Consider the following 57,671-nt stretch of genomic DNA (forward strand, 5'->3'; position numbering starts at 1 on the left):
GGCCGAACGCAGATATTACGGAGCGGGTAAACCGGCAGGACGCCGGTTTAGCCGCGCTGGGCCAAGGATGGCCCATCGCGGCGGCCCGCTCCGTAATATCGGAATGAGGGCATGCCGAGCCACAGCGAGGCACCGAGTGGTGGGGCAAGAGCGTTTTGGTTACTTTTGACTGGGCCGGCTTCCGGATGAGGGCATGCCGAGCCACAGCGAGGCACCGAGTGGTGGGGCAAGAGCGTTTTGGTTACTTTTGACTGGGCCGGCTTCCGGCTGTTCAAAAGTGACCCGCTGTAAGAGCGGAACCGATACAAGCCATAACCTCAATAACGGATATGCCCTCAAAAACCCAGCCATAACAGCTGATCGCGACCTAAAGCTGATAGTTCTTCAGCTCTCGGGCGATCACCATCCTTTGAATCTCGCTGGTCCCCTCATAAATCTGCGTAATTCTTGCATCGCGGTAGTAACGCTCCACCGGGTAATCCTCCAAATACCCATAGCCGCCGTGAATCTGCATGGCTGACGAGCAGACCTTCTCGGCCATTTCCGACGCAAACAGCTTGGCCTGCGATGCCTCGGACAAACACGGCCTGCCGGCAGTGCGCAGGCGCGCCGCGTGCAGGATCAGCAGGCGTGCCGCATTCAAGCGGGTTTGCATGTCCGCGAGCATGTTGGCGATGCTCTGATGCTCAATGATCGCTTTGTCGAACTGCACACGATCACGCGCATAGGCCAACGCCGACTCAAACGCGGCACGCGCGATGCCCAATGCCTGGGCCGCGATGCCGATGCGCCCGCCTTCCAGGTTGGACAGGGCGATGGCCAGGCCTTTACCGCGCTCACCGAGTAGATTGGCCTCCGGCACTGTGCACTGGTTGAGGGTTACCGCGCAGGTGTCCGATGCGCGAATGCCCATCTTGTGTTCGGTGCGGTCGACCACAAACCCCGGTGTATCGGTGGGCACCAGGAACGCCGAAAGGCCTTTTTTGCCCAGTTCAGGGTCGGTTACCGCGAACACGATGGCGAGCTTGGCGCGCTTGCCGTTGCTGACAAACTGTTTGGCGCCGTTGATCAACCACTGGCCATCGCGCAGCTCGGCGCGGGTGCGCAGGTTGTGCGCTTCGGAACCGGCCTGCGGCTCGGTCAGGCAGAAGCAGCCGATGACTTGGCCACTCGCAAGGTCGGGCAGCCAGGCTTGTTTCTGGGCGTGTGTGCCGTAGTTGAGGATTGGCCCGCAACCGACTGAATTATGGATACTCATCAGTGCGCCGGTGGCGCCATCACCGGCGGAAATCTCTTCTACCGCCAGCGCATACGCCACGTAATCGACGTAGGTGCCGCCCCATTCTTCGGGCACTACCATGCCTAACAGGCCGAGTTCGCCCATCTTTGCGACGAGCGCGTCGTCGATCCAGCCGGCTTTTTCCCAGGCCTGCGCGTGCGGGGCGATTTCGCCACGGGCAAAGTCGCGCGCCATGTCACGAATCATCACCTGTTCTTCTGTGTATTCAATATCTTGCATGGCTTAATTACCAATCTGCTTGAAGTCGTTGAAGAAGCTTTGCACAAGCGCTGCGTTTACCCCGTGCAGCGTAGGCGGGTTCCACCGAGGGGTTTTGTCTTTGTCGATGATCAACGCGCGAACCCCTTCGATCAGGTCACCGCGTTCGAACCACTGGCGATCCACGTGCAATTCAAGCGCAAAGCACTGCTCCAGCGGCAAACGGCGACCACGTCGGAGCATGTCGAGGGTCACCGCCATTGCCAGCGGCGAGCGGGTTTGCATCAGTTGCGCTGTCGCCAGCGCCCATTCGTGGCTGTCGGCGACGGTGACTTGCTGCAATTGCTCGACGATGCTCGCCACGTCGGGCAAGCCAAAAAAATGGTCGATGGCGGGGCGCAAGGCCGCCAATGGCGCGTCGGGCAGTTGTTGTACACCCAGTTTAGCGAGTACGCCTTGCAGGTCCTTGAGCGGTGCGTGTCGCCATTGCAACTGATCGAGCTGGTGGTCGAGGTCCGCGAGCCTGGCGCTGTCGACGTACCAGTCGGCCAACCGGCAATACAGCGCGTCGGCTGCGCGGATCTGCACGCCGCTCACGCCGAGGTACAGGCCCAGCTCGCCGGGAATGCGCGGCAGGAAATAGCTGGCGCCGACGTCCGGGAAATAACCAATCGCCACTTCCGGCATTGCCAGGCGACTGCGCTCGGTCACCACGCGCAGGTCCGCGCCTTGTACCAGGCCCATGCCACCGCCGAGGACGAAGCCGTCCATCAGCGCCAGTACCGGCTTGCAGTAATGATGAATGACCAGGTCGAGGGCATATTCCTCAACAAAAAAATCGCTGTGCAGGGTGTCGCCGTTCTTGAAGCTGTCGTACAAGGAACGTATGTCGCCACCGGCGCAAAAGGCTTTTTCGCCGGCGCCACGCAGCACCACGGCGTAAACCTGCGGGTCATCCGCCCACGCCTGTAGCTGCGCTGTCAGGCTGCGGACCATGCCCAGGTTAAGCGCATTCAAACCGGCGGGGCGGTTGAGGGTGAGGTGGCCAATATGGTTGCGTACCTCGGCGAGTACTTCAGCCTGAATGATTTCGCCGTAGCTTGCTTCGGGTAATACCTGAGCAGTCATCTCTAACTCCCTGCTTTTATTGTTCTTTCTCAAGATGTTCACGGACACACTACCGTGTGATCGTACCAGTGCAAATTTGCCCAGTACAACCCGAAATCCTGCAGGTCGTTGTTGCATTTATGCAGAGGCGCTCACGTCACGCGGCGGGCCAGTACGTGGCCGATGCTACGGCGACGCGCGTGGGTTTCCGCCGCGCGGATCAGTTGCTCAAGGTCTGTCGGTTGCACGTCGTAAAACTGCTCCATTTCGGCCAGGGCCAACTGCAAGTCAGCGGCCGTGATCGACGGCTCGCCGCGCGTAAGGGCCGATGGCGGCTCGGCAAGCGCTTTCGGATAACGCGTGCGTGTCGCGTTGTTATACGCCAGCGCACACGCCAGCAGGGCTGTGGCACCGAGCATTACCGCGGCGAGTTCCTGCCAGCCAAGGGCGATGGAGCTTGGGTCGGCGAGCACCAGGGTCATCGCCAGCCCACCGGCAGGCGGGTGCAGGCAACGCAGCCAGCAGATCAATACAACCGACATGCCGGCTGCCAGGCAGGCACTGCCCAACGTGCGGCCAAGCACCCGCGCCACCAGCAGCGCGACAACGCCTGCACACACGTAGCTGCCGATGATCGACCAAGGTTGTGCCAGCGCGCCGGATGACACCGCAAACAGCAGCACCGCAGAAGCCCCGAGCGGACCGAGCAGGTGCAGGGCGACGGGCATGCCAAATACCTGGGCGCACACCCAGACACTGAACATCGTGCCCAAGGCCATGCCGATGGCGGCGCGGCTCCATTCGGCGGGGCGGGTATTGATTGCAGCGGGTAACCAGCGAGCAAGCATTGACGGTATCCATAAATGGCAGGCAAAAAAAAGGCTTGTCTGGTTGCCCGGAAAAGCCTTTTGAACGTTACAACATTTGGCGGCAAGAACACTATTTTGGGCAGGAGCACTGCGCAGTGTGACAACCGCGCGGCAAAGGTGCCACTGACTATTAATGAAGGTTAAAGGCAAAAATAATGCAGTTAAATACCCTCGTCCAAAGGTACCAGGCACGCCTTCTGCACCGATGCGCTACTGAGCTGACCGAGTACCCGCGTCTGCGTGGCTTCGTTGAACAAGTGCCGTTGCAGGTTTGCTTGCAGCGCAGGGTCGTTGGCCAGCGGCCCTTTCAATGCGACTAACGCGTTGCGCAGTGTCCTCAGCCGATCCAGCCTGGGTACAGGGTTAAGCAGCAGATCTTCCGGCACGGCATTGCCCTCTCAATAATTTAAGCCAACGTGATGTACGTGGCCTACAACGTCCTTGTTGTTATGCAGCTGCACTTACCCAGCGTGTCGAGATAACCCATGGTGCCGTGGTGGTAGATAGTTAACGCACTGCCTAACGAGTCTACATTTGGGTTCCGGGCGCCGGAAGGCAAAGTGCGCCAGCCGTTACGCATAGCTATGTAGGGGGTTTCTACTGGGTTATGACGAAAAACGCCCACTCCTGAGGAGCGGGCGTTATTTTTCAACCGGTTGACGGCTGCGCGATCAAGGCGCTGAGGTTTTCACCAGATGCAGCAACACAAACGCGTTTTTATCGAACTCGCCGGTGAGGGTCGGGGTCAGCGCGCGCAAGCGCGGGTCTTGCAACGCGTTAAAGTCATCGGCACTCATCACCAGCCAGGCAGGCGCTTGCAGCGGTGCCAGGTCAGCGGCGGTCTGGATAAACAACGGCACCTTATCGCAGTCGAAGTTGACCATGAACTTGATCGCCTTGGCATCTTTACCCAAGCCATGCAGTACCACAGGCGCCGGTTGCTGGATGATTTGGGCTTTGACCGCGAGGCTGAAGGTACGCGTGTCGTAGAGCGTGCGTTCGAGCGGTTCGACCACCACGATGTAGGTCGACCAGATCGCCAGCACCGCTGCGAATGCCGGGCCCAGTGGGCGTAACCGCGGTTTTACTAAGGCCAGCAGCGCCAGCACTTGAAGCGCGCCGAGTACGCCGAATATCAGCCCCAGGTCGCTCAACTGTTCCGGGTAACGCCGCCGCGCCAGCACCAGCCCAACCACCAGCAACGCCGGCAACAGCGTCCACAGGCCCAGCATCAAACCGCGCAACCAGGCAAACAACCGCCCTTGGGTGACGTAGAACGGGTAGGCCGCGATGATCGCCGCCATCGGCACCATCGGCAGGATGTAGCGGGCTTTTTTTGCCTGCGGCACCGACAAGCCGAGCATGACCAGCACACCGGCTGCGGCGCAGTAAAGCACCAGCTGCAATGCCGGGTCCGGCGTCCTGCGGCCGCCAACCACTACGGCCAGCAGCACCAACACGGCCAGCGGATAGGCCAGGGCATAATTGCCCAGCGAACTGGTGAAGTAATACAGCACGCCGCTGGAGCCTTCGGTGCCGTCCATACGCCCCAGAAATTGCATGCGGATCACGTCCTGCATGAACCCTTCACCGCCACTCAGCTTGGCCAGCAACAGCAACAGGCCGACACAGGCCGCCAGCAGCGCCAGCGCCAGCAAGCCGAACGTGAACAGTTGGCGCCATTGGCGGTTGAGCAGGTAATAGCTGCACAGCATGCCCGTTGGAATCACCAGGCCGATCGGCCCACGGATCGCAAAACCGATAATCAGCAACAAAAACAGCCAGTACAGGCGTTTCGGGCTACCAAAGTGATCGTGCGCATAACCCATGTAAAACACCGCCAAGGCGACGCAGGCGAGCATTTGGTCCAATGACACCGAGCGGGTCTCGCTGACAAAGGTGCTGCTGAGCAGCAACATCGCGATGCTCAACAGGCCCCAGCGCGTGGAGTAGGGCGCCGTGAGGCGATACACCAGCGTAACGATCAGCGCCGAAGCGAACGCGGTAGGCAACCATGCGGTAAAGCTGGTGACCTGGCCAAACGGTAACGACAGCAGCCACGTCAACAGCGTCGAGGTCGCCAGGTAGTCGGCGTACGGCTGCCCATAAGTGGTGGGGAAAAAACTCGGCCCATGCCGCAGCATTTCCTGGGCAAACACCACAAAGCGCGAGTCAAACCCGATAATTGCCTGGTGCCAGTTACCCACCAGAAACAGCACCAGCGCCAAGAGCCCAAGCCCCAGCGACTGGTGACGGATGGTTGCATTCAGCAGGGATTTGGGAGCTTTGTTCACCGATCAGGCTTCCTTGGCCTGCGTTGCCCAGTTTTGCTGAGGAATCGGCAGTTCGCAGGAGTCGCCCCGACCGATCGGGAAGTATTTGAAGCCTTTGCGCGCCAGGCGTTCGCCGTCGTACAGGTTGCGACCGTCGAAGATCACCGGGTTTTTCAGGCGGTGGTGGATAAGGTCGAAATCCGGTGCTTTGAACTGCTGCCATTCGGTGCAGACGATCAGCGCATCGGCGCCGCTCAATGCCGATTCCGGGGTGCCGAGCAGCGTCAGGCGTGATTCGTCGCCGTAGATGCGCTGGGTTTCCTGCATGGCCTCGGGGTCGAACGCGCGTACGTTGGCGCCCGCAGCCCAGAGTGCTTCCATCAGCACGCGGCTGGGTGCATCGCGCATGTCGTCGGTGTTGGGCTTGAAGGCCAGGCCCCACAAGGCGAATGTCTTGCCGTTCAGGTTGCCCTTGAAGTAGGCATTGATGCGCTCGAACAGCTTGCTCTTCTGACGCTGGTTAATCGCTTCTACGGCCTCCAGCAGGTCGCTGGAGCAATTGGCCTGCTTGGCACTGTGGATCAGGGCGCGCATGTCTTTGGGGAAACACGAACCGCCGTAGCCGCAACCCGGATAGATGAAGTGGTAGCCAATGCGCGAGTCGGCACCAATGCCAAGGCGCACGGCTTCGATGTCGGCGCCAAGGTGTTCGGCCAGCTCGGCGATCTGGTTGATAAAGCTGATCTTGGTGGCGAGCATGCAGTTGGCGGCGTACTTGGTCAGTTCGGCGCTGCGCAGGTCCATGAAGATGATGCGGTCATGGTTGCGGTTGAACGGCGCGTACAGGTCGCGCATCACTTCGCGCACTTCTTCGCGTTCGCAGCCGATGATGATGCGGTCCGGGCGACGGCAGTCGGCAACGGCCGAGCCTTCCTTGAGGAATTCCGGGTTGGAGACAATATCGAAGTCCAGGAAGCGCCCGGCAATGCGCAGGTTCTTTTCGATGTGCGCGCGCAAGGTGTCACCGGTGCCGACCGGAACGGTGGATTTTTCCACCAGAATCACCGGTTCCACACGGTGACGCGACACCGCATCGCCCACCGACAGTACGTATTTGAGGTCTGCCGAGCCGTCTTCGTCGGACGGTGTGCCGACGGCGATAAACAGCACTTCACCGTGTTCAACCGCGAGCTTTTCATCAAAGGTAAAGCGCAGGCGTCCGCTTTCGAGGTTTTCCTTCACCATCGCCGCCAGCCCCGGCTCAAAAATGGTCACGTGGCCTTTTTGCAGCGACTCGACCTTGTTTTTGTCTACGTCCATGCAGATCACATCGTGGCCGACTTCGGCCAATACGGTGGCCTGCACCAGACCAACGTAACCACTACCAAATACACTGATTTTCATGGGGCATTCCTGGGACTAATGCTGCTAGTACGACGAGAGTTAATGACCAGAACGCCGAGGATGACCAACGCCACCCCCAGGGTTTTTGAAAGCGAAAAATCTTCGTTGAACACCGGCAGGCTGGCAGCCAGCAGGTAGACCAACGCGTAACTGATGCTGAGCAGCGAATACGCGCGGCCCAGCGGCAAATGTTTGAGCGCGCCGAGCCAGCAGAGCATCGACAGCGCATAGGCGATGATCGCCAGTACCACAACGCCCAAGGCGCTGAGGTCGATGCTGTTGCTGTAAACAGCGTTCAGCCATTCAGTCGGCAATGGCAGGCGCGTCATGCTCCAGCGCATGCCCAGTTGGGCGGCGCTGACCAAGCCGACGCTGCCCAGTGCCAGGGCAAAGCCGTGCGCCCGGCTCATACGTGACGCCCCAGCAACACAACACCGCCGATCACCAGCGCCACACCCAGCCAGTGACGGCCATCGATCTGTTCATCAAAGACAAAACGCGCCATCAACGTGACCAGTACAAAATTCAGGCTGAGCATCGGGTAGGCGACGCCGACTTCCAGGCGTTGCAGCACCAGCAGCCACACCAGCAAGCCGAGGCCCAGGCACATGAGCGCCGACCACAGCCACGGTTCACGCAGTTTCGGCGCCCAACCGTCAGGCTGGTCGCGCCAGCGTTCTACGGCAAACTTCTGCGACACCTGGCCCATGCAGGTGAGCAAGCACGCGCTGACCAAAAGCAACAAAGTGATCATTGCGCGACCTGTGGAAAAATCAGGATCACGATATTGCCTTGCTCATAGCGCTTGCCGTCCTGGGGCAGCAGGTTGACTTCGGCAACTTCATCGTCGCCTTTGACCCGCATGACCACGCCGACCGGCCCCTGTTTGCGCGCATCACTCATCCATTGCTGAACCTGGGTCATGTCGACCTTGCGGTGCGCGGTGTCCGGGTAGGCGGTGCCGTATTTGACTTCGCCGATGGTGTTGTAAAGCGCGATGTCCGGCCGCCCCAGGCGCCATGACAGGGCCGATGCGGCGCCCAGGTCATTGCTGAGCAAGGCCGTGGTCGATTGCAGTTCTTGCAGGTGGTCGATGATGAACGCGTCCGGGGTTTTGTTATAAACCACCGAGTGCGGCAGCGCGGCAGGTACGAGGAGCACCAGCAAGCCGCTGCCGATCATCGGTGCGGCCCACAGTGTCAGCGGGCGCGCGACCTGCAGCAGGTTGGCCACGACCCAGCCGAACAAGCACACAAACACCAGCACCAGGCTGAAGGTTTCGTCAGCGTCGTACACCGACTGCTTGATTTGAAACCAACTGAGGGCCAGCACCGCGAGCACGCCAATCGCCAGGTTCAACCCGCCGTTGATGCGCAACACGCGGCCACGGCCCTGCGCAAGCGTGTCGCTCAAGGTCGAGCCCATCAGCAACGCCAATGGCAGAAGGCACGGCATGATGTAAGACGGCAGTTTGCCTTTGGCCAGGCTGAAGAAAGCCAGCGGCATCAACAACCACAGCAGCAGGAACGCCGTCTGCGGCAGGCGTTTTTCCTGCCACGCCTGTTTGAACGCGGGCGGCAGCAGCGCGACCCACGGCAATGAGAACGCGACCATCAATGGCAGGTAGTACCAGAAGGGCTCGGCGTGCTGGGCGTCGTCACCGGCAAAACGCTGGATATGCTCGTGCCAGAAAAAGAAGTTCCAGTAGTCGGGCTCTTGCAGGTGCACGGCCAACGCCCATGGCAGGCTGACCAGAATGGCCACGACCACGGCGAGCACGCCATACCTCAGTAACTCAGCAAAACGCTTCTGCCAGATGGCGTAGGGCAGGGCGATCAACACTGGCAGCAACCAGGCCAGGAAGCCTTTGGTCATGAAGCCCATGCCGCAGGCAAAACCGAGCAAGGCCCAGGCCCACAGACGGCCACGGCGCGTGGTGCTGTCGAAGCAGAACCACAAGGCGGCACCGGTCAAGTTGACCCAGAAGGTGAATTGCGGGTCGAGGTTGGCGTACCCGCCGAGCATCGCCACGCTGACAAAGCTCATGTACAGCACGCAGCTGACCAGGCTTTTTTGCGGGTCGTTCCACAGCCGGCGCGACACCAGGTAGACCAACAGAATGCTCAGCGCGGTACTCAAGGCCGAGGCAAACCGCACGCCGAACAGGTTCTGCCCGAACATCGCCTGGCCCAGCGCGATCATCCAGTAACCGGCAGCGGGTTTCTCGAAGTAGCGAATGCCCATGAAGTGCGGCGAAGCCCACTTGCCGGTCAGCAGCATTTCCTGGCTGATTTGCGCGTAGCGGGTTTCATCCGGAATCCACAGGCCGTGGGTGGCCAGCGGTAACAGGTAGAACGCGCCAAACGCCAACAGGAGCAGGGGCAATGCCCAGCGCCGGATCATGCCTGTTGTACTCCGAGCCAACCCTCGCGGCCGCTGAGTGCGCCGCGTACCAGGTGTTGCCGGGGCAGGGTGGTTACGTCCGCGGGCAACAGTTCGCCCAAGGGTTGGAAGTCGATGCCGCGCTGCCCTGCCTGGGCGAGCAACTGGCGAAAATCTTCAGCCATCAGAATCCCTTCTACTTCTGCGTGGATCGTGTAGACGTTGAGTGTTGACTCGGCAAACCGGTCAAGGATGAAGCCGTTGAAGTCTTTGGCAGCCACCACCGGCCCGACCACTTCGTCGAAGGTCGGCAGGTCTACCGGAATTTGTGGGGTGCCCGCGCTGCCATCGGCCAAGGTTGGACGAAACAGGCTGGTGCCCCGGCAATCACTGTTGTAGCGAAAGTTGAACGCTTGTTTGGCTTGCACCACGCGCTCATCGGCACGCCAACCGGCGGCCGCTGAACAGTCGATGCGTTCACCGAGGATGTCGCTGAGCGTGTCGACGCCACGGCGGATCTGCTCGATCAACTGCGCGTCGCTCCAGCGCCCGGTATTGGCCTGCCAGCCGTGGTGGTCCCACGCGTGCAGGCCAACTTCGTGGCCGGCGGCCTTGGCCTGGCGCATCAAGTGCCCCAGGTCTCGGCCAATCGGTTTGCCCGGCCAGGCAGTGCCGGCGAGCAAAATATCCCAGCCATACAGGCCGGCGGCATTCGAACGCAGCATCTTCCATAAAAACTGCGGGCGGATCAGGCGCCACAAGTGGCGCCCCATGTTGTCCGGCCCAACGCTGAAGAAGAACGTCGCTTTAACCCCGGCTTCATCCAGGGTTTCAAGCAACCTTGGCACGCCTTCACGGGTGCCACGGTAGGTGTCGACGTCGATGCGCAAGCCTGCCTTCATTACTTTTTGTCCGCGATTTCGAGCATGGCTTCCTTGAGGAAGAAGTCCAGGGTGTTGCCGATGGTTTCGCTCATCTCAACGGTTGGCTCCCAGTTCAGCAGGCGCTTGGCGTTTTCGATGCTTGGTTTGCGGTGCGCCACGTCCTGGTAACCGGTGCCGTAGAACGCCTTGCTTTCTACGTCGCGGAAACCGGCGAACGGCGGGAAGTTGCTGCGCAGCGGGTGAGCTTCGAACTGACGCAGCAGTTCTTCGCCCAACTGACGAATGCTGGCTTCGTTTTCCGGGTTGCCGATGTTGATGATCTGGCCGTTGCAGGCATCGTTGTCGTTATCAATGATGCGTGCCAGGGCTTCGATGCCGTCAGCGATGTCGGTGAAGCAACGCTTTTGCTCACCCCCGTCGAACAGGCGGATCGGCGTACCTTCGACCAAATTGAGGATCAACTGGGTGATAGCCCGCGAGCTACCGATACGCGCCGAATCCAGACGGTCCAGGCGCGGGCCCATCCAGTTGAACGGGCGGAACAGCGTGAAGTTCAGGCCCTTGGCGCCGTACGCCCAAATAACGCGGTCGAGCAGTTGCTTGGAAACCGAGTAGATCCAGCGTTGTTTGTTGACCGGGCCAACCACCAGGTTCGAGGTGTCTTCGTCGAAGTACTGGTCCTGGCACATGCCATAGACTTCGGAGGTCGACGGGAAGATCACGCGCTTGTTGTACTTGACGCAGTAGCGAACCAGTTTCAGGTTCTCTTCAAAGTCGAGTTCGAACACGCGCAGCGGGTTGCGGGTGTATTCGATCGGCGTGGCGATGGCCACCAGCGGCAGCACCACGTCGCACTTCTTGATGTGGTACTCGATCCACTCGGTGTGGATGCTGATGTCACCTTCCACGTAATGGAAGTTGGGGTGGCTGCGCAGGCGCTCGATGGCGTCGGAGCCGATGTCCAGGCCGTAGACTTCGTAACGGTCGTCACGCAGCAGGCGCTCGGACAAGTGGTTACCGATAAAGCCGTTCACCCCGAGGATCAGCACACGTGTGCGGCGTGGCTTGCGGCCGGACTCGGCGCCGCGCAGCACGGAGCCGTCGACCAGGCCGAGTTCATTGGCCAGCGACGGGCCGGCCAGGTACAGGCCGTTGTCGTTGCGCTGACCGAACTTGATCACCAGCGAGTCTTCAGCGCAGGCGATGCGCAGCGGGTTGACGCTGATCACGCGGCCTGGCGCCAGGCCTTCGTTGCCCTGGACCACTTCGGCTTGCCAGACGATCAGTTTGTGCTCGCCCACCGCGCAAAAGGCGCCGGGGTACGGTTGGGTGACGGCACGCACCAGGTTGAACAGTTGCTCAGCCGGTTTGTTCCAGTCCAGCTTGCCATCGGCGGCGGTGCGGCGGCCGAAGTAGGTGGCCTGGCTTTCGTCCTGAGCGGTTTCAGTCAGCTTGCCTTGAGCCAGTTGCGGCAGTGCATCGCGCAACAGGTTAACCGCAGCTTCACGCAGCTTGGCGTGCAGGGTCACGCCGGTATCGCTGCGCTCGATGACGACTTTTTGCTGGGCCAGGATCGCGCCGGCATCGGCACGCTTGACCATGCGGTGCAGGGTCACGCCGGTTTCGGTTTCGCCGTTTACCAGCACCCAGTTGGCCGGTGCGCGGCCACGGTATTTAGGCAGCAACGAGCCGTGCAGGTTGAACGCGCCTTTGCGCGCGGTGGCCAGCAATGGCTCGCTCAGCAGGTTGCGGTAGTAGAACGAGAAGATGTAATCGGGGTTGAGCTTGGCAATGCGCTCGATCCACAGCGGGTGGTTGGCGTCTTCCGGGGCATGCACCGGGATGCCGTTGCGCGCGCAGAGTTGGGCGACGGAGCCGTAGAAATTGTTTTCCTTGGGGTCATCGGCATGCGTGAACACGGCAGCAATGTCGTAGCCGGCGGTCAGCAGGGCTTCAATGCCTGCACAGCCAATATCGTGGTAAGCGAAGACAACAGCGTTTGAATTCATGACGAAACCTGATCGGAAGGAGAAGTAGAGGTGGAGGTATGGGAGGACACCAGGCCGTCAACGACGACCACGGGTGCCGGGGCTGCGGGTTGGTTGCGCAGCACTTTTTCAATGAAGAAGCGTGGGCGGGCGCGCACATCGCTGTACATGCGGCCCAGGTATTCACCCAACAGGCCCATGCCGATGAACTGGCCACCGGTGAACACGAACAACACCGCGAACAGCACAAACATGCCATCGCCGGCCCATTCGGCGCCGAAGGCCAGGCGCAGGATGATCAGCGCGAAGGCGAACAACACGCCCAGCGCGGCCAGGCTGAAGCCGACAATCGAGAGCAGGCGCAGCGGCGTGGTGGTCATGCAGGTCAGCAGGTCGAACATCAGGCTGACCAGGCGCATCGCGCTGTATTTCGACTCGCCGTGTTCACGCTCGGCGTGGTGCACCAGAATCTCGGTGGTATGGCGCGCAAAGCCGTTGGCCAGAATCGGGATGAAGGTGCTGCGCTCGCGGCAGGCGAGCATGGCGTCGACGATGGTGCGCCGGTAAGCGCGCAGCATGCAGCCGTAGTCGGTCATGGCGACGCCGGTGGAGCGTTGCACCGCCAGGTTGATCAGGCGCGAAGGCCAGCGGCGAAAGGCCGAGTCCTGGCGGTTATTGCGTACGGTGGCAACCACGTCGTAGCCCAGCGCGGCTTGTTCCACCAGGCGCGGAATCTCTTCCGGCGGGTTCTGCAGGTCGGCGTCGAGGGTAATCACCACCTCGCCCCGGCACTGCTCGAAGCCGGCCATGATCGCGGCATGCTGGCCGTAATTGCGGTTGAGGATCACCGCCACCACATTGCTGCCGTCTTCTGCGGCAGCGTCTTCGAGCAACTGGGCCGAATTGTCGCGACTGCCATCATCCACCAGGATGATTTCGTAGTCGTAGGCGAGCTGCTTGCAGGCTGCCGTGGTGCGCCGCAGCAGTTCAGGCAAGCTGTCTTGTTCGTTGTAGACCGGGATGACGATAGACACGCAATGAATAGGGTACGGTTTCAAAGATTCATGACCTCGGGGCTAGAGCAGGTTGGAGCGTGAAAACTGATTAGGCGCAGCGTGGTTTTGCAGTGTTCATTGGACGGTGCTGAGGACGCTCAACGCTTGTTTATTGGCTTTCGAATTAAAGACCAAAATTGTGAAAGGTAAAGTGCAATCAACAGGTTAGTCAGTGAACACGCCACGGGTTCTCACGTCCTGGCGCCAAGATTAAGCGCAAAAATGTTCAACGAATATGAAAGGCAGATGAAAAACTCGTTTATTTGACAGGTAGACAGCTAGGGTTCAGCTACGTAACTCAAGGGTCAGGGGTACGTTGGCGGGGTAAAACCCGGGCGATTTTCCCGGCGCCCCGTGTGTTGCCGGTTTTATTCAACAAACTTCTCTGCATTGCCCCTCAAGTGCCGGTAAAGTAAGCCATCTCTTGCCAGGGTACTCGGATGAATAGCGTGCAGCTTTTACGCGGCCAGTTGCGGCCCGCGCTGATGGGATTATTGATGGCTGTGGCCTGTGTCACCACGGTGACGGTTCGGGCCGATACCGAGGTGGCACTGACCACGCTTGACCAGGTGCCGGAAGGCGTTGAAGTGCGCGGCAAACAAGTCGCGGCCTACACGTGGGACGACCGCCAGGGCAAGAATTTGCTGGTGCTCGCCGAACACGTCAGCGAGCGTGACGATGACGGCACGCAGTCGGCATTTGTCTACGCGGCCCAATACCTGCTCGGCGGCGACCACCCCAAACGCGTGTGGATGCTCTACGACGATGTGCAGCATTGCCAATTCGACGCCGCGCTGCGCTTTGACATGGCCGCCACCCAGGTCACCGACCTTGGCGGCGATGGCATCACCCAGGCCACCGTGGGCTATTCGCGCACCTGCACCAGCGACGTCAGCCCCAACGAATTCAAGCTGATCATGCATGTCGGCAAGTCCGGCAAGTACCGCCTGCGCGGCGTCGACCGTGTGGGTGCAAGCTGGTGGGACGAGGAGTCCGGCGCGCTGCGTGGCATGCCCTTGCCCAAAGACTGCAGCGTTGCGGCGCAACAGGCGCTGGTCAGCCAGTACAAGGAGCAGGGCACCGAGTTACCGTTGCCGGGCTGCTATGCCGATGACAGCGATTTTACCAAGGCGCCGGACAGCTACCTGGCGTTTATGCGTCAGCACTGGTTTGCGCTGATGCAGAAGCAGGATGCCGACTGGGGTCAAGCGCAAACCCAGCCTCAGCCTGAGGCCTCGATCGAGGATGATGAATCGGCCCCTTGATTTTGTGCCAGGCCCTCTGGTGCGTTAGACTCGGTCTTCGCCAATTCACTAAATACCTTGATTAAACAATGGCTTGATCGAGGTATTTAATCCAAAGGCTGATCTACCTTGACTGAGTCTATTCGCAACCCGCTGACGCTTTACCTCACCCGCCTGGCGCCCTCCAGCCAGTTGACCATGCGCTACGTGCTGCAGGACGCCGCCGACCGCCTGGGCTTCGAAGACATCAACCTCGAAGAAATCGACTGGCACTTGCTGCAGCCCGAACACGTGATTGCGTTGGTGGCGGCGTTGCGCGAGGACGGCTACGCGCCGAACACCTCGTCGCTGTATGTGAACGCCGTGCGCGGGGTGATCAACGAGGCCTGGCGCATGAGCCTGATCAGTCAGGACCATTTGCTTAAAATGCGTTCGGTCAAGGCCACGCCCGGCACCCGCTTGGGCACTGGCCGCAACCTGCGGCGCTCGCTGATCCGCGAAATGATGGAAGTCTGTGCTGCCGACCCGAGGCCGCAAGGCCTGCGCGATGCGGCAGTGATCGGCATTCTGTATGGCTCGGGCATGCGTAAATCGGAGTCGGTCAACCTAGACCTGGCGCAGGTCAACTTCGATGAACGCAGTTTGCGCGTGACCGGCAAGGGCAACAAAGAGTTGCTCAAGTACGCACCGCAGTGGGCGTTTGCCAAGCTGCAGGCGTGGCTCGAATTTCGGCGCGGGCAGCTCAAGAACGGTGAACAGGACGATACCTTTCTGTTCAATCGCATTCGCCGCGGCAGCCATATCACCCGCGAACGCATTACCAAACATGCGATTTACTACATTGCCCGTCAGCGTGGCGAACAGGTCGGTGTGAAGATCATGCCGCATGACTTCCGGCGTTCGTTTATCACACGGGTGATTGAAGAACACGACCTGTCGATTGCGCAGAAACTGGCTCACCACACCAACATCCAGACCACCGCCAGCTATGACGTACGCGACGACAATGAGCGGCGGCGGGCGGTGGACCGGTTTGACCTATAGCCAACTAATGCGGGAGCCAGCGCCCAGATTAGTTGGGTGATGCCTCAGAGGATCGGTTTGCCACCGGTCACCGCGTAGCGTGAGCCGGAGATGTAGCTGGCTTCGTCCGAGGCGAGCAATACATAAATCGGCGCCACTTCAACCGGCTGGCCGGGACGCCCCAGCGGGGTTTCGCTGCCGAAGCTTTTTACGTCTTCGTCGGTCATGGTCGCCACAATCAGCGGCGTCCAGATCGGGCCTGGCGCTACGCTGTTGACCCGAATGCCCTTGCTGCCGAGCAACTGAGCCAGGCCGCCGGTGAAGTTGGCAATCGCGCCCTTGGTGGCGGCATACGCCAGCAGGGTCGGCTTGGGCATGTCCGAATTGACCGAACTGGTGTTAATGATCGAACTGCCTGCCTTCATGTGGGGCAGGGCAGCCTTGCAGATGCGAAACATCGCAGTGATGTTGATATCGAAGGTCTTCACCCACTCTTCATCCTCGATCTCTTCAAGGGTTTCGTGGGTCATCTGGAACGCGGCATTGTTGACCAGCACATCAATGCGGCCGAACTGTTCGACAGTTTTGTCGACCAGCGCCTGGCAGGTGGCTTTTTGCGCTATATCACCGGGCAACAGCAGGCATTGACGGCCAGCTTCCTCGACCCAGCGCGCGGTTTCCTGGGCGTCTTCGTGTTCATCCAGATAGGCGATGGCCACGTCGGCGCCTTCACGTGCAAACGCGATGGCGACGGCGCGCCCGATTCCGCTGTCGGCGCCGGTGATCAGCGCGATCTTGTTGGCCAATCGACCAGAGCCTTTGTAGCTCTGCTCGCCACAGTCCGGGTAGGGGTCCATTTTCTTCTGCGAGCCAGGCACGGATTGGGCTTGAGGCGAGAAGGGTGGGCGCGGGTAATCAGTCATCAGAGTCTCCATAGCGTTTTAAAGGTGCTATGGGTTTAGTAGTTTTCCGTCCTCCGATAGTTGTAACGGATGCCCGCAAGGCCCGACGAATGGTCAATTTCAGTGAGGCGAGGGCGCCGCACCGAGATGAGCGGGCAACCGGCGCAACGTCCACAGCGCGGTCAGCATTGCCGCCGAGGCGCACACCGCGATGCCCACCAACATCGGCGCCGGGGTGTGGTCGGCGTAAAGCCCAACCAGGCTCATCGACAGGGCTGCAGTCATCATCTGAATCGCGCCCAACAGCGCCGAGGCAGAGCCAGCAACGGCGCCATGCTCCTCCAGCGACAACACCCCGGCCGCCGGCAACAACAGGCCGAGAAAACCAAAACCGATAAACAGCAGGGTCATCATCAGCGCGAGGTTATCGGCCCACAACGTGGTGACTGCCAGCGCAGCCATCACCGCCGCCACGGCGATCACTGACCAGCGCATCAGCGGTGCCAAACCAAAGCGTGCACTGAGGCGCGCAGTCAGTTGGCTCATGGCAAAAAACGACGCGGCGTTCAGCGCAAAGCACAGGCTGAACTGCGTCGGCGTCAGGCCGAAATACTCGATGTAAACGAAGGGCGCGCTGCCGATAAACACGAAGAACGTGGCCAGGCCAAAACCACTGACCACCGACAAACCGATAAAGACCGGGTCACGTAACAACGCCGCGTAACTGCCAATCGCACTGCCAAGGGTCTTGCCCGCACGGCGCTCGGCGGGATGGGTTTCCGGCAACTGCACGACGGTCATCAACAGGCATAACACTGCCACCACAGCCAGCACGGCAAACACTTCGCGCCAGCTCCACAGTGAAATCACTACGCTGCCGGCCAGCGGCGCGAGGATCGGCGAAACACTCATCACCAGCATCAACAGCGCCATCAGGCGCGCGGCTTCATGGCCGGTATACAGGTCACGAACGATCGCGCGGGGAATCACCATGCCGGCGCACGCGCCAAACGCTTGCAGGGCACGAAAACCAATCAGCACTTCAATCGTCGGGGCCAGCGCGCAACCGACGCTGCCCACGGCGAAGATCACCAAGCCGGCGTAAATCGGCGGCTTGCGCCCGAACACATCGCTGATCGGCCCGTAGAACAACTGACACACGCCAATCACCATGAAGAACACCGTCAAACTCATCTGCACCGCGGCCGGTGAAGCCTGCAGGCTGGCGCCCAGGGTGGGGAGGGCGGGCAGGTAGCTGTCGATGGCGAACGGGCCGATGGCGGTGATCAACCCCAGCAACAAGGCGAGGTGGGCGATACTTCGAGGCATGGGATTCCTGAGATGAGGCAAAAGTGCGGCCAGCTTAGAGAGTGGGCCGTGGGTGTACAAGGTGGTGCTCGCGCAGAGTCGGTTGAGGCAATTTGCCGTTGCGATCCGCAGGCGGCTGTTGGCATTATTCAAGAACCCGACATTCAACCCGTGAAGGAAGACCCGATGCCAATCTACCTGGCGGCCGAATCACCCTTGAAGGTGGGCCAAAGCACAGTCATCGAAGCACCCGCGGAAGAGGGCACTTACGTTGTGGTATTTGAAGACGACGAAGACACCGGCTATTTCTACGCACTGGACACCGCGGTTGAAGGCAACGCTATCCAGGACGCGCTGCATATTTACAACGTCGCGGACGTTTCGGACAAACACAAACCCTCCAGCGTGAAGATCGGCTGGTCGGTTGATCACAGTAAGGCGGTGCTGCTGATCAATGATTACCCGCACGCGATATTCGATTTCACCGCGAAACAAGGCTATTGCCGTAGCGGGTTTCCTCCACAAACCGGGGAAGATTGGTCAAAACAAGGCCACGAATGGGACGATGCGGCGCTAGAGTTGTTTGCGTGACGCGACATTTGCCTTAATATAACTATACTAAATAGTCATTTAGTATAGTTATGCATAATGGTAATATTAAAGAGGGAGTAGTGGATAGTTTTTGACGTCATATCAATCAAGCGCGATCAGCACCTATTGAGGACAATCAGTTATGCAAACTAACCGACACTATCCAAAAAATCCTCCACGCGTTGGCTCGATCTTACTGACATCACATGATTCTCTCGCGCATGAAAATGAAATCCCCAAGGCTCGCGCGACTGAAGCCTTGAAAATGGCCGACGACATTGCCAATGGTTTTGAGGATGACAGTCACCACTTGGTAGCGCTGATGCTGCTTCTGTCAGATGTACCCGCCGACCCTTTGCTCAAAGCATCTGCTGCACAGAAAGGCTCTGTGCTTGGCTTGGCAGCCCTTGGCTATCTAATATCCCGCGGTGCTGGCGGCGCAACAGCACGGCGGATTTTGCGCGAAGGTGGCGGCGTTTTTTTGGTCAAGCTAACCGGTAATCAAGATGCTCCAGGCGCTGAAATCAAGATGTTCAGCACCTGGCAGGCGTATCAGGATTTTCTGGAGCCTATCCTGCGAGACGGGAATTTTGCAGCGCAGAAGGTTTCGGCATTTTCGTGAGGAGGTGGTCCAGAGACGATTTTGGAGCCGTCAGTGGCTCCAAATCCGTTGTTAAGGAGCTCTGTTAAGTGAGTCACTTTCCAGGCTGGATGCTCGAAAGCGCCCATAGTTATCTCAAGGCTGCCGAGATTCTAGACGCCCAAAACCTCCCACATGTTGCGATGGTTAACGCAGCGATCGGAATGGAAATTCTGCTCAAGAGCTTCATTTCCGTGCCTGACCAACATCAAGGTACATCCGGCGAGACCTACAAACTCGACTCTATAGCGTTGGCCGCGGCTCACCAACATCTGAAAAGCGTCGGCAAAACCCTCCGTAAAACGCCTGACAAGCACGATCTGTTGACGTTGTTCCATGCGATGCCCGAAGCGATTCGTTGCAGCTTGGCCCTGAACAGCCAGGAAGATTCCTTCGAGAGATACCGCGACGTGTTCACCAACAGCCGGTATCAGTACGAGTCGAGCAGCTGGAGGTTTTCCGATCCGCTGCTGATGAGGTTGCTGCGCTGGACGCTAGCCAACGTGGTTGGCTATTACAAGGAGCAAGGTTCTCAGGATCCGTTCGTACTGGATTACATCGCTGAGGTAAAGGCGCGAGCTGCAGGAGAGTGATCAAGTGTCGGACACAGCAATTCGCCGAACTTAATTAACTGTTTGATTTAAAATGAAATTTCCTAAAGAAATTGTTAACCGCCGAACAAAAAAACTAAGAGATATCGTTTTGTTCGGTGGTCAAGCACGTTTTCTATCGTAACTCCAAGCCTATGTGCCATTAGAAAAGTCCGGCCATAGAACATTTTTACCTGTCAAGCAGGACGCTTATAACTATCTACGACTTGCGATGTCAGTAGTATTGACTTGGCATTGTAAGTTATTGAGCAATCTAAATAAAAAAGACGAGTTTTACTATTATTATATATAGCCTGTGAAGGCTTGATTTTAAATTTATGCCGAGTAATCATTGTAGGAATTTATACCTGTTGGAATGTTGAAATGCGCCACACCGAACTTAAGCCAAACTTAGTTGTAGTAGCCAACGGCGAGCCAGCGATAATTACAAGGGTGGAGGCTGGTGCTAGTATTGAGGTCCAGTTAATAGATTCAAAAAAGATAATTATTGTCGATATAGAAGACCTGAAGTTTCTCCCGTCAAAAGCAGTTTCGTCCGAAGAGATCTCTGATCAGTGTCCAGTAATACCAGATGATGACGGCGTAGCGTTGGAGGATATCACTGTCGCCGCAGAAAGGTTTTTTGTTATAGAACAATTCAAGTCCGGAAAGATATCTCTTGCTGAAGCTATGAAAAGTACGCATACGAAGAAAACTGCTTTCTACGCGTTAGTGAAGAAGTACGACCCCAGTCTCGGTGCTAGATCTTTGTACCCGAAGAAATCAGGCACAATAGAATCTACCCAAAGACTTCCTGACGAAACTGAGGCAGTAATCTCAGCAGCGATAGAGAAAATATACCGAAAAAAAGCTGCTAGCTATGTCCGGGTTTGGGAAGAGGTTCGCTTTCAGTGCTCCCAATTAAAGATAGCTATTCCCAGCCAGACTACTGTAACAAAAAGAATTAAGAGCTTGGGAGAACGACAGCTATATCGTCTTAAGCATGGAGCAGAAGCTGCCAACCAGAAATATGGTGCAAAGCCAGGTAAGGTCCAATTGTCGCGGCCCTTGGAGAGGGTGCAAATGGATCACACTCTAGCGGATGTGATTCTTGTTGATGATGAAAATCGAAAGCCGCTTTTTCGGCCGTGGATAACATTTGTTATCGACGTTTTTACTCGGGTAATCCTCGGTTATTATGTTGCTTTCCATGCCCCCCAAATTATGTCTGTGGCATGCGCAGTCACGCATGCAGTTCTCCCAAAAAGAAGATATTTGAAGAACCTCGGATGTGCTGATGTGCTGCACCCGTTCTACGGAGTTCCGGAATTGCTACATATGGACAATGCTCGTGAGTTCAGGTCTTTAGCATTTCGAAAAGCCTGTGCAATTCATGGGATTGCCACCGAATGGCGCCCCTTGGGACGAAAACATTATGGCGGGCACGTTGAAAGATTAATTGGAACAATGATGACAAGTAGTGTGCATTTTTTACCAGGCACGACAATGTCTAACATTATTCAAAAGGGCGATTACGACTCAGCTAAGAATGCAACAATGACAATCGGCGAGTTTACCAAATGGTTTGCTGGCGAAGTAGAGATGTACAATTATAAGGAGCATAGTGCTTTGAAATGCTCTCCCGCAAAAAAATGGGAAAAATCATTTAAAACACAATCCGGCGAGTCGCATTATCAGAAATTAATTACTGATCCATTTAAGTTTAGATTAGATTTTATGCCGGAAAAATCCCGCACAGTTCAGAGGTCAGGTATAGAAATTTTTAATAATTTTTATTACGCGCCGGAAATAAAAAATCATGTTGGGGAGAAGAATATTACTATAAAATATGATCCTTTTTCTCTTTCTATAGTTTGGGCGCGCCTCAATAATGATTATGTGGTGTTACGCTTCTTAAGTCTTGGGGCTGATGATCTTTCTTACCAACAGTATCTCGTCCAAGCACTTCAACAAAAACGGTCGAAGACAAAAGAAATACCGGAAAATATTATTGCTATTCGCGAGGAGAACGAGAAAATCGTCAAGACCAGCACCCAGTTAACAAAGAAGGCAAGAAGGAATGTCAAGGCCAAGGAAGCTTATGTCGTACATGTTCAGAATCAGCATTTTGAACCATCGTCGCCTGATATTAAGACACCACCAAGATCAAAATTAGACTTCACCAAAAAGCCGCAAATTTTTGAGAGCGAGGACTTTTAAGATGAGCGAGAATCCGAATTCAAGAGCGAAATCAGAGACTGGTGAATTGAAGATAAGGATTAAAGGCATCCATAAAGATATCTGGATTGATTGCCCTCAATCTCGCAAGGCTCTGCGTTCAATAGTTGCGGTAATTGAAGTCCCTGAGCGCACGACTGCTCCATGTATTCTTATTAGTGGGCCAGGAGGGATGGGGAAAACGACCATCGTCAATCAGCTGAGAAAGAAAAATCGATCACTAGGCTCACCATTTGTATTTCTATCTTTGGCGGAAAACCCCAGCAACCTAAAATTTAAGCAGTTAATACTCGAGGCGCTAGGCTTTTCGATACGTCTAGAATTGGGTAAGAGCATATTGAGTAAAGATGTGGCAGCTTTCATTCAAGCGCAAGGAATAGTTGCTATTGTCATAGACGAATTTCATGAGCTTTTATTAGTCCCAAAAAATGAGCAGTTGAAAAATCTATCGTTATTGAAAGCTTTGACAGGTGCACCTTTCTATCTCTCCATCATTGGTCTCGGTACTAAAAGCGCCAGAAATGCTCTTACCTACGACGAGCAATTGGCACGTCGATTCCACATACAGGAATTACTTCCCTGGAGTATGGATGATGATTTCAGGAGCTTCCTTGCAACTCTTGAAAAGCATGTTGCGCTCAAACATGAGTCCCATTTGCATCAAGAGGATTTTGTGCGTCTGATTCATTACCACTCAGATGGAACGATGGATAACGTTGTTAAAATTATTAAAGCAGCGGCGATCTATGCAATCACCACTGGTCAAGAACGCATCACCAAGGATCTAATTGAAAAGGCAGTAGTTGACCCATGGGGTTACTAGAATGAACCTCTCAGGACTACTTAGACCTGTGTATGACGAGACCTTTTGTTCTTGGGTTACCCGCTGCGCCCTTAGCCCTAATGTAAAGTTGATATCAGAGAGCAATATCGAAGAGTGGTCAAGCCCCGATCATCGTCAGTACTTCAACCCTGATTGGCTACTCGGGAGAGAGTTTGAACTCTACGAATCTCAAGCGGTAGAATTGGCTCGTCTATTGAAGTTGGATATTGACGAAATTGCACATTTTTTCCGTCCTCGTTCTGAGTTTCTCTTGGCTCCAGCAAGCAGAGTTGCATATTGCCATTTGTGCATTCAGTCTGATGTAGCATTTAAAAGATATCCATCGTGGAGAAAGTCTTGGTGCTATTCAACGAACGCATATTGCTTTCAGCATAGATGTTTGCTTAGTTTTTTAGGTGACACTCTTGTGGCAGATAAGCAATGGAAAGCATTTTGCAAGGGCGATGCAGGTGATTATCTTCCGGGAAAAAGAGGGTTCGCGCATAGGCGCTCGCACGGAATTCCTGCAAATAACTCTCGCGCTTGGTTAACTCTTCGCGTGCAGAGTTGGGTAGATAAATTACATCGTACTTCCTGTGTTATATTGCCTAGCTCTTCCATCGTTGCTCTCAGCAGCAAAGTAAGGGATACAGTCGCTTTAGTGCTTAACCTGCTATTGTCCCCTCGGACCGACAGGAATATAGCTGGAGGTGCGAGAGATCAATTTACAGCTGCTAGGCCCGTCATAGTCCATAAACTTATGAGCCTCAAAGAGCGATTGCAGTACGGAGCAAGAAATAGCGTCCCATATGAAAGAATGAGTGCATTATTTTTCATCGGTTTGATTTTTAATATTTACTCTCCAAAAGAAGAAGTGCTTTTAAGAAATTTGGTGGAGGAAGCGGAATTCGAAATGCCGGATGACCTCAAAACAATTGGGCTGATTTGCCGGCATCATGTCGATGCGCTGGAACTCGATACACTCCGGCAATTAGTCGCTGAGAATGACAAAGATAAAATTTTGAGTAACGCATTTCTCAAAGGTCTATTGCCCAGGGAATAGTGGCAGGGATAAATTGACTGGTGGGATCATCATCCCGACGACTCAGATACTACAGCTGATGACTAGCGCTATTGGTTAGTGGAAATAGAGAGTATTTGCGAGGCGATTTCAGCCCAACCTGCTGAGAGACTGATATTTCTTTTGCATACACGCTGCGTTATGAAAATGCGTCTCGACAAGCACTAATTCTTCCAACGACCCCTCTGACGCCTCGCATGAGGTATCGGGTGAGGAACCCTGGCACTGTCTCTTGCATCTCGAGACGCTAGTAATCTGAAATGCAGCGGCGGTGCTCCGGAGCGTTTTCAAATCTACACATCACAGATGGGTACCAGGGGACGTCCGGTCTTTGCCCCGATTTTTTGAGGCGCTGATTGGGGCTTAGGAAAGGGGGGGAAACCCCGTATCCGACTTGCTACGGGAAAGGGCCCAAATGAGTACGCGGCGAGGCTGGTAAACGTAGTGAAGCACCAGATTCAGTAAAAGGATCAAGTCCGCAAGAACAGTTCGTCAACCAGTTTGGCTAAAGTCTTGCTCGCTTGCTCTCCAGTAGTACCCACCTGCTTTCCGCTAGCCCGGTCATACGCCCACAGAATTAGCACTACCGCATCGATCTTCAGCACCTTCGCTATCTGCTCGACCCGCTCGAGCGTAGGAGAGTGCTCTCCTTTTTCAAGGCGACCAATGTAGGTGCGTGATGCAGCTGAACCGAAGGCGTCCTGATTGAGACCCCGGTGCTCCCTTAGCTCCCGAAGCACGACTCCGAAAGCCTCATCGATATTTCGCTGCATAGCGTGTTAGAGAGGATGTATCAGAACCAGCTAGCTCTGGAAGCAGCGTTGATGGAGCTTACGCTTCACGCTGAGGTGCGAGGGTTGGAGGAGGTCGGCGAAAACATTCGAGGTGCACTCTCACGCAGGCTTTATCAATCAGGGGCTAGCCAGGCTCAAAGGCAGTCAAATCTGAAGACTTGCCCGTTCGGCGTGCGTAGTTGGCAGTGCATGCCATTTACGAAATCAGCTTCGTTTCTTTGAAAGGGATGGACAAGGAATGGCCGACAATCCTCCGCTGACCGACGCCGTTATCGTGGCGTTAGCGCTTTTGGTAGACGATTCGCAGACAGAAAAACGCGAGCCTACTCACTATGACCTCGATTTGTTGTTTGCACAGTATCTCCTCGCGGGAGGGGAGCAGCAGGGCCCCGGTGGTAGACCCGTGGGCAAAGCTAAGCGCATTCGAGGTGCGCTGAATTGGGCGATGATCAACAACCAGAAAAGCGGTGAAGCCTTTGTCCCGGCGCTGATATCCAATGTTCAGGGTAAAGGTGGATTTCGATCTCAATCCTCGAACTACTGTGGCTCCGAAGCGATAGCGAATCTCGTTGCCACGATTGCGAACAATGGTTGGGACCTCTCCACAGACGGCAATCTGGCGTCGCGGGTCCTCGAAGCGATGAAGGGACGAGAGCTTACAGCTGCGCTATCTGCCTACGCCGATAGGGCGCGACGGGGAGCATTGGACGGCCCGCTGTTTGCAGGTACAGCGAAAGACCTATTGGAGGCTACGGCGGCCCACGTGTTGGTTGAGAAGTGGGGAAATTACCCTAGTCACTCGAATTTTCCGACACTCCTGGGCCAGGCGTTCACGGCGCTGGACTTCGCGACCCCTATGAATCCCGCAGAGAAAGATGAACCAGTGAAAAAGCGCGTCGAGCGAGCTGCCTATGAACTGGGATGCGCTCTCAATGCGCTGCGTAACAAGGAAGGTACCGGGCATGGACGGCCGTGGCTTAGTAACGTAACTTTTACCCAGGCTCGGTTTGCGATCGAGTCCATGGGGAATATTGCTAGCCTCATGCTTGATCACCTTTGATTAGAAGGGGCATTTTTATGTCGAGCATAGACGTTCATCTACCAGTAGTAGATGGACCAATATCTAATGGCGTCAATGGCTACTCTTTCAATCCGCACTCGCCAATCCATAGCCCAAAATGCAAGCGACAATGCGCTCCTCTCAACGTCTTCGCAGCTCTACTCCATTCAGTTCAAAAGGCCTAGCGCACCGTCTTTCTTTCCTAATAACGCGCGCTCTCAAGACGTATGGCCCCGCACCTACCGCCAAGCAGTGTTTTCATGAACTGCGCAATATCTGACATTTGCTTGCGGCATTATCGTCGATTCCTTTCGATAACCAGGAGGCTGTGAGAGGTGCCTCATTGGATCAGCTCTATCACAAGGCAGCGTATTTTATCTGGGATGTGCACATCATCTTTGATGTACACATCCAGTTAATAGTCAATCAAACAGGCTTGCGATGCCAGCTATGACAGCTGCACCAACTGCCAGAGGTATCGTGACTGGCGCGGCGACGATACCTACCGCAGCGGCGCCTACGGCTATCGTGCCAGCCGCGGCGGCACCGAGCACTGCGCCAGATCCTGCTGCCACTACGGTCCGGCCAGCACTAACTTCGTCTGTGCCAGTGATTTTTTTGGAAATTTCATTACCAGCCGTACCCAGCGCCACTGCCTTTGCGATTGTCATGTCCAAGACCTCATTTGATTGAGCTTTAACGAAATCTAACGATAGCAAAGGGCTGGCGATGTGCCAGTCTGGCTCAGCTTTTTCTTGGGCCTGCGGGCGCTGCGCTGCTGGGAGCCGTGTACTCAACGCGCATCATAATCAGAATGCGCTGGGCACGAACGCCGAGGTTTGATAGCGCCATAGTCTAGGCAAGGTCTAGGGGGGAGTCCAAAGCCGATATTTAGTGAATATTGCAGGTTTCACACTCTGTTAGTGTTTAAAATTTTCCAAGCTCACAATATGTTTCTTCGCCCTCAAAATCAGCATCTACCCGCATTGCGTAGATTTCGCTAGAATTTAGCTTCAATCCTTTATAGTCCAATGCGATCTCCTCATTGAAGTAAAATTCTAAAGCGGGTGAGCCGTTATACGACAACAGGATTGAGTTATTTTTCCTTCCGATATCGAGAAGCGGAATCGGCTCAAGTTTCTCCCAGAAAGACGATTCTATATAAAAGTTTCCTACCCTGAAGCCAAACTTAGTTCCAAGACTGTCAATTGAATAGGCTTTGGCAAACGCAGTATTTAGCTGAAATTCTGAAGGGTTATATACAAAGTTTCTTTCGAGGAGCTTTCTTCCAAATTCACTTATGTTTACGTCGTCGTGTTGCAGTACTGAATTGCCGGTAAACGTTTCAGGTGAATATTGAACTCTCTCGCCACCTGCCAGGACTGTACGGATGCTATATCCATATGTTCTAGTCAAGGAAAGCAAGCGGTTGTGAGCGAAAAAAAGATCCCGTAGGTAAAAAACGAATTCGACGGCGCTCGCAAATTCGGGTTTGCCCAAATCTACAGTTCGTGCGATTCCATCATTGATTACTAAAACAGTTTCGTAAGGCGCGGGATCCACGCCGATCAAAAATGGGTGGGCGGCTCTTTGGTAGACTTTACTCAACATCTCTAGTATTCCATGTTTCTGGAGGTTCACTAGGTTCCAAGAGCTTTCTTCGAGAGCCGATCCAAAGCCACATATGTCCATCCAAGCGGCAATACACGGCGTTACGTCTAGGAGTTTAGCCTCAGCTTTATCCTGCCATTTTTTCGCTTTTATGTACTCCTCTTTATCCCAAGGGCCTGCCATATCTTCATCCAAATTTGAGGCCTAAGCCGCGTTTACCAAACATTGATGCGTATCAAGGGACTTCAGCTTATTAAGCAATAGCAGATGTATTGTTTAATCTTTGCGCCCCATCGCGCAAGTAGAAATCTTAGGAGAAGAGTTTGGAGGCATCGAACTCTAATCCTGCCGCTTTCATCTCCATTACCAGCTTTTTTTGCCATCCCTCATGCGGGTCTAGCTCCGTGTACACTACACCGAATAGATCGGACGGTATCTCGACGTCTCCCTTTCGAAGTAGGCACACCCGACCACGCCCCAGTTTGCCGGCAAAATATCCAAGCTCGAAGATAACGTTTTGCCGTGCACGGGCCGATGGCGCATCTGCTTTTACTGCGCTGCCCATGTCGTCTGGCGTCAGCAAAACAACCGCATAACCCACGTCAGACGATCGTTCAAATTTCTCGATGATCGTCTGACCGCGGTCAGGCTGCTCTTGGAGTACGATTGACTCTAGCCCTAATCGGTCAAGAAACCGCGCAAGCATGTGCTTAGCGCCATCGTCGTGACCATGGACGATGAAAACCTTATTCGACGAAATTGTTGATATGGTCAGTGAAGCTTTACTGATTTTGACGTGAGCCTTGTAATCTCGTGCAAACGGAACAACCACTTGTGTTACGAAAGAATGCAAGCCGGAGATTAATTTAGAACTGCCGTTACTGAAGTAGTGATATGCAAAATTAATCGCAAAATCTGAATCTTCGGCGAGCTTCTCAAACAACAATATCGTCAATCCTATCTTGAGTTTGTCATCATCGGGCCAGGCTAGCCGGTAACTCCCCGCGAAGCTCCCGCCAGTGCCTTCGCTTTCCTCCAAGAAGGCATCAAGGTCGGCATCTCTTTTGAGAGCGGTGTTAATCGGTTCAAGGTCCTCACTGGACAACAGTCGTACGAGTTTTTTCAGTGGTGCTTCATATGTTTGGAGCTGGGATAACTGTAGATCCAATACGCAGTTGTTGATCTGCGTGAAAATATCGGAGGAACTCATTCTTCATCTCCTGCCAGACGTTTCTCTGCCGCCTGCTCAATTATCTGTGTGCGATAATTTTCTTTCATTTCTTCGATCAGAGGACCAACGAAGGGATTGGAGGCGTACTGGCCGACCCGCAGGTCAATGGTGTCTCTGACATTTTGTATAGCCTGTTCGATACTTCCTGGATCGAAGGGGTCATAACTGACCGTACACAGATGGCCGTCTAACTCCCGAAATGCTGCCTCCACCTGCTTTAAGTCGCGTTGCAGCTTATCGAGCCCTTTGATCATGACGCTCTCCATATCCGTAATGATGGCATTTTGGCGGATTTTATCGTCCCACATCGTAAGCGTCAGCGGAACAAGCCGCCCGCAGATTTGGCTGGTGGCGGATCCATGTGCGTGCTTTGAGACAAAATTCCAATTTTATCGTCAGGTTGTCCAGTGGCTGATGGCTCTTGGGCTATGCTGAAAATGACCCAGCGTGACGCAACCCTTGTGAGCCGTTGGTAATCCACGTGAAGGGAGGTTGGTATGAAGAACCCTAGCGATTATGAAGCAGGCTGGACTACACAAATAATCAATCCGAAAACGGGAAAGCCGTGCTCCGGTGGTGCAGCAAGGAATTTGCACCTAGCCGAGAAGGGCGGCGCCGAAGCAGTTTTCAACGCAGGTGGCATTGCGGTTGTGAATCAGTTAACTCCTCTGCTTGAGCGGATGCAGGCTCAGTTGGATATCGCTCAGCAACTCAACGTACAGATGGGAAGAGAGCTTCAGAAGGCGCAGGATCGGAACCGGGCTTGAGTTATGTTGATCCTCAGAAGAGCCCGCGGATGCGGGCTTTTTTAATAACTGGTGCTCTGCCATCAATTACCATAGCCGGCCTTGTCAGAGTCCAGGCAGGAGAGGCGGCGGGGTGTATTTCGAGCTTCTCGACCATGCTTGTCCGATTACCGAATACCTCCAGTAGGCTGCTGGATCGAAGATGAGCTATCGCTTACGATCCAGCAATTGAGGAGGCTTCTGATCTCAAAGAGTCAAGGATGGCCAAGCTCCGCAGTTCAAGAGTCGACGTGAACAAAGCACGAATCAGCGATTTTCTTTAAATCATCGCGGGTCATTCTTTTCCTAGCCGCGACTTGTGCTTGGAGCCATTCTCTCCTTTGCAGCATTTGCGTGGTCATCATGTACATCTTATCGCCGGCCCACATTTCCTTGAGTTCTTTTTCATACAAGTCTTCATAAGTTCCGCTTATGCTAATTTGAAGCACATCTCCCAAATTGATGCCAGCACCAGCCAACGTATCTCGTAGGGAAAGTCCGTTGCCGTTCAATCGGATGCCATAGGAAAAGCTCCATTTCATTCCGAGTGTAGGATTTTCTTGATTCCAAGGCAATGAAAGCGTTTCAGTAAGGTAGTCAATGGTCTGATCTACTGTCCATGACAGAGAGCAGCTCATCCGAAAAAACTTATCGAACCGGGTCGAATGCACATAAACAAACTCAGAGTCCGACATCCGGATGTCTGGCCAGGCTAAGACACTATCTTTGCCAGCTATTTCGCACGCTGCTTTGTCTTTCCCCCAGAGAGACAGCAGCTCATTTAAGGCTTCGTCATATCCGTTTCGGAAGTCAACGTATTTTCTATGTGCCAATAGGGGAGGGATTGCGCAGTCTTCCAGCAAGATTGGAAGCAGGAAGGTTCCGTCGTTCGCGACCTGTTTCATAAGCCCTGCGTTCAGTTCTTCGATTACCCACTTGGAACTGATAGCGGCCGGGGAAAGAACGATGGCGAAGTACTGAGCATCAGCAATCCCTTGGTTAATTTTTCCAGGGACGCTTTCACCTATTCTCAGGTCGAATTTGTCATACCACACAGGAATTGAATGCTTTGCAAGGTCACTAGCTAAGCGATCTACAAACGGTTTGTCTCCACTGGCATGAGACAAAAATACCTTTCCGACTTTCGTCATTTTATGTGTTCAATCCTGTGATGTTGAATATTCACGGCATTCCCGCATCGATACCGATGACGAGGATTCCAAAAGCAGCAGCGAATGCGGCAGTGATGCACGGCTGAGTGTGCAATCTGAGTTTTAACATGAAGGCGTCATTCAGCTTATCCGTTTGACGTCCTCTCGACGGGTAAAACCTGTTTATCCGAGATGTTTGCGTACAATGTGGCGAGCCATGCCGACTATGTCGGGGTAAATGCTAAACGCATTCAAATTTGAATACTCCAAAAACTCTCGCGCTCCGATTTTCGCACCAGGCTTCATGACTATCTTCTGCAAGCAATCCTGTCCATCGGTGTCGAAGAAATGAGTTTGCGAGCCGTGAAGTGTGAAAGCGCCCTGCTGTGCGACCATTCGATCGTTTTGGAACGGCCCATCAATGGCAATTGGGTAAACAGCGTTGAATGGGCGGCCATGCCAATAGATTGATTTGTAGTTGAAATCTGGATCGTTTGTGGGGCGACGGATTTCTCCAGGGCCACTTTTTGAATTGAGTTTCAGCGGATCTAGTACATGAATCGAGGAGTCATGTTTGTCATCGTTGGTGTCGTAAAGAGCGAAGGCTATTGCTACTCCCAGCACATCGGTCCAGTCCAGCAATCGTGTGGGAATGCCGTAGTGCTGCATGTCAAAAAGAAGTTCCCAGTCGTTGGATCGCTTAGCTGTGAGCCTAGCGGCAGAGCGTTGATACTCATTGAACAGATCTTGTTCTTTCCTAAGGCCATTGGGGACGCGAAGTAAGGAGGGGACGAGCGTGAACTCCGCTCGCGACATTCCGCGGTACCAAACAGTTTCCGGGTTACCCAGTTTACTTCGGGCTTTCCGAATGCAATCGAGGAATTCCGGCCACGTGTTGGCGATAAATGGAGAAGAATTACTTTTTTTGAGGGTTTGCTCGACAGACATGTTCATCCTTGTATATGAGCGTCGAAAATGGCGGCGCTCACTGATCGGGTTAGCAGAGAAGTGCGATTTAATTTTTTAAAATTCAGCGAGCGGAGCTTTCAACTTTAGGGCCAGACACCGAAGTAAAGACATTGAAACCTCGATTCCAAATCGCCGAATACCGTCATGGGATTGCAATTCCTAGTGCATTCAGCGTTGGCGTATCCATTTTGCCGCTGCTGATGATCCCAGAGTCCACTTGGAAAGCCATTAAGGAACCTCGCGTGCTGTTGCCCAGGACTCCGTCAATTGGCCCCGAATAGTACTGCTTGACCATCAAGGCCAATTGAACGCGTCGGACAAGCAACGATAGATCATTGGCTGCTGGCTTTGCAGTTGCAGCGCTGTAGGCACTCGATCTTGTAGTCGACCCAGTCCCAGAGGGAACTGTTGCTGTGCTCGGGGTGGCTGAACGGTAAGCGTTGCTCGTGCTAGCCGGCGGTGTGTAGTAATTAGTACTTGGAGTAGTGTAGCTCCGCGGCGCGCTGTAGCCACTGGCGCCGCTGTAATGGGAGCTGTGTGAGCTATGCGAACTATGTGAGCTGTGAGAACGATGTGCCGCGTAGACGTTAATAGCGTCTTTCGCGTTGAGCGTGTTCTTGAATGCAGGGGGAGCACTATTCGGATACGGCAACCAATCCGCTGAGGCAAGCTGAGCTTGATTGGCATCAGCCATTGGGCTGCCGATCATGGGCATTACGACGATAGATTGGCCGATCAAAAGCATCCAGCGATCAAGCAGTTTCATGAGGCGCTCCTTGCACGTCTTTCAGGTCGTCAACGGAGAGCGGGTAGATTTTTCGGCTCTGCCATTTCGTTGAATGGGATTTAAAAAAACCTGCACATGCGTGGGTTGCCGCGCAGGTCTGGCAAGCATCAATAAACAGGTTCTTCCAGTCGGAAATACTCTGCCGATAGAAGCGTCCCAACACCGGATCCAGCACGCAAAGCGGTAGGTTATAAATCGATACCGCGATACCGCGGATATCGAGGAAAAATGCGGCGTTACTCAGCTCCGCTTGGTAATCAGCTGGGTCGATCCAAAGCTGGTCGTAATTCTTCTTAGCGAGCCCAGTATTCTCGATGCCCATCAGCGCCACGTGGTGCACGAATGGCAAGTTTCGAAAAACGAAATGCGCCCATTCTGGAAGTCGGCCAGTGGTCAATTTGCTTAGCACCATGCGAATTTCGATTTTCTGTCCTGCTCGCTGAAGGTTGTAAAGTCCAGCCATTGTTTCGCTGAACGCTCTTGGGGCCTGGACTACATTGTCATGGTCCGCAGCGTTATCCGCGTACAGAGGGATTCCCCACGTGAGATTCGGATGATTCACTCGTTGGAGATCGTTGATCCAGGTGGGATCACTCAGTAGCCGGCCGTTGCTGAGTATGTGTAGGGATTTTTCTGGTAAGACTTTTTTTGCGTGCTCGATGATTGCAAGCAGACCGTCTCTGTAAAGAGTGGGCTCTCCACCGCTGATACCCAGTTGTTCAGTGCCTTGGTCCACCAGGTCGATTAGCTTCAGATTTTCGTCGATGTGCCAACGATCATCGACATCCTTGGGTGGCTGAGAGCACATCAAACACAAGCTATTGCACCGATCCGTCATGAACAAAAGGTTGCTATTTGCACCACGGCGGTATAGGACGCGCACGACATTCGAACCAGGACTCACGACAATGACGTCGCCCGGTTGCACTACTAGAGGATCTTTCGGATCCATCAGCAGGGCTGCGCTAACGTGATCAAATTCGCGCGAGTTACGCGGTAGTAAAAAACCTCCGACTGGTACTGATAGCCACTGATCGAGGTTACCGGTAGACGATTCGTCCAACCACAACATCAGGTCATCAAACGATGCTTCTCCAGCGCAACTTGCGGCACCATTGGAGACAAACTCTTCGGGCGTAATGACCTTGAACAATTTGGGGGTTGCAACGTTTTGGATTTCAAACTGAGTGTCTAGACGTAGCATGGTCACCCCCTGTAGCCGGCAGACGGAAGGTCGCTCAGTGAGCGGCGTGCTAGCCATGACATCAGAATCTTTTGCGTCTCGTTGTCACCATCACGCAGCAAGCGGAATAGATGAGTGAGCAGTGCAGTATTTTTCTTACAGAAACTGCTGAAAGAGCGGTGACCGATTGGATCGCCTTGCCGAGCGAAATGCTCGATTGGATCAGCTCCGCAATAGGGGACCAGTGCGCAATCGGAGCATCCAGGTAATACTTCCGCCACGCCCGCGAATAGCAACATCTCGATCACTGGAGATTGGAGCAGCTCCTTCAGAGGCTGCCTTACGCTACCGAGCTTGAATCCGTCTTCCCCCATTTCGAGAAACATGCGGGATTCGTCCGAAGGGTAAACATCACCGTCGTAGTTGTAGACGAGAGTCCCTAGTCCAGCGCCAAGGGGCGAACGCAGGTCAACATAGCCAGATGCAAACGGGGTAAGAATGTTGTTCAGGAGGAGCGATGAATAGCCCTCTGAAATGAACGTCCCTTGAGCATTCAGCTGCATCAGATAGGACAAAGCTTCCATGTAGAAATCGATGAACTCGGTCATCGAATAGTCTAGGCGTTTCGCGGATATCTTGGCGAATCCGTAGGGGCTCAGGGGACGCAGAGAGATGCTGGTGAAACCCCGAGCTACGTATTCATCGATGATCGCCTTCGGATGTTCCAGGCTCTTTGACGTGATGGTCGTCAACGCCGATACGGCATCGTGGCCAAGCCTCGCTCTAACTCGCTCGATACCCTCCACGGTTCGCTCATAGGCGTCTTTCGAAGGTGTCGGTCGGTTCGCATTGTGCAGGAACGCAGGTCCATCCAAAGACGTCGAAAACTGGATTTTATGCCGGTGTGCGAAATCCAGGACGTCCTCATTCATATGGTGGAGTGTCGTTGTGATCACATACTGGATGCTTCGCTGTTCAACAGCATTCCGGGCTTCCACCAAATCGACAATTTGACGGATACGGTCAAACGCCAATAGGGGCTCACCACCTTGAAATTCTACTGTGATTACGGGGGAGGGCGACTCGAACAGTCGATAGACTGCCAGCACCGCATGCTCTGCTGACATGTCATGGCCGGAGCCTCCCAGTGGGGCACGTGAGACTTGGCAATACTGGCACGTGTGATTACAGCGCAGCGTGACGACAAATATGTGTAGCGCAGGCCCATCAAGGACGAAGCTTTTACGACTGCGGTATTGAGCCGCCATCTCAGGCACGGGGTTATGTCCGTGGGGCTCGAAGATAAAGTGACGTGCGAGAAGGTCTTTGTAGTGTGCGGAAGCTGAGTCCACCGTTTTGTGAACGAGATCCTTAAGCTGCTTTTCAGAGACGAAAAGGTATTCGCCTGTTTCAGCCGTCAGCAGGATATTTTGACGGCCGTTGTCGTCGAGGCGCACGAACCGAAAAGGTAGCAGTCGATAGCTCGACTCTCTGGCTATCAGGATTGTGCTCACACGCCTGCACCGCGTAGTGCCGCAGCCGCAAGTAACTCTCGCAACCCTGAAGTTTCATGTTGGATTTGCGCACGCAATGCAAAGTCGTTGAGGCTGCGTAGAATCAGTTCCCGAGCCTGCTGCGCGGATGTGACAGATCCCGTTCCACCTGCTAACAAGGTGGGGGCAGCGTCGAGATGAATCAGATTATCTGCTTGCCTGATTTGTATCATCAGATTTTGAGCAAGCGCGTAAGCGGTTCTTTGCACAACGCTTAGCGGATAAATCACGCTGTCCACGGAAACCGTGAGTTCCCAGCCCATTTTTCGAATCCATTCATTGAAAGTGGCAGGATGATGACCGCCTGAGCGGCTTAATGCCACTATTTGTAACCAAATATAAGCCGAGAGCTTGAGATTGGCAGTTTCCCCGTCATAAGCGCGGGGAGTAGCGCTGAGCGCGCTGCTTTATCGGGATTCAAATTGGGTGGTGGCCGCCGTCAAACGCCATTTATACCTGGGCTGTGTTCCTCTGCCAAATACGGCGGGAACGAGCCTTGAAGCCGTCAATCAGCTAATCATACTAAGTACAAGACATTAACCCTTGGCCGCTTTCGTTTCAGAGCTGCCGCTCTGGAACGGCATATTTCGGGTAGCAGTCGGTTCATGTATCAAGAGGCTCCCGGGCGATTACCCAGCTTGAACAACTCACTGCCAATCTGGCAGTGTTGCTCAGCGCTCAGATGCGCGCCGCCCATTCTGGCTAGTAGGACGCAGACTCCTCACTTTAGGTACCACCATGCTTCAGGCTGCCACCGGAAAGCTGTTCACTGAGCTGCATAATCCTCAAGTCAACACGCTCCGAGGGGTCGTCTACACCAACCTCGATTTGAGCACTGTCGGCGCGATCAGCAGCGCAGTCGGAACGCTCAGCGCTTTTGACACTGTGACCACGCCACACGCCCTGTGCTACGAGCTGAACGAACACATCGAAGGGACGCCTGCGGCAGGTCTCATAGCTTCACGCATGATGGGCGCGTACATCGATGATTTTGCGGACGTCGCCTCGTTTGGATTCCAGGCGATTTTCAGTCCTGACGTCAGAATCGCCGAGCGATTGCTTCATCTGCGGACGCGCGTGGGGGAGTCGCACCCGAGTGAGCTGCTGCCCCGATTCTATGAGGCGTCGTTACGGGCAAACACTGATGAAGTGGAGGCATTTGGTGAGTTTACAGAGCAGCTGATGGGCCTGAAACGTACCAGCTACCAAAGCGTAATCAAGGCAATCAGATCATACGTCGCCGCGGTTCACAGGATGAGCGATGACCTCGATCTCGCCTACACGCTGCTGGTCATGAGTATCGAATCGTTAACCCAGGATTTTGATGGCTATCAGATCGTTTGGGAGGACATTCCGCCCGAAAAGCGTGGACCTGTCGACAGTGCTCTATTGAATCTCGAAGACGCAGACGCGCAGGCAGTGCGGCGTGCCATCCTTAAAACAGAGCATTTGAGGCTGGGGCACCGGTTTTCAAAATTCATTCAGGACTACCTGCCCGCGGATTATTTCTCCGTTCTGGCGAGCAAAGAAAAACATCCGATCGGTAAGCGTGAGCTGCAAGCTGCGCTCAAGAATCTCTATGGCACGCGTTCCGACTACGTTCACACGCTCAAGCCGTTGACGAAAGAGTTCCTCCATTTTTCAGGCCACGCGGAAACATATGCTGATCATGGCAAGCTAATGTTCACGTTCCAGGGCTTGTTCCGCTTGGTGCGCGCAGTAATCATGGAATTCGTCCACCGCGCCGAAAAAATCGCTCACGAGCCCTGTTCATACGAGTACGACAATCCAGGTGTACTGAGGATTTCAATGGAACCCTCTATGACCGCAGCAGAATTGACAGCGGAGACCTGTCCGCGATTTCTAGAAGGCTTAGTGACACTTCTTAGCAAAGCGTTGGCGGATTTTCCACATTGGCCATTGAAGAATTTGCGCCCTGTAGTAGAAGCCGGTTTTCGAATCAAGGATGGATTGAAGAAATCTCCGAAGAGCGCTCTCTTAGCATTTATCTACCTGAAACATTACTACCTCGGCGGTGAGCAAGGTGAGTCGTCACTGAAGGACAGTGATGTCGCGCTTCTCAACCAGCCCGGCCTTGAATCGCTGATTGCGCAGGCCATAGCGGGTTCCGATACAGAATGGCCGCCTTCTGAACATCTAAAGCAACTGAACAGATACTACGGTCAGTGCTTCAAGCCCACAGGTATCAAGGTGCCCTTGCTGGTCGAAGCCTGCATGGCTCTCGCACTGGTGGAGCGGTACCGAGCAGTAGGTCAATTCCAAGATGCACACGACGCTTTGGCCACCGCCGCAGAAGAATTCCCGCGGCTGCCTTGCATGAGAAAGGTTCAGATTGACCAAACAACCTCTATTCGTTGGCTTGACATCATCTATCCGAAACGTGCATCAGGAAACTTCGCGACACTGGAATGTCACGGTCTATAGAAGTTTGACTGGTTGGCTAGGTGTTGGGCGTTATCGGGCTGCCGCTCGCAAAGTATGTCAACTCGGTGGCTCCCCCGCGGAGAGATTTTGAACAGCCTGGGGGAGCGGTGGGAAAAGCGGCTTTAGAGACGAAACCAGAACCTTGCGTTCAAGGTTGAGTTAACGGTGTCACTCTTGCTTTTCAACTGAACCGGTCGCGATTTTCCGATGAATAGATATCTGGATCTGCTCGGCTTCAACACCGTAATGCCTTGCAATGGCATTTGATGCCTCTTCCATATCAAGACATGCCGGAATAGCCTCTGGGCGAGTAATTGTTGACTCATCAGCGATAGCTGTTTCTAAAGCCTCTTGTTGAGATAGATGCAGCCATCGGGTTTTCGTAGGGTCGGTAGTTATTTCGCGGCGCAGTCCGCTCACAACCTTAGAAAATGCCGACAACTCAGCGGTTCTTTTGCCTCCGCCGTCCATGCTCAATTGCCACGTTCCGATCTTCGCAACGGCATCCCAGCGGCCATCCAAAGAAAATGCCACATACCGACAGTTCGTCACTGCTTCAACTGACATCTGGTAGTCAGTGGGCAATTCAAATCCCCAGCCTTCAGTAACTGCATTGTATTGATGGTGCGTCAGGTGAAGCGCCAATCCAATACGTCCTTGTTCATCTTGCGACAACGCCATGGAATAGCTCCTGAGGAAAAACGGCAAGCCATCATAGCTAGAGTGGCGACTGAGATCACTCGGGCGAGTACTCCATTCCGAAAATTGGAGTGCGGACTTTGCCTGAGTGAAAAACTGGTTGCAAGGTCTCGATCGACAAGCAGAAGGCTATTGGTGACGGGCTCGAATCTTGTAGAGTAGCGCTTTGCCACCAATCATGGCAGCCCGATTAATTTCGTATTGGTAGAACCGGGATGAGTTCAGCGCCTCCGGGGCTGTCCACCACAACCTTGGACGTGATAATGAAAAGACTTCTGTTACTAGCCCCGATTTTGCTGGCCGCCTGCGGCGAAAGCGAAACCGTATCTGTAATTAAAACCCAGGTCATCAATCAGCTCGACCCGACGCGGACGCTAGGGAATGCACTCGATAAGCGTGAGAGGTGTTCGTCCATCAAGTGGGACGAAAGCACTGACGGGGCAGGAAGAAACGTCGTGACCTACACGTGCAAAATGAGAGCTGAAGGCTCGAATACTATTTTGCAAAGCAGTTTCGATAAAATGATCCACGACACGCGATCGGCGATTTCTACCTACAAGTATCAAAACGAGATGGCACTGAAAGCAATGCCATGCATCGCCGATGATCAGTACAGTGTACGAACGTGTGAGAGCATCAAAAACGGTAAGCTGCACGCAATCGCAGTCAGTGAGGACGGCATAAAAAAATATGAAGATCTCAAAGATAATGAAATAGACGAGGTAACGCAGATAATCTCATGGAGTGTTATAAAAAACACTCCGCCATCGGCAGTGATGCTTTCTGCAAAATACGTCGTAAAAATGGATGATGGTGCACTGCACGAATTGGCTCAAGGCCGCGAGACGCTTTCAGACGTATATATCAACAACGAAAGTCTCAATCCCGTCAAAAGTTTGGCCAGACAACTCGCGCCGCCAGTCTGCTTAAACTGTCTATGAATCCCATTCGTATCAAACGCTTAAAAGCTCTCTGACCAAGGTTTCTTTCGGCATGAGTTTCAAGCACATAATCGTGTCTTCCCAGGGACCATATGGACCAAGTTTGGCTACGATGTCATTCCCTAAGTCCAGATACGTAGGCTTAGAGGTTTGATACCAAACATCTCGGGGTCTCATCCAGAGGTACATATGATGCCCTCGGTAAGTCGCTGGGAAGTGCTCGGCGATTTCAGGTCCGAAGTGGAGCTGTTGCATGTTTGTGCCTTCCACTCGTTCCGAGCGCCGGAAGAACATAAGTGGGCCAAAGCCTGTGTCATTTCGACGTTGGTGGTCGCGCCACTCCGGGAGAGGGGATATGAATGAAAGGTCCGAGGCGAAAGGCGCGGCTGGATCCGGGAGCGGGTAGAAGATGTGTAGGTTTTTTCTAAATGGTTCTGCATCTACGATCCAAACCATTTTGCCGTAAAAAACTTCTCTACTGCGCATTTCTTCGGGTGACATGGCTGAATGTTGGAGTTCGATCACGAGGCCGCTAGGCAATTTGACGTCGGCGATGTGTTTCTCACCTATGATGTCGTGCTGCACGACTTCATGGTAATCCTCAGGAAAGGATCGCTTCCAGGCACGGTGCCACTCACCTTCATTTTCCCACCACGGATCACATACGCGCCTTCCTTTATGCGCCCAGTGCCAGACGTTGTGCTCTCCGCATTTGGCAGTCATTGCTGCGCCGCACGCTTGGCAACTCCCTTGCGCACCAGGCGAAGGGAGCATTCGGACGCCATCTACCAAAGCGATTTCCATATCAGTACGTCTCTTTAGTGCTCGAAGGTGCAAACTCAGTGTTTTAGATGAACTACGGTTCAACCAGCGCCACCTGCTGCCTCGGTGGGGTGACGGGTGTTTTCCTCCGTCACCAGCCCATGATTCCTAGCGTAGCTACTGCTTTAGATATGATCGGATAAGCACGTTTGAGATTGTCACTCTCCATCGCTCATTGCTCAGTCTTGCTTCAAATCGCTCCGTAACCGATAGCCCTTGGTCGTCAACTCGACACCTCGGTTCACACCAAGGTAGAAGTCTCCTGCCATCTCACCTCACTTATACTGAACTTTTCAGCTTGAGGTTTTGTGACGACTTTGAGCGGTGGTCGATCCGGCCCCTACAATCAAAATGCGCATTGGGTGACTCCTTAATGAAGCATGACTAGTTAGAATTGCAGAGTTAGGGTATATACCCGCATATCAGGAAAAGCTACACGAAATTCGGAAAAATCAAAACGGGGGAAAGAGGGGCAACGTGTTGGGTAGCGAGCCATGAACGGTGTGAACGGAAAATGTTTCTATCCATTGATGGGGTCTGGGAGGGAGGACAATGTCGCGCAACAGATCTACGACTTATGGCTATGAGCCAGTAATTTAGCTTTTAGACAGCCAGCGAAGCGGATAGGATGATGTCCATTTGATATCAGGGAAGATCAGATCATATGGCCTGGCTACCAAGCAAAGCATCTATAGCGTCTATGAAGGACGCCTTATCCGAAGCGACGAACCGGGTCAGCGAGTCTGTAGCGTCCTTTGATATCAAGGATGCTGCGCAGAGCGTGAAGAACAGCGCCGTTAGCGCTGCCGGAAAGACGAAAGAGACTTCCATCACCGCCTACGGTTTCACCAAGGAAAAAACGGTCGGAGCTTACGTCGCCGTTTCGGATGGTGTGCGTAACATCGATTATGAAGAGCTGCGACGAGCTGAGTTCTACAAAGATACATTTACTCAATACAAGGACCTGGGCACGGCTAAAGTGGCTGCTTCCTTTCGCTCTACTTTCGAGATAGAGAAAACAACACTGGAGATGGTAGAGGGAATCCGCAAAGGCCTACCCGTGCCCGCCAAATCCATTGACGATATCTTTGACCAATGCAAGAGTGAAGCTATTCGCCGCACTATCGCATCGTTCGCCTTGGGCGATGTCATGCGTGACGTCGACAATCATAGCGCTTCAAAATACGAAAATCTGTCGGACTCCTATAAAGCATTCTCGGGGCGCACCGGTGCAGCGATGTTCGATGATCCGAACTTTGCAGCAATGAAGAATACGCGTTACGCAGCCCGTGAGACATGGACGTCTGAGGGATACCACAAGCTTGATAACGGGTATCACAAGGACCAGCAACTGGATCCCTGGGGCGCAGATATTGAGCATGTGATCGCCCGCAAGGATTACTACGAAGATCTACTGCTGCGCGCAGGCACTACGGATGATCAGTTCTTCAGCATCATCAACTCTAAGGAAAACTTAGTATTTGCTGATGACTCGCTAAATCGCTCGCTCCAGGACAAGAATATTTATAAATACCTCGAACAAAACGGTACCCCGCGAGCCGACGATGCTGACCTGATTGATGTGACCATACAGAAAACCGGCGAGGTCGTTACGGTACGTAAATCCGATATTGATGAGGCCTTTAACAGGGCGCAGGCCAACCGGAACGATCACCGTTGGGATGCAGCAGTAGAAATTGGATCGACGTTAGCGTTGACTGGGGTAACCATGGCTGCTCAGCAAATCGTGGGCCTGATCGTGCTAGAAACCGTGGATATCTTTATTGATGAGATCCGCAACTTAACCGTCAACGGACGAATTCTTAATGAAGACGGCTGGCTACAGAACTCAAAGGATGCCACTGCACGTATCCAACGACGTCTAAGTGAACGGTTTGAAGAGAAGCAGATATGGGCGCGCGCACGAGCTGTCGGCCTGGAGGCTGGCGTCGCAGGGGCTCTTAGTGTCATCCCACAGATACTCATTTCGTTGATCATCAAGATGCCCGCCTTCGTACTAGCACTAGTGCGTGAATGCACGCTGAGCCTGGTGCGCTGCATTCGTATCATGCTGAGCAAAGATGACGCTAAGCTCGACGCAATAATGGTAGTGCTCGCGGGGACTGCCTCGGCAATCGTCGGCGTTTATGTTGGGCGGGTGATCAGTAACGCAATGGCCGGTGTGCCGCTGTTGAACAAATTTAACTCACAGATCACCAGCGTGTTAACAGGGGTTCTGGTTACCGCCGTACCTCTGACTGCCATTTACACGTTTGATCAGAACAAAAACAAGTTCACTTTCGTCACGTCTCGCCTTGGTAGGTCTGCTGATGGGCCGCCAGGTGAAGCTCATGAACCCGTTGCATCATAATCGGCTGGCAGGAGAATTGCCGCTCATTAGCTGCTTGCGTGTGGGTTGAGCGCAGCGGGTACTATCGCTATAGATTCGCTGGCCAACAAACTTCACGCCTTCGCAACCATGTACCTTCCGGCTCCGCCGAAATTGACCAGAGGGTTGGGCTTCACTTCGCAACCTTTGGTTTTTGGTCCGAGTTCCATCGATAGATTTGAGAAGAGGGATCCCGGATGTTTGTGGCACCTGCTGACTATAAAGACCAGTTGAAAAGCTTGATCGCCGAAGAACAAAACTTGGATTTCGCCGTCGCTTTCTGGGGAGACGGAGCGGAAAATTTGATTCCGCTGGATTCTGCTCGCTCTGTTCGCATCATCTGCAACCTGAGAACCGGCGGAACCAATCCCGCTGTCGTTCGATACTTTTTGTCAAAGATAAAGGACGGTAACTCTTCGCTTCAGATCAAACATTCGAGCCACCTGCATGCCAAAGTTGTCGTTGGTCAAAACCAGGCCCTGATTGGCTCGGCAAACATGTCTACGAATGGCTTAGGCCTTGAGGACGGAGGGTTAGCGCGTTGGATGGAGGCAGGTATCCATACTCGTCATTCTCAAGAGGTGGCGTCGGCACACGAGTGGTTTATTTCCTTATGGGAGTCTGAAGACGTCTCGACAATCGAAGATGAAGATCTCCTAGCTGCTCAGATTGCCTGGGATCGCAAGCAGAATGCTCGACCACCATTGGATGGCGACCCTAGGGCTCCATTTACGATGGGTCGGTTCAGCGTTGATGAACTCAAAGGTAGACCTGCTTACGTCACCATTTATCGCAAATGGCTATCGAGGGAGGCGAAAGCGGCGCAGGAGGCAGAAGAAGAGTCGGCGAAGTCAGCGATGAAGGACGCAGGCAAAATCCGGTGGTGGGCTTATGAGTGTTGGGACGGCCTCCCCCAAGCGCCAGCTGAGATGATCGGAATCTACTGGGGAACAAGAGGGAAGCTTTTAGTTGAAGGTGTGTGCAGGCTCCTAGAAAGCGATAGCGTTCCCTTTACCTACGACAATGGAGATGAGGGCTGGATCGAATTGGCAGCTCCGAAAAAGCAGCTGTTGGGTCGGCCATTCGACATTAAGGATGCCAAAGCGCTACAGGCCGAGCTTAGCGATTTCATTGATGTGTTGTGGCATACGGCTGTAAAAACTGAAAACGGGGAGTATGCATGCGTGATCCACCTGGCTGAGACGGTTAGAGTTTGGGGAGAGTGGAGAGCAGCATATGAGGCTTCTTGATAGAATCTCGATCCGATAAAACTTGAATAGCCGATGGCTTTATAGAATTAGAAAGCTAGAAAAACTCACTAGCATCGAATTCAAGTCCTGCTTCCTTAATATACCGAGGCAGTTCTACCGCTGAATAGATCAGCCCGCTGGTGCGGATCCCATGCGTACGAAATTTTCGTCGGGCGCTCACGCAAAGAGTTCCCGGTCGAGAATTTTACGCGGGTCTGTGTAGGCCATCTCGCCAGTTCATAGCGAGGAGGGTCATACCATCGCCGCGATAGAGCTTGAGCGTGAAGGGCGCATTAGCGTTGCCGGCGACGATCTGGAGTTCTTCAGACATGTTTCATTCCTTTCGAAACGATGTGGGTGAATGCCTGGTTTTGTGCTGCCTGAGGGGTACGGACGTGGACGATAGATAGCGTAGTCGGTGACATCCCAGTAAGCGAAGCTACAGCTTAGTCAGAGGTGGCCCCTTTGCGAGGTTTTTTAGAGCGTATCACCGAACCCCGGAGGCGGGGCCAGCGTATGTGAAGCAATATCAGCAGCTTTCTTGGTTTTGCGCTGGAGAAACGGGCAGGCAAAAGGCCGCAGGCACATAGCGCGCGTTGCCCCCATACTTTATCGCTGCAACGGCGCGATGAGCATCGCCCAGAGAGCTTCAGCGGCACCTTCTTGAGTGAGCTTCGATGAGCGTGATCCGGACATATTCAACATCTGAGTGATGTACAGGGCCTGGTCATCGTGTTCTACGGTCAGCATTTCGTTGAAGCCGTGCCCCAGCGACGCTCGATTTGAATAGGTGATAGCGTTATTGCCCAGCATCCCGCCCATACCAATTAAACACTCACTAGACTTCTTACCACCGCTGTAGATGGTGCAAGTGAAGGTGTTCGCGTCGATAGTTCGAAATACGCCTTCAATTCCGGGATTTCTCGCTTGCAGCTCGGTTAGCGATCCTTCAAAAAAACGTGAGATAAACTCGAGAGTCTCGTGGCGGAACTGATCAACCTCACGCTCAGTAAACGACTTTTTAAGCCTCAGATTGCTGGATCTCGGCGGACTGATTTTGATGTTTGAAGAGGCCGTTGAAATAGGCTGATTCGAGGGGGCTGCTCTCGCTGGCGCCAATGATGAAGCATTAATCTCGTTAACAACATTGCGGATCTGCTTGGCAACATCCGTGAAAGCTTCGTCAAAATTCGGCCAGGTCGTGATGGCTTTGCCATCGCGTGGGGTTGCAAGCAAGCCACCCAGAGGCGTCGATTCCCAGTCGCACGGTTTGACGATGACAGGGATGACGCGAGCCTCACCTGCTCGGTGCCTCTCCAGCGCACGCCCCATCTCGATTGAATAGCAGTATTTGGAGTTCAGAAAGTTCGCGGTGACTAGTAGTAGGATGACGTCGGCGTCATTTATCTGCTGATCGATTTCGGTGCCAAATTCGCTGCCAGCTAATAGTCGACGGTCATGCCAGGATTCAATTTTTTCTTCATGCCGCAGAGAGGCAAGGTGTGCCTCCAATTGATCGCGATACAGCTCATCGTGGTGACTGTAAGAGAAGAATACTTTGGCCATACTGGCTCCCTGAGCGACGTCTTGGTGTGCAGATTTGTTGCCGAGTTTATCTCAAGCAGGATTTTGAAAAGTAGGTCATGTCAGACGCGGCATTGAGTAGATCGTCTGCGGTTTCAGAATGACGAATTCCGAAGAAGCAAGGAGGGATCATTCACCTTGTTCTCTCCGCACAGTGCTTTTGGGCTCATTCATCGAGCTTAACGTCCAGACGCTTAAGCCTTGATGCCAATGTCGTAGATTTGAGCCCTAATAGCTCGGCTGCGCCACCTTTCACGAACAATTTTCCGGCTGTGGCCTTGAGGGCAGACTGAACATTACTGCGCTCCAACTCCCTGATCTGTGCGTCAGTCAAAATCGCATTTGAGGCTGATGGAAGTTGAGTGCTTTGGGCAGGCAATTTCGATTCATCTGTCAAATCCAGGTTTAGGTCTGGACCATTGGAGGTTACCAGGGCTCGCTCAATGATGTTCTGGAACGTCGCGTATGTTGCGGCCAATAGTAGCATGCAGTATCTCAATAGCCGGTACGCAGGGGCTACGCTTGTTCCTTCTGAGCAACGCTGGAGACATCCAGGTTGTCGCCCACGCCATTTAGGGCGTCACGTTCGAGGTGTCATTAAACAGGCTGTTGATATCTACGACAGTGATTTGTCATTCCGACGAGGAACCGTATAGTCCTCAGCTTTGATCATAATACACCGAAGGAACAGGTGATGCCGCTCAACTCGCTTCAAGTGAAAAAATTAAGTGACGCAGTCAATGACTACTCGTTTCCGACGGCCCATTTTGACTTCTTAGCCCAAACCCCAATTATCGGCCTTTCTATGGCCCAGTTGGAGACTCGCATTCGGGAACAGCTGCTCAGCTCATCACTGGTAGATGTGAAAGATGGCCTGTCGAATATTTTGTATTGGGGATTTACGCAAATGGGAGGGCTGGCTGTAGTTCGAGTGGAGCGCTTCCGGTCTGCTGTCAAAGATGCACAGCTTGAACAGGCATCGGCTTTGTTTGCAAAGCACCGGCGCCCACCGCTTTACGACATCGGACGTCTGAAGCTACCGCAGTTTTCGAAGGTCTCATTTGCAAGCAAGATTCGCATGTATCTTGATCCTATCCGCTCGGCGACACTGGACAGGCAAATCATGCAAATGCATCGGGTTCACAAAGACACCGTGTTAAGTGAAATTAAAGAGGACTTGACCAGCATTCCCACGACCACTGTGAATTCGAATGCTTATGAGGTTTGGTGCGAGCGTCTCGGTCAAATCGCCCAAGCGTATTTACCTTCCGCACGAGTCGTTGACATCGAGCGTGGGCTCTTTCAGATGATTCAATCGGGGGATGTGGCAGGGGCCGCTGGTATTCTGAAAAACGCCTAGAGGGCGAAGCTAGCATTCGGGTTAGTCAGCCTTGGCTGCCTCAAATAGGTAGAAGCTATTAATCGAATTGTGGTTCCCTGCTAAGAAGGTATATCAACTTTAATGACATTGGCCCTCTGACGAGGGAAGCGGCCAGAGGATAGCGAGGGTACCCGAGAGTACTAGCGTTGAACTGATTCCAGACGCTTTGCTGAACGCTTCCGAGATATTCGCCTTTTGACAAATGGAGTGATAATAGCTCCCGTAATTTTTCTGGTTGAAATATGATGTCATTTCTCTGCGAAACGAAAGCGTCGATGCAAAGTCCTGAGTGGAAAAATATTATGTGTCCGTCTCGCTCTGCCAACTCGGACGTTGACTGTCTTCGTCAACGTTGGGGATTTCAAAACTTAGTGATAGGGTAAACATAAATGGCAGAGTTGAGTGAGGAGGAGATGCGCAAGGCGCTATTTGGCCTGTCGAAACAAGACCAGTCAGAGCCTTCAGTGACAACATCTCCTTGCGCGTCGCAGCCTGAGATTGAGCTTCAATCTCGGCCTCCTAGTCCACCCGCATCGAAGCCTCTGTCGACTAAACTGCGAGTAACGCTGCACGTAACAAGAGAATTCGAAGGAGAAGTAGAGGTCTTAGTTTTTGATGCAAACACGCTCAGTACTCTAACTGCTGAGCAGGAAGCCAAAGCTGAGGCGAAGAAGCAGAAGTTTAGATATTTCGATGTGATCTCAGTTCTGCCCATTGAGTTCTGATGGTCCATGCAGGCGGGCACGGTTGAGTTCGCACAGTTTTATCCAAACTAAAACGGTTTGACGGAGCGCGGAAATTCTACTCCGCGCACGACTTTTTGTTTATTCAAATATTCACTGGGGGCGCAAGGATGGCAACGAAGTACCTACAGTTTTTCCCGAAACCGGTTTTGGATGATCTTGTCTCCGGCCGCTGGTTGCCCATCGTAGGCGCGGGGATGTCTTTGAATGCGCACGTTCCCTCTGGAGCGCGTCCCCCGCTTTGGGGTGAGCTTGGAAAGATTCTAGAGTCCGATCTCGCGGACTTCAGTTCTACGGGGCCGCTTGATGCAATTTCTGCCTACGAGCACGAATTTGGCCGGGCACGACTCATGGATCGGTTATCGCAGATATTACTTCTTCACGAAGCGCAGCCGGGTGAGGCCCATCGCAGCTTTTGCTCTATACCTTTCGATATTGTTTGCACCACCAATTTTGATTTCCTTTTAGAGCATCAGTATCGATTGGAGCCTAGGGTCGTATATCCCATTTTGGAGGAAGAGCAGCTGTCGCTTAACGCATCCAAGGCTGGGACCGCTCTTCTGAAACTGCACGGCGACCTACATCACCCCAATAGGATGGTGGTCACTGAATCTGACTACGACGGATTCTTGGCAAACTACCCACTTTTCGCTACATACCTCTCGAATCTGCTGATCACAAAAACAGCTGTTCTGATCGGCTACAGTCTGGATGACCCGGACTTTCGCCAGATGTGGCACGTTGTGTCTCAGCGCTTGGGGCGCATGCGCAGAATGGCTTACACGATCGTCGTAGGAGCCAAACCGTCCGATGTTGCAAGGTTCGAGCGGCGTGGCGTTAAGGTGATAAATCTTCCGGGGACTAGGGAGCGTTACGGTGCAGTGTTAGCCGATGCATTTGCCGAGCTGCGAGAGCTTGTCATGGAGAAGGTGATCAGCGTCAGCAAAGTCACAGAAGAAAAGCCGCTTAGAGAGCTTTCGCTGCCCAGAAGCGCAGCAACACGGCTCTGCTTTTTTTCTGTCCAGCTGGACTTGTTACCTTTTTACCGTGAGCGTGTCTTTCCTGCGGTGGAAGCAATCGGGCTTGTGCCTGTTACTGCGGATGACGTAGTGGCTCCCGGTGACAACATCAGCGCAAAAATCGAAGCGCTGATTGATCGCTCAGCAGTTATGGTTATAGAGTTGTCATCGTCATGGACCTTTGCCGAGCTGCGGATGGCGCTGGCGCGCAAGAGCAAGGACTCCAAACCATTCGAACTCATCTTGGTTGTCAAAGATTACCAACAGATTCCAGCAGACGCTGCGGAATTGCAGGTACTGCATCGACAAGAGTCATGGCTAGGCGATTCGGATGAATTTGTAGATCAGTTGGTCCAGAGTTTGCGACGCATCGCTCCAGAAGGAGAGCATTCTAGAGGGTCAGAGGCGCGAAGATTATTGGAGGCTAAGGAGTATAGAGCGGCGGTAATTGCGGCGATGACTCACTTGGAAGCGATGCTGAGGGAGCGAATGCAAAAAAGTGCATGGTCCGATGTTCGAAGGCCCATGAGTTTGAGGCATTTGGTCGATCAGGCTGCGGAGCAAGGGCTTATTCCTATCAGTTCAAAACCTGAAATCACGAACTGGGCCCATATAAGAAACGATGTCGTCCATACCCAAGCGGAGGTCACGCCGAAGAAGGCCAAAGCGATCGTGACAGGGGTGGAGAGAATAATTCAGGAGCGCGAGTAGCTAATCACCAAGTGAAGTGTCAACCCCACCAAGTGACAGTCCGTAAGCGGGCCGATGCACCAATTCACAGAAAACTCGGGCACGTCTGGAGTGCCCGAGGGCCGTATAGGCGACGAAATATCATTTCTGAATTTTAGAGTGCCTATCGAACTTATTTCCAACGAAGCCAGCTGATGACTAGGTTTAAAATCCCGGAACAAAAGGGCAGGTAATTAAGGAGTAGCGTCGTGCAGGAAAAAGACTTTCCAGCGTTGTATCAATCTACAGACCAGCTATCGAAGGAGCGCCAGGGAGATTTTTTCCGTGCTTTGGGTGCAAATCTTTTTCTCTTGGTTTGTGCAGCCTCGCTTTCCGTGATCAATTTCCCTCATTGGTCCATGGCGGTATTGCAAGTACTTACGCTACTCGGCGCGCTGGGATGCTCGGTTTTCCTTGCAACTCAACGTCCTGAAATATTCTGGTATGCGGGTCGGGCTGTCGCAGAATCGATCAAAACTTTGGCCTGGAGGTACGTTTCCAAAGCCGAACCGTTTGACGATGAAGATGAAGCTGCGAAGGAAATGTTTAGACGGAAAATTAAGGCCGTTTTTGACCAGAATCGAGATATGGCTAGCGTCCTGACCTCACACTTGGACAGCCCTCAGATCAGCGAGAAAATGACTCAGCTTCGCTCGCAGAGCCTGGAAGAGAGGAGGGCGGCGTACTTTGAGCATCGCATCGAAGATCAGCTCGCTTGGTACAAAGCAAAGGCGACGTCCAATGCCAGCGCAGCCAAGTGGTTCTTTAGGTTGTTGATCACTGTGAACGTCGTCGCGATCATATTAGCCCTCGTCAGAATTGCCTTCTCGACCGCCCCTTACTGGCCAACTGACGTGATGGTGGCCGCCGCAGCGAGTTTGCTCAGTTGGATGCAAGCGAAAAGGTACACCGAACTGTCTGCGTCCTACGCCTTGACCGCCTTTGAGATTCAGTTTGTCCGAGAACAATCTCAGGTAGAGATGACCGAACAAACGTTTTCCTCATTCGTGGGGGACGCCGAAAACGCCTTCTCCAGAGAGCATACGCAATGGGTTGCGCGCAAAGATAATTGACGAGTTGGCTGTGGCCTGTAGGTCAGCGTCACAGCCCGACTTTACCCACGCAGAGGTTTGTTCAGCTACATCGGGGCTCTTGGTCGTATGCGTCCGGCCAAGTCATCTACCCAGCCCTTCGAAGTCAGGACATGGTGTGCACTTAAATTTAGGTGGACACCAGTTCTAGCTTTTTAAGCGGGTATTTCATGCAGCCACAACGCCGTTCCTACTCCAAGTCCTTCAAGGCCCAAGTCATTCAAGAGTGTGCCCAGCCCGGCGCTTCAATCGCCAGCGTGGCCCTCAGCCACAGCCTCAACGCAAACCTCGTCCATAAATGGATTCGGGTACAAGCGCAGAAAAACACGGCGCCGCAACCTGCGTTTATTCCGTTACCCATGCCGCTGGCCGGGGCAAACTCCCATCCAGCATCATCGAATATCTGCGTTGAAATACAGCACCCGCGCGGCAACATCAAAGTGAACTGGCCAACTGAAAGTGCTGCCGCCTGTGCGACTTTTATTCGAGACCTTTTGCTGTGATTCGCATCGACTCCATCTGGCTCGCCACCGAACCGATGGACATGCGAGCTGGCACCGAGACCGCATTGGCCAAAGTGATAGCGGTGTTCGGTGCGGCGAAGCCGCACTGTGCTTATTTGTTCGCCAACCGCCGCGCCACTCGGATGAAAGTTCTGGTGCATGACGGGTTGGGTATCTGGCTGGCGGCGCGCCGCCTGCACCAAGGCAAGTTCTTCTGGCCGGGTTCTCGACACGGCTCACAGATGGAATTGGGCGCCGAACAGCTGCATGCCCTGGTGCTGGGTTTGCCTTGGCAGCGAGTCGGGCCAAGCGGCGAGATTTCCATCATGTGATGTCCGGCACGACCAACCAGGCCTTGCAATTGTCCGATGAGCCTATCTTCGGTTTTTGCCTGTTCTGGCAAAATCGGCGGCATGACTTCGCTTCCTAATCTCGACTACTTAAACCCTGAACAACTACGCGCTCTGGCGGCGCAGTTGATGCAGTGTGTCGAGAATCTCGATCAAAAAGTCGAGACGATGGGTAAGCAAATCCACCATCACAAAACGGTCAACGAAAAACTGACCCACGAGATCGCGCAGCTCAAGCGCTTCAAGTTTGCCAAGCGCAGCGAGCAATTAAGCCCGGATCAAGCCAGTCTGCTCGATGACCTGATCGAGACCGATATCGCAGCCATCGAAGCCGAGCTTGAGGCGCTGCAAACTGCGCCGGTTTCGACCGAGACTCGGCAAAAACCTAAACGCACCGCGTTGCCGCCGCAGTTTCCGCGCACCCTGATCCACCACGAACCCGACAACAGCCACTGCCAATGTGGCTGCGCCCTCAAGCGTATCGGCGAGGATGTCAGCGAGAAACTCGACTACACGCCAGGCGTGTTCACCGTCGAGCGTCACATCCGTGGCAAGTGGGTCTGCGGTCAGTGCGAAACGCTGATCCAGGCACCGGTTCCGGCGCAGGCCATCGACAAAGGTATCCCAACCGCCGGCCTGCTGGCCCATGTCATGATTGCGAAGTTCGCCGACCATTTACCGCTCTATCGTCAGGAGTCGATTTTTGGTCGGGCCGGTTTGGCAATCGCCCGCTCGACCCTGGCGCAATGGGTCTGGCAACTGTGGTGTGCAGTTGCAGCCGCTGGTCGATGCCCTGCGCGATGCTGTTCTCGAACATGGAGTGATCCATGCCGATGAAACGCCGGTGCAGATGCTTACGCCGGGCGCAAAGAAAACCCATCGCGCCTATGTCTGGGCTTACGCCACCAGCCAGTTCTCTGACTTGGCGGCGGTCGTTTACGACTTCAGCCCCAGCCGCGCCGGAGAGCACGCACGTAACTTCCTGCAAGGCTGGAAGGGCAATCTGGTATGCGACGACTTTGGTGGCTACAAGGCCAGCTTCGAACTCGGCGTGGCCGAAATCGGCTGCATGGCCCATGCGCGCCGCAAGTTCTTCGAATTACACGCCACCAACAAGAGCCAGCTCGCCGAACAGGCCTTACGCTACATCCAGCTGCTTTACGAAATCGAGAGCGAAGTCCGCGACCTTGAACCGGATTTACGCCGCCGAATACGGCAAGAAAAAGCTGTTCCGGTGATGGATGCTCTGCATGCCTGGATGATCGCCCAGCGCCAGATCGTGCACGACGGCTCGGCTATCAGCAGAGCCCTCGATTACAGCCTGAAACGCTGGGCAGCGCTGTCGCGCTACCTCGATGACGGGGCTGTACCCATTGATAATAATTGGGCAGAGAACCAGATCCGACCGTGGGCGTTGGGTCGCAAAAACTGGCTCTTTGCAGGTTCGCTGCGCAGCGGCAAACGGGCGGCGGCGATCATGAGCTTGATCCAGTCGGCGCGGCTCAACGGGCATGATCCGTATGCTTATTTGAAGGACGTCCTCACGCGCCTGCCGACGCAGCGCGCGAGTGATATTGCGCAGCTGTTGCCGCATAGGTGGCAACCTATAATCGAATCAGTCGCGTTTCGACCAGAGAACTCGTGCGCCTAATCTATCGCTTCTAACAGTTCAATCTTGAGCCACTCTATCAGGGAGTTGGTTTCTCTTCGCTCGGTAATAACAGGCCGTTTAAAAACAGATATCGCATGCGGTAAAACTACGCTTTCCGCGCAAGGCTTTGTCAATTCTCCGCTTTCAACCAATCTCCCGGCAGTTCGAGCCCAGCCGACGGCAATACCATGTCCTTCCACTGCGGCTTGAAGCATCATCGGGTAACTGTCGAAATAACGATTTTTGGTGCGGCCATCTAGAGTGATGCCGAACTCGGCTAGCCAACTGTCCCACTCCATCAAATGAGGAGGCGTAGCCCGGTGGTGCAAGAGTGTGTGGTGTGCCAAATCTGTGACTTTCAATGCCTCCCCTTGTTTATTGAGATAATCGGGACTGCATACGGGGAACACTTCGTCAGAGGCCGTGAATAACAGATGATTCAATCCGCTTGCTCGACCAGTGCTCTGGAGAGCAACGTCAAAATGACCACCGAACTCCGTCAACGGTTGGGTAGTGGTAACGACTTGAATCTCGATATCCGGATGGTGTTGGTGGAAGCGAGAAAGGCGCGGCATTAGCCAGTAAAACGCTTCACAAAGCTGGGAGAGCAATACGACCTGATGCCTGCGAGCCGCGCCTCGCAAGCTTTCAGCGACTGAACTTATTTGGTTTAACGCGGCATTCACGACAAGCCCAAGCTGCCGTCCTTCTGGCGTTAAAAAGACCGCACGATTGCGCCTGTCGAAGAGTGCTACACCAAGATCCTCCTCAAGCCCACGAATCTGACGGCTCACTGCTGCTTGAGTGATGTGAAGTTCGTCAGCAGCTCGTGAAAAGCTTTCCAAACGGGCGGCCGCTTCAAAAGGCAACAAGCTAGCGAGTGGAGGAAGTGACTTGCCGAGTAAATTCATAACCATGGATTATGCATTGAGGGCTGAGAACTCGTTTGTAGCATACATACGGGAACGTTCAAACTTGCGATTACTCAGCCTTGGTGTCGACTATGAACACATCAGCCCATCCTTTTGCCCTCGGCGTATTTTTTGCGGTATTCGCAACATTATGCTGGGGTTCAAATTTTATCGTTCCGTATGTCACTGGGAACTACAGCATATTTGACTTTCTGGCCGTTAAATTCATGATCGTTGGAGTAATCGGTGCCGTTTGGATGATCGTCGACCGCACCAATGTTCGAGAGTTGACACTTCCTATGCGGACGGTGGCGCTGACGCTTGGAGCCATAGGCTATCTAGGGTACAGCGTCTGCATTGCATGCGGTGTTAAGATCAGCGGCCCCGTCCTGACGCCGGCATTCATCGCAGTGGTGCCAGTGATGCTGGCTCTGCTTGGAAATGCGCAAAACAAGATATTGGCGTGGCGAAAACTGGCATTGCCTTTATCCATGCTGGTTTTCGGCCTGCTGCTCATCAATATTATGGCGAACGACACCCCACTCGCCTCGCAAGGGGCCGCCGTGTTCGGGGTGTTTTTTTCTGTTTGTGCTGTGGCGTTTTGGTTAGCGTTCAGTGTGCTGAACCAAAAAGGCCTGAGCAAAATCCCAGCACATTCAACAAGCGCGTGGACAGGACTCATGATGGTCGGGAGCGCGCTGGGCATGCTTCTGGTGATGCCTTTGGGATATGCGTTTAACCTTTTTGAAATGCCCTCTCAAGGCGCTAGCTTTGCCACCGCTGGAGGCCTTTACGTGTGGGCATTTCTAATTGCAATCTTGTCGTCCGTATTGGGGGCATGGGCGTGGAACAAAGCGTCTCGGTATTTACCAATGGTGCTTTCGGGGCAACTAATTGCTCTCGAATCTCTTTTCGCGACCCTATTTGGATTGCTTTTTGAACAACGTTTACCAACGCAGTATGAAGCCCTAGGTATGACAGCGGTGTTGGCAGGCGCAGTGCTGGCCATCCGAATGCTCTTCGCATCTCACGAGATGGGGTGAGATAAGCTATCGGCGTCTTAAGCCAATCGCGGGCATACGACACCAAAAGTGTTAGACGCCCAATTGGTGGGAGCTACCGTCCCCAGTACCTGTCCTGAGTTGTATTGGGCGTGCGCTACCTTGGTTATGCGGGGGTGAGTAGATGACTTGGCCGGACGGATACTCTTGGTCAGCCTCCGCGCAAAGTCCGTATTCTGGCGAGCAGCTGAGCCTCTAACGTAGCCAGGCCTTCATTGTTCGGGTGGTAATGCAGATACCGAAGGTGAGCGAGGTCGAAAGGGATATCAGCCTGGTTTTGCGTGATCAGGATTACCTCTTTGCCCCAAGCGTGCGCTAAGCCAATCTCGTAAAACACGTTAGCGTTTCGGCCTGTGCAGTCGCATACCACGATTGCAGAGCGATCAATCAGTGCAACAACGTCCTCCATAACTGTCTGATGGTCCCAGATATCATCGGCCCGGTCACATCTCATGCCTGCCGACCCCGCGGCCCGCTGTATGGCTGCAAGCACTAAGGCAGAGTTCGCAAATGGCATCATTACAGATAGCTGGTCATTTACGAGTGTCGCTGTCTCCGGTAACTGGAAGATCCTCGGATGACGACGAGAACCTCTCAACTCGGTCAGCATGAATCTGAAAAGATCGACATCCTTCACCGCCCAATGTGTGCGCGAAAATTCGTAGTCATTGATGCCGAGCCTAGAGCGCAAGCGATAGATTTCTGCGATAGGGATCGGAGGGACATTCGCGTCGTAGATGTAATCTAAAAGCACCTGACCTCGAGCCCCGTCTCGAATACTCATAATGGTGCCAACCCTTGCAAACTCTTCCCCGTCCCCCCGCATTTCATCCATAAAAAGGGTCGGCATTGCGGTTAGAGCGGCGATGTTAAGTGCCCCGTCAACTCTCATTTTGGTTACCAGCGGAGGGGTCGTGTACTCCAGAATTCTTCCGTGACTGAAAGTGTCGTGATTGTCCGCCCAGCCACCGGCGTTAACCAATAAATTGAACATGAAACCGCACTCCTTAGCTCGATATCCCGTGACTGTGCATTTCACAACGCTACAAATCCCGCCGGAATGCACATCATATCGTGTCGGTACATCCCGGTCTCACCAACTTTTCCCTAGATTTTTACATCTTACTGAGTTGGCTTTTCGCCAAAAGAATTACCACCAGTGAAGTAGGATGCGCCCCCATAAGGAACCCGGCTATAGAGCCGGGCAAGTGGGGAGCAGAGCAACGATTGAAACAGGAATTTCGGGTCGTACCTAAGAAGTACTTTAGGCCGCTCGATTCTGGATCAGGCGATCGGAACCACCTTCAGCCAAGCGGCGCTCAGATCAGACGATCTGCGCCACCCTCAGCCAAGCGTCGCTCAACCAGATGGTCTGCACCGCCTTCGGCTGGCGGAATCTCACCATCTGGTTCAAGGTTTGTATCGCGCTACGAGGTGCTCGAGATAATCGTTGAACATTTTATGCTGCACGTCTCCGACGGTTCCGTGGTGAACCGTTGACAACTCATCATTGTGAACAAGGCCTCCCTCGGTGATATTGGCTGAGCCAACGATCGCCGCGTAGCGCGTGTCAGACTCGAAGTAGTAGAGCTTCGTATGCAGCCGAAATTTCTTGGGGACCACCACGTGCCTTAGGGTACTCAATGTCGCGAGGGCGGGTATACACGACCGGGCGGTACTCTCGAATTCGTAAAAATTGTGATCGCTGTTCCACGTCCAAGTGCTGCGGCTAAATGTTCAACGAGGAGATCCACACCGCACTGTTTGATCCATCCAGAACAAATGACAATTTTGTCCGCATTGTTGATTAGATCGGTGACGACAGAAAGATGGTTCCGTCCCCAATGGTTTGAAATGACTTCCACGTGTTGGCCCTGCAACAGAAATAGGGGCGAGTCTACACAGTGGTATGGGTTGCTGCTGCGCGAGTGATAAGGCTTCTGTCGGTCCACCGGGTTGATGAACGCCTCGATCATCCCGGCGCTCAGGTCGTGATTGCGCATGGCTGCCACGGATTTTTGGCGAGTGCTGAGGCGAGATAGAATGCAAATCGATATCCATTTTTCCAGAGCATTCAGGAATTGGTTTTCTTTGCCCGTTCCTGCGTTGGAGTCGGTCCGGTTTAAATTTTTGGGGGATTCCAAGCTTCGAAATGCTTGAGCGCATCCAAGTCGCCGATCAGCTCCATCGCTTTAGCCAGGCGATCCAGCACAGCTTGCCGTTCTTGTGTTTCGAGGCGCTGCGCGCTTTGCACAATGTCTTCGAAGAAAGCCTGAATACTGTTCACTTTCGCCCACGTTTGAATCACCGTTTCAAGCCGATCTCTGCTGTCTTGAATCACCTTGAGCCGACGCTTCTCATCCTCCTTGCGTCGCCACTCTTCCATCTGTAATTGGTGTCGCTGTCGCTCCTGCTCGCTCCGTATTCGCTCGATCTCCACCTTGCCCGCGAGAATCGGAGCCTCGGCTAGCAAAGACGTCACGATGCCGGGAATTTTGCTGGCCAAGTCGCCAGGCTTGTTCTCAGTCCATCGCTGAATCCACTCCACACTGTGGTACGGGGAATACACCTGCAAGCACAATCTGCTACTTGGCATATCGGCGCTCATCATCCATCTATCAGGGTAATCGGAGCGTCTTTTACTTACTGGAAGCGCTGTCAGGCGGACGTATTTCTTCTCGGGGCGCTTCACGTGGACGTATTCACTGATCTCATAAATGGACAGACCGAACACAACAGTGCCGACGTAGACGACCGTGGGACGTTGAGGTCGCCACACGGCAGGGTGCACGTACCTGTTTGATGCCACCTCTCGATGATCCACTGACTCACGGCCCATGTGAGTAGCAGGGTCAGAAAGCGCGACCGCCAGACCCTTTTTCATCAGGGCCAGAAACAATTGATTGGCGAAGTCCACGGCTTGATTTACGCCTGAGCGGCTAACAATTAGATCTGCCATCGAACGTTTTGAAGGCCGCAGATAACCTTCATCAGTCTCCTGGGCTTTTTTAAAATACTCTTCAACGTCCACCAGTAACGGATGCCGGCGAGGGAGCACCGCCATGCGATCGGGCGATC

The 57,671-nt window shown here is 53.8% G+C and carries 55 protein-coding genes and 1 pseudogene (1 of these 56 running past the window's edge); 22 read left to right on the forward strand and 34 right to left on the reverse strand.

Features of this window, described 5'->3' with window-relative positions; genetic code table 11:
- Window positions 1–367: 367 nt before the first annotated feature.
- The 12 genes from AO240_RS06215 to arnC all read right to left on the reverse strand — a co-directional run bounded on the left by AO240_RS06215 (window position 368) and on the right by arnC (window position 13,463).
- Window positions 368–1,519: an acyl-CoA dehydrogenase family protein gene (locus AO240_RS06215; RefSeq protein ID WP_099235585.1), complete on the reverse strand. Its 1,152-nt coding sequence runs from the start codon at window positions 1,517–1,519 to the stop codon at window positions 368–370.
- A 3-nt stretch (window positions 1,520–1,522) separates the two neighbouring features.
- Entirely contained in the window at window positions 1,523–2,626 is a 1,104-nt protein-coding gene (locus tag AO240_RS06220) for an enoyl-CoA hydratase/isomerase family protein (protein WP_099235586.1), read from the reverse strand.
- A 131-nt stretch (window positions 2,627–2,757) separates the two neighbouring features.
- Window positions 2,758–3,453 (reverse strand): HPP family protein, encoded by a 696-nt coding sequence (locus tag AO240_RS06225; RefSeq protein WP_099235587.1) that lies wholly within the window; start codon window positions 3,451–3,453, stop codon window positions 2,758–2,760.
- Window positions 3,454–3,635: 182 nt separating this feature from the next.
- Complete coding sequence (locus tag AO240_RS06230; protein WP_371918598.1) at window positions 3,636–3,860, reverse strand: type VI secretion system contractile sheath small subunit; 225 nt, start codon at window positions 3,858–3,860, stop codon at window positions 3,636–3,638.
- A gap of 285 nt (window positions 3,861–4,145) precedes the next feature.
- Window positions 4,146–5,768: a glycosyltransferase family 39 protein gene (locus AO240_RS06235; RefSeq protein ID WP_099235588.1), complete on the reverse strand. Its 1,623-nt coding sequence runs from the start codon at window positions 5,766–5,768 to the stop codon at window positions 4,146–4,148.
- A gap of 3 nt (window positions 5,769–5,771) precedes the next feature.
- Complete coding sequence (locus tag AO240_RS06240) at window positions 5,772–7,151, reverse strand: UDP-glucose/GDP-mannose dehydrogenase family protein (RefSeq protein WP_099235589.1); 1,380 nt, start codon at window positions 7,149–7,151, stop codon at window positions 5,772–5,774.
- On the reverse strand, window positions 7,148–7,561 hold the full coding sequence (gene arnF, locus AO240_RS06245; protein ID WP_099235590.1) for a 4-amino-4-deoxy-L-arabinose-phosphoundecaprenol flippase subunit ArnF: 414 nt from the start codon (window positions 7,559–7,561) through the stop codon (window positions 7,148–7,150). Before arnF ends, AO240_RS06240 begins: the two co-directional genes overlap by 4 nt.
- Complete coding sequence (gene arnE / locus AO240_RS06250) at window positions 7,558–7,905, reverse strand: 4-amino-4-deoxy-L-arabinose-phosphoundecaprenol flippase subunit ArnE (RefSeq protein WP_099235591.1); 348 nt, start codon at window positions 7,903–7,905, stop codon at window positions 7,558–7,560. Before arnE ends, arnF begins: the two co-directional genes overlap by 4 nt.
- The gene (gene arnT, locus AO240_RS06255; protein ID WP_099235592.1) at window positions 7,902–9,554 is read right to left on the reverse strand and encodes a lipid IV(A) 4-amino-4-deoxy-L-arabinosyltransferase; all 1,653 of its coding nucleotides are present in this window, start codon (window positions 9,552–9,554) and stop codon (window positions 7,902–7,904) included. Before arnT ends, arnE begins: the two co-directional genes overlap by 4 nt.
- Window positions 9,551–10,435 (reverse strand): 4-deoxy-4-formamido-L-arabinose-phosphoundecaprenol deformylase, encoded by an 885-nt coding sequence (gene arnD, locus AO240_RS06260; protein WP_058412070.1) that lies wholly within the window; start codon window positions 10,433–10,435, stop codon window positions 9,551–9,553. The genes arnT and arnD overlap by 4 nt, the downstream gene beginning before the upstream one ends.
- A complete protein-coding gene (gene arnA, locus AO240_RS06265) occupies window positions 10,435–12,426 on the reverse strand; it encodes a bifunctional UDP-4-amino-4-deoxy-L-arabinose formyltransferase/UDP-glucuronic acid oxidase ArnA (protein ID WP_099235593.1) in 1,992 nt (663 codons plus the stop codon). The genes arnD and arnA overlap by 1 nt, the downstream gene beginning before the upstream one ends.
- Entirely contained in the window at window positions 12,423–13,463 is a 1,041-nt protein-coding gene (gene arnC / locus AO240_RS06270) for an undecaprenyl-phosphate 4-deoxy-4-formamido-L-arabinose transferase (RefSeq protein WP_099235594.1), read from the reverse strand. The genes arnA and arnC overlap by 4 nt, the downstream gene beginning before the upstream one ends.
- Before the next feature lie 437 nt (window positions 13,464–13,900).
- On the opposite strand from arnC, the gene AO240_RS06275 reads away from it, so the two are divergent.
- Both AO240_RS06275 and xerC read left to right on the forward strand, forming a co-directional pair.
- Window positions 13,901–14,725: a M949_RS01915 family surface polysaccharide biosynthesis protein gene (locus tag AO240_RS06275; RefSeq protein ID WP_099235595.1), complete on the forward strand. Its 825-nt coding sequence runs from the start codon at window positions 13,901–13,903 to the stop codon at window positions 14,723–14,725.
- Between the two features lie 108 nt (window positions 14,726–14,833).
- Window positions 14,834–15,748, forward strand: coding sequence for a tyrosine recombinase XerC (xerC, locus tag AO240_RS06280; RefSeq protein WP_099235596.1), 915 nt, complete (start codon window positions 14,834–14,836; stop codon window positions 15,746–15,748).
- A gap of 44 nt (window positions 15,749–15,792) precedes the next feature.
- On the opposite strand, the gene AO240_RS06285 is transcribed toward xerC, so the two are convergent.
- On the reverse strand, window positions 15,793–16,650 hold the full coding sequence (locus AO240_RS06285) for an SDR family oxidoreductase (protein ID WP_177445786.1): 858 nt from the start codon (window positions 16,648–16,650) through the stop codon (window positions 15,793–15,795).
- Between the two features lie 99 nt (window positions 16,651–16,749).
- Window positions 16,750–17,958, reverse strand: coding sequence for a multidrug effflux MFS transporter (locus tag AO240_RS06290; RefSeq protein ID WP_099235597.1), 1,209 nt, complete (start codon window positions 17,956–17,958; stop codon window positions 16,750–16,752).
- A 48-nt stretch (window positions 17,959–18,006) separates the two neighbouring features.
- Here AO240_RS06290 and AO240_RS06295 point away from each other — a divergent pair, with 48 nt between their 5' ends.
- The 6 genes from AO240_RS06295 (at window position 18,007) to AO240_RS28290 (ending at window position 23,882) form a co-directional block, all read left to right on the forward strand.
- Complete coding sequence (locus AO240_RS06295; RefSeq protein ID WP_256585868.1) at window positions 18,007–18,528, forward strand: DUF2251 domain-containing protein; 522 nt, start codon at window positions 18,007–18,009, stop codon at window positions 18,526–18,528.
- Between the two features lie 142 nt (window positions 18,529–18,670).
- Window positions 18,671–19,150, forward strand: a complete 480-nt coding sequence (locus tag AO240_RS06300; RefSeq protein WP_177445787.1) for a hypothetical protein — start codon at window positions 18,671–18,673, stop codon at window positions 19,148–19,150.
- Between the two features lie 68 nt (window positions 19,151–19,218).
- Window positions 19,219–19,761, forward strand: a complete 543-nt coding sequence (locus tag AO240_RS06305; RefSeq protein WP_099235600.1) for a hypothetical protein — start codon at window positions 19,219–19,221, stop codon at window positions 19,759–19,761.
- 381 nt (window positions 19,762–20,142) lie between these two features.
- Complete coding sequence (locus AO240_RS28600; RefSeq protein ID WP_177445788.1) at window positions 20,143–21,978, forward strand: Mu transposase C-terminal domain-containing protein; 1,836 nt, start codon at window positions 20,143–20,145, stop codon at window positions 21,976–21,978.
- A 1-nt stretch (window position 21,979) separates the two neighbouring features.
- Window positions 21,980–22,819, forward strand: coding sequence for a TniB family NTP-binding protein (locus tag AO240_RS06320; RefSeq protein WP_099235601.1), 840 nt, complete (start codon window positions 21,980–21,982; stop codon window positions 22,817–22,819).
- A 1-nt stretch (window position 22,820) separates the two neighbouring features.
- Complete coding sequence (locus tag AO240_RS28290; RefSeq protein ID WP_143505321.1) at window positions 22,821–23,882, forward strand: TniQ family protein; 1,062 nt, start codon at window positions 22,821–22,823, stop codon at window positions 23,880–23,882.
- Between the two features lie 488 nt (window positions 23,883–24,370).
- Here AO240_RS28290 and AO240_RS06330 read toward each other — a convergent pair whose 3' ends face one another.
- The gene (locus AO240_RS06330) at window positions 24,371–24,673 is read right to left on the reverse strand and encodes a helix-turn-helix domain-containing protein (RefSeq protein WP_099235603.1); all 303 of its coding nucleotides are present in this window, start codon (window positions 24,671–24,673) and stop codon (window positions 24,371–24,373) included.
- A 259-nt stretch (window positions 24,674–24,932) separates the two neighbouring features.
- Between AO240_RS06330 and AO240_RS06335 the strand changes: the two genes are divergently transcribed.
- Window positions 24,933–25,754, forward strand: coding sequence for an abortive infection family protein (locus AO240_RS06335; RefSeq protein ID WP_099235604.1), 822 nt, complete (start codon window positions 24,933–24,935; stop codon window positions 25,752–25,754).
- Window positions 25,755–26,681: 927 nt separating this feature from the next.
- On the opposite strand, the gene AO240_RS06345 is transcribed toward AO240_RS06335, so the two are convergent.
- The 3 genes from AO240_RS06345 to AO240_RS06355 form a co-directional block, all read right to left on the reverse strand.
- The gene (locus tag AO240_RS06345) at window positions 26,682–27,560 is read right to left on the reverse strand and encodes a hypothetical protein (RefSeq protein WP_143505323.1); all 879 of its coding nucleotides are present in this window, start codon (window positions 27,558–27,560) and stop codon (window positions 26,682–26,684) included.
- 115 nt (window positions 27,561–27,675) lie between these two features.
- Window positions 27,676–28,575 (reverse strand): TIR domain-containing protein, encoded by a 900-nt coding sequence (locus AO240_RS06350; protein ID WP_085714282.1) that lies wholly within the window; start codon window positions 28,573–28,575, stop codon window positions 27,676–27,678.
- The gene (locus AO240_RS06355) at window positions 28,572–28,904 is read right to left on the reverse strand and encodes a hypothetical protein (protein WP_237249678.1); all 333 of its coding nucleotides are present in this window, start codon (window positions 28,902–28,904) and stop codon (window positions 28,572–28,574) included. Before AO240_RS06355 ends, AO240_RS06350 begins: the two co-directional genes overlap by 4 nt.
- Before the next feature lie 189 nt (window positions 28,905–29,093).
- Here AO240_RS06355 and AO240_RS06360 point away from each other — a divergent pair, with 189 nt between their 5' ends.
- Window positions 29,094–29,363 carry a hypothetical protein gene (locus AO240_RS06360; RefSeq protein WP_099235606.1) on the forward strand — a complete coding sequence of 90 codons (270 nt, stop codon included), beginning with the start codon at window positions 29,094–29,096 and terminating at the stop codon, window positions 29,361–29,363.
- Between the two features lie 257 nt (window positions 29,364–29,620).
- Here the strand turns inward: AO240_RS06360 and AO240_RS06365 are convergent, their stop codons facing one another.
- The 6 genes from AO240_RS06365 to hxsD form a co-directional block, all read right to left on the reverse strand.
- Entirely contained in the window at window positions 29,621–30,532 is a 912-nt protein-coding gene (locus tag AO240_RS06365; RefSeq protein ID WP_087673196.1) for a toll/interleukin-1 receptor domain-containing protein, read from the reverse strand.
- 183 nt (window positions 30,533–30,715) lie between these two features.
- Complete coding sequence (locus AO240_RS06370; RefSeq protein WP_087673197.1) at window positions 30,716–31,480, reverse strand: FRG domain-containing protein; 765 nt, start codon at window positions 31,478–31,480, stop codon at window positions 30,716–30,718.
- Between the two features lie 163 nt (window positions 31,481–31,643).
- Window positions 31,644–32,267, reverse strand: coding sequence for a His-Xaa-Ser repeat protein HxsA (gene hxsA / locus AO240_RS06375; RefSeq protein WP_085714303.1), 624 nt, complete (start codon window positions 32,265–32,267; stop codon window positions 31,644–31,646).
- Window positions 32,254–33,498, reverse strand: a complete 1,245-nt coding sequence (gene hxsC / locus AO240_RS06380; protein WP_099235683.1) for a His-Xaa-Ser system radical SAM maturase HxsC — start codon at window positions 33,496–33,498, stop codon at window positions 32,254–32,256. The genes hxsA and hxsC overlap by 14 nt, the downstream gene beginning before the upstream one ends.
- Window positions 33,495–34,985 (reverse strand): His-Xaa-Ser system radical SAM maturase HxsB, encoded by a 1,491-nt coding sequence (gene hxsB, locus AO240_RS06385; protein WP_099235607.1) that lies wholly within the window; start codon window positions 34,983–34,985, stop codon window positions 33,495–33,497. Before hxsB ends, hxsC begins: the two co-directional genes overlap by 4 nt.
- Entirely contained in the window at window positions 34,982–35,287 is a 306-nt protein-coding gene (hxsD, locus tag AO240_RS06390) for a His-Xaa-Ser system protein HxsD (protein WP_087673236.1), read from the reverse strand. Before hxsD ends, hxsB begins: the two co-directional genes overlap by 4 nt.
- Window positions 35,288–35,762: 475 nt before the next feature.
- On the opposite strand from hxsD, the gene AO240_RS06395 reads away from it, so the two are divergent.
- Window positions 35,763–37,469, forward strand: a complete 1,707-nt coding sequence (locus AO240_RS06395; RefSeq protein ID WP_099235608.1) for a hypothetical protein — start codon at window positions 35,763–35,765, stop codon at window positions 37,467–37,469.
- Between the two features lie 168 nt (window positions 37,470–37,637).
- Here AO240_RS06395 and AO240_RS06400 read toward each other — a convergent pair whose 3' ends face one another.
- Window positions 37,638–38,150 (reverse strand): hypothetical protein, encoded by a 513-nt coding sequence (locus AO240_RS06400; RefSeq protein WP_087673235.1) that lies wholly within the window; start codon window positions 38,148–38,150, stop codon window positions 37,638–37,640.
- Between the two features lie 281 nt (window positions 38,151–38,431).
- On the opposite strand from AO240_RS06400, the gene AO240_RS06405 reads away from it, so the two are divergent.
- Complete coding sequence (locus AO240_RS06405) at window positions 38,432–39,109, forward strand: hypothetical protein (protein ID WP_099235609.1); 678 nt, start codon at window positions 38,432–38,434, stop codon at window positions 39,107–39,109.
- Between the two features lie 12 nt (window positions 39,110–39,121).
- Here AO240_RS06405 and AO240_RS06410 read toward each other — a convergent pair whose 3' ends face one another.
- On the reverse strand, window positions 39,122–39,913 hold the full coding sequence (locus AO240_RS06410) for a competence protein CoiA (protein ID WP_087673240.1): 792 nt from the start codon (window positions 39,911–39,913) through the stop codon (window positions 39,122–39,124).
- Window positions 39,914–40,595: 682 nt separating this feature from the next.
- Here AO240_RS06410 and AO240_RS06415 point away from each other — a divergent pair.
- Together AO240_RS06415 and AO240_RS06420 are read left to right on the forward strand one after the other, a co-directional pair.
- Entirely contained in the window at window positions 40,596–42,302 is a 1,707-nt protein-coding gene (locus AO240_RS06415; protein WP_099235610.1) for a hypothetical protein, read from the forward strand.
- A gap of 215 nt (window positions 42,303–42,517) precedes the next feature.
- Window positions 42,518–43,570, forward strand: coding sequence for a phospholipase D family protein (locus AO240_RS06420; RefSeq protein WP_099235611.1), 1,053 nt, complete (start codon window positions 42,518–42,520; stop codon window positions 43,568–43,570).
- A 205-nt stretch (window positions 43,571–43,775) separates the two neighbouring features.
- Here the strand turns inward: AO240_RS06420 and AO240_RS28855 are convergent, their stop codons facing one another.
- The 3 genes from AO240_RS28855 to AO240_RS06430 form a co-directional block, all read right to left on the reverse strand.
- Window positions 43,776–43,901 (reverse strand): hypothetical protein, encoded by a 126-nt coding sequence (locus AO240_RS28855; protein WP_256585869.1) that lies wholly within the window; start codon window positions 43,899–43,901, stop codon window positions 43,776–43,778.
- Between the two features lie 278 nt (window positions 43,902–44,179).
- A complete protein-coding gene (locus AO240_RS06425; RefSeq protein WP_099235612.1) occupies window positions 44,180–45,136 on the reverse strand; it encodes a toll/interleukin-1 receptor domain-containing protein in 957 nt (318 codons plus the stop codon).
- A gap of 184 nt (window positions 45,137–45,320) precedes the next feature.
- The gene (locus AO240_RS06430; protein WP_024533389.1) at window positions 45,321–45,641 is read right to left on the reverse strand and encodes a hypothetical protein; all 321 of its coding nucleotides are present in this window, start codon (window positions 45,639–45,641) and stop codon (window positions 45,321–45,323) included.
- Between the two features lie 207 nt (window positions 45,642–45,848).
- On the opposite strand from AO240_RS06430, the gene AO240_RS06435 reads away from it, so the two are divergent.
- From AO240_RS06435 to AO240_RS06470, 7 genes and pseudogenes are all read left to right on the forward strand, one after another.
- Window positions 45,849–46,514 (forward strand): hypothetical protein, encoded by a 666-nt coding sequence (locus tag AO240_RS06435; RefSeq protein ID WP_017705733.1) that lies wholly within the window; start codon window positions 45,849–45,851, stop codon window positions 46,512–46,514.
- Between the two features lie 410 nt (window positions 46,515–46,924).
- On the forward strand, window positions 46,925–47,260 hold the full coding sequence (locus AO240_RS06440) for a hypothetical protein (RefSeq protein ID WP_017705732.1): 336 nt from the start codon (window positions 46,925–46,927) through the stop codon (window positions 47,258–47,260).
- Window positions 47,261–47,388: 128 nt separating this feature from the next.
- On the forward strand, window positions 47,389–49,008 hold the full coding sequence (locus AO240_RS06445; RefSeq protein ID WP_177445790.1) for an SIR2 family protein: 1,620 nt from the start codon (window positions 47,389–47,391) through the stop codon (window positions 49,006–49,008).
- A gap of 227 nt (window positions 49,009–49,235) precedes the next feature.
- Window positions 49,236–50,099, forward strand: coding sequence for a DUF4231 domain-containing protein (locus AO240_RS06450; RefSeq protein ID WP_099235613.1), 864 nt, complete (start codon window positions 49,236–49,238; stop codon window positions 50,097–50,099).
- Between the two features lie 188 nt (window positions 50,100–50,287).
- Window positions 50,288–50,620: a transposase gene (locus tag AO240_RS06460; protein WP_256585870.1), complete on the forward strand. Its 333-nt coding sequence runs from the start codon at window positions 50,288–50,290 to the stop codon at window positions 50,618–50,620.
- Window positions 50,617–50,952: an IS66 family insertion sequence element accessory protein TnpB gene (tnpB, locus tag AO240_RS28860; RefSeq protein ID WP_099235615.1), complete on the forward strand. Its 336-nt coding sequence runs from the start codon at window positions 50,617–50,619 to the stop codon at window positions 50,950–50,952. The genes AO240_RS06460 and tnpB overlap by 4 nt, the downstream gene beginning before the upstream one ends.
- 81 nt (window positions 50,953–51,033) lie before the next feature.
- A pseudogene (locus AO240_RS06470) lies at window positions 51,034–52,621 on the forward strand (IS66 family transposase).
- On the opposite strand, the gene AO240_RS06475 reads toward AO240_RS06470, so the two are convergent.
- A complete protein-coding gene (locus tag AO240_RS06475; protein ID WP_099235684.1) occupies window positions 52,618–53,532 on the reverse strand; it encodes a LysR substrate-binding domain-containing protein in 915 nt (304 codons plus the stop codon). The pseudogene AO240_RS06470 and the gene AO240_RS06475 sit on opposite strands and share 4 nt — an antisense overlap.
- A 92-nt stretch (window positions 53,533–53,624) precedes the next feature.
- Here AO240_RS06475 and AO240_RS06480 point away from each other — a divergent pair, with 92 nt between their 5' ends.
- Entirely contained in the window at window positions 53,625–54,575 is a 951-nt protein-coding gene (locus AO240_RS06480; RefSeq protein WP_099235616.1) for a DMT family transporter, read from the forward strand.
- A 169-nt stretch (window positions 54,576–54,744) separates the two neighbouring features.
- Here AO240_RS06480 and AO240_RS28865 read toward each other — a convergent pair whose 3' ends face one another.
- The 4 genes from AO240_RS28865 to AO240_RS06500 all read right to left on the reverse strand — a co-directional run.
- On the reverse strand, window positions 54,745–55,587 hold the full coding sequence (locus AO240_RS28865) for a hypothetical protein (protein ID WP_017704641.1): 843 nt from the start codon (window positions 55,585–55,587) through the stop codon (window positions 54,745–54,747).
- A gap of 416 nt (window positions 55,588–56,003) precedes the next feature.
- Entirely contained in the window at window positions 56,004–56,219 is a 216-nt protein-coding gene (locus AO240_RS06495; RefSeq protein WP_099235617.1) for a phospholipase D family protein, read from the reverse strand.
- Window positions 56,220–56,233: 14 nt separating this feature from the next.
- Complete coding sequence (locus tag AO240_RS28295) at window positions 56,234–56,737, reverse strand: hypothetical protein (protein ID WP_136624496.1); 504 nt, start codon at window positions 56,735–56,737, stop codon at window positions 56,234–56,236.
- Window positions 56,716–57,671: the 3' portion of a hypothetical protein gene (locus AO240_RS06500; RefSeq protein ID WP_099235618.1), read on the reverse strand. 334 nt of this gene lie beyond the right edge of the window; only the last 956 of its 1,290 coding nucleotides appear in the window; its start codon lies off the right edge, out of view — the gene reads right to left on this strand; the stop codon is at window positions 56,716–56,718. Before AO240_RS06500 ends, AO240_RS28295 begins: the two co-directional genes overlap by 22 nt.

Origin of the sequence: Pseudomonas sp. ICMP 460 (assembly GCF_002723595.1) — a bacterium.
GTDB classification, from domain to species: Bacteria; Pseudomonadota; Gammaproteobacteria; order Pseudomonadales; family Pseudomonadaceae; genus Aquipseudomonas; species Aquipseudomonas kitaguniensis.

Bases quoted from the DNA above. Each gene is read 5' to 3' on its own strand.
- AO240_RS06350 (WP_085714282.1), bottom strand. From the start codon at position 28,575: ATGAGTTCCTCCGATATTTTCACGCAGATCAACAACTGCGTATTGGAT.
- AO240_RS06330 (WP_099235603.1), bottom strand. From the start codon at position 24,673: ATGCAGCGAAATATCGATGAGGCTTTCGGAGTCGTGCTTCGGGAGCTA.
- arnF (WP_099235590.1), bottom strand. From the start codon at position 7,561: ATGAGCCGGGCGCACGGCTTTGCCCTGGCACTGGGCAGCGTCGGCTTG.
- arnA (WP_099235593.1), bottom strand. From the start codon at position 12,426: ATGAATTCAAACGCTGTTGTCTTCGCTTACCACGATATTGGCTGTGCA.
- AO240_RS06460 (WP_256585870.1), top strand. From the start codon at position 50,288: ATGCAGCCACAACGCCGTTCCTACTCCAAGTCCTTCAAGGCCCAAGTC.
- AO240_RS06220 (WP_099235586.1), bottom strand. From the start codon at position 2,626: ATGACTGCTCAGGTATTACCCGAAGCAAGCTACGGCGAAATCATTCAG.
- arnE (WP_099235591.1), bottom strand. From the start codon at position 7,905: ATGATCACTTTGTTGCTTTTGGTCAGCGCGTGCTTGCTCACCTGCATG.
- hxsD (WP_087673236.1), bottom strand. From the start codon at position 35,287: ATGGGCTGGGAACTCACGGTTTCCGTGGACAGCGTGATTTATCCGCTA.
- AO240_RS06445 (WP_177445790.1), top strand. From the start codon at position 47,389: ATGGCAACGAAGTACCTACAGTTTTTCCCGAAACCGGTTTTGGATGAT.
- AO240_RS28865 (WP_017704641.1), bottom strand. From the start codon at position 55,587: ATGTTCAATTTATTGGTTAACGCCGGTGGCTGGGCGGACAATCACGAC.
- hxsA (WP_085714303.1), bottom strand. From the start codon at position 32,267: ATGAAACTGCTTGATCGCTGGATGCTTTTGATCGGCCAATCTATCGTC.
- AO240_RS06395 (WP_099235608.1), top strand. From the start codon at position 35,763: ATGCTTCAGGCTGCCACCGGAAAGCTGTTCACTGAGCTGCATAATCCT.
- AO240_RS06355 (WP_237249678.1), bottom strand. From the start codon at position 28,904: ATGTGGGACGATAAAATCCGCCAAAATGCCATCATTACGGATATGGAG.
- AO240_RS06410 (WP_087673240.1), bottom strand. From the start codon at position 39,913: ATGGAAATCGCTTTGGTAGATGGCGTCCGAATGCTCCCTTCGCCTGGT.
- AO240_RS06225 (WP_099235587.1), bottom strand. From the start codon at position 3,453: ATGCTTGCTCGCTGGTTACCCGCTGCAATCAATACCCGCCCCGCCGAA.
- AO240_RS06275 (WP_099235595.1), top strand. From the start codon at position 13,901: ATGAATAGCGTGCAGCTTTTACGCGGCCAGTTGCGGCCCGCGCTGATG.
- AO240_RS06335 (WP_099235604.1), top strand. From the start codon at position 24,933: ATGGCCGACAATCCTCCGCTGACCGACGCCGTTATCGTGGCGTTAGCG.
- AO240_RS06440 (WP_017705732.1), top strand. From the start codon at position 46,925: ATGGCAGAGTTGAGTGAGGAGGAGATGCGCAAGGCGCTATTTGGCCTG.
- AO240_RS06370 (WP_087673197.1), bottom strand. From the start codon at position 31,480: ATGTCTGTCGAGCAAACCCTCAAAAAAAGTAATTCTTCTCCATTTATC.
- AO240_RS06365 (WP_087673196.1), bottom strand. From the start codon at position 30,532: ATGACGAAAGTCGGAAAGGTATTTTTGTCTCATGCCAGTGGAGACAAA.
- AO240_RS28290 (WP_143505321.1), top strand. From the start codon at position 22,821: ATGAACCTCTCAGGACTACTTAGACCTGTGTATGACGAGACCTTTTGT.
- AO240_RS06405 (WP_099235609.1), top strand. From the start codon at position 38,432: ATGAAAAGACTTCTGTTACTAGCCCCGATTTTGCTGGCCGCCTGCGGC.
- AO240_RS06215 (WP_099235585.1), bottom strand. From the start codon at position 1,519: ATGCAAGATATTGAATACACAGAAGAACAGGTGATGATTCGTGACATG.
- AO240_RS06430 (WP_024533389.1), bottom strand. From the start codon at position 45,641: ATGCTACTATTGGCCGCAACATACGCGACGTTCCAGAACATCATTGAG.
- AO240_RS06425 (WP_099235612.1), bottom strand. From the start codon at position 45,136: ATGGCCAAAGTATTCTTCTCTTACAGTCACCACGATGAGCTGTATCGC.
- AO240_RS06300 (WP_177445787.1), top strand. From the start codon at position 18,671: ATGCAAACTAACCGACACTATCCAAAAAATCCTCCACGCGTTGGCTCG.
- arnD (WP_058412070.1), bottom strand. From the start codon at position 10,435: ATGAAGGCAGGCTTGCGCATCGACGTCGACACCTACCGTGGCACCCGT.
- AO240_RS06360 (WP_099235606.1), top strand. From the start codon at position 29,094: ATGAAGAACCCTAGCGATTATGAAGCAGGCTGGACTACACAAATAATC.
- AO240_RS06320 (WP_099235601.1), top strand. From the start codon at position 21,980: ATGAGCGAGAATCCGAATTCAAGAGCGAAATCAGAGACTGGTGAATTG.
- AO240_RS06240 (WP_099235589.1), bottom strand. From the start codon at position 7,151: ATGAAAATCAGTGTATTTGGTAGTGGTTACGTTGGTCTGGTGCAGGCC.
- AO240_RS06415 (WP_099235610.1), top strand. From the start codon at position 40,596: ATGGCCTGGCTACCAAGCAAAGCATCTATAGCGTCTATGAAGGACGCC.
- AO240_RS28855 (WP_256585869.1), bottom strand. From the start codon at position 43,901: ATGTCTGAAGAACTCCAGATCGTCGCCGGCAACGCTAATGCGCCCTTC.
- AO240_RS06285 (WP_177445786.1), bottom strand. From the start codon at position 16,650: ATGACTGATTACCCGCGCCCACCCTTCTCGCCTCAAGCCCAATCCGTG.
- AO240_RS06435 (WP_017705733.1), top strand. From the start codon at position 45,849: ATGCCGCTCAACTCGCTTCAAGTGAAAAAATTAAGTGACGCAGTCAAT.
- AO240_RS06290 (WP_099235597.1), bottom strand. From the start codon at position 17,958: ATGCCTCGAAGTATCGCCCACCTCGCCTTGTTGCTGGGGTTGATCACC.
- arnT (WP_099235592.1), bottom strand. From the start codon at position 9,554: ATGATCCGGCGCTGGGCATTGCCCCTGCTCCTGTTGGCGTTTGGCGCG.
- AO240_RS06475 (WP_099235684.1), bottom strand. From the start codon at position 53,532: ATGAATTTACTCGGCAAGTCACTTCCTCCACTCGCTAGCTTGTTGCCT.
- AO240_RS06420 (WP_099235611.1), top strand. From the start codon at position 42,518: ATGTTTGTGGCACCTGCTGACTATAAAGACCAGTTGAAAAGCTTGATC.
- AO240_RS06400 (WP_087673235.1), bottom strand. From the start codon at position 38,150: ATGGCGTTGTCGCAAGATGAACAAGGACGTATTGGATTGGCGCTTCAC.
- AO240_RS06480 (WP_099235616.1), top strand. From the start codon at position 53,625: ATGAACACATCAGCCCATCCTTTTGCCCTCGGCGTATTTTTTGCGGTA.
- AO240_RS28600 (WP_177445788.1), top strand. From the start codon at position 20,143: ATGCGCCACACCGAACTTAAGCCAAACTTAGTTGTAGTAGCCAACGGC.